The organism is Variovorax sp. OK212, from assembly GCF_900112425.1.
Lineage (GTDB): Bacteria > Pseudomonadota > Gammaproteobacteria > Burkholderiales > Burkholderiaceae_C > Variovorax.
The window spans coordinates 1-56857 of record NZ_FOLP01000029.1; the positions used below are offsets into that span (position 1 = coordinate 1).

49 protein-coding genes and 1 pseudogene (1 of these 50 cut by a window edge) are annotated in these 56857 nt (G+C 69.5%); 16 read left to right on the forward strand and 34 right to left on the reverse strand.

Annotation, left to right across the window (positions count from 1 at the left end):
• From BM004_RS42230 to flgB, 10 genes are all read right to left on the reverse strand, one after another.
• On the reverse strand, positions 1–157 hold a 157-nt coding region (locus BM004_RS42230), incomplete at its 3' end, for a chemotaxis protein CheW (protein WP_371271216.1).
• A gap of 98 nt (positions 158–255) precedes the next feature.
• Positions 256–1254 carry a flagellar assembly peptidoglycan hydrolase FlgJ gene (gene flgJ / locus BM004_RS37035; protein WP_093131184.1) on the reverse strand — a complete coding sequence of 333 codons (999 nt, stop codon included), beginning with the start codon at positions 1252–1254 and terminating at the stop codon, positions 256–258.
• A gap of 10 nt (positions 1255–1264) precedes the next feature.
• Positions 1265–2404 (reverse strand): flagellar basal body P-ring protein FlgI, encoded by a 1140-nt coding sequence (locus BM004_RS37040; protein WP_093221426.1) that lies wholly within the window; start codon positions 2402–2404, stop codon positions 1265–1267.
• Between the two features lie 2 nt (positions 2405–2406).
• The gene (locus BM004_RS37045) at positions 2407–3129 is read right to left on the reverse strand and encodes a flagellar basal body L-ring protein FlgH (RefSeq protein ID WP_093131186.1); all 723 of its coding nucleotides are present in this window, start codon (positions 3127–3129) and stop codon (positions 2407–2409) included.
• Positions 3129–3911: a flagellar basal-body rod protein FlgG gene (gene flgG / locus BM004_RS37050; RefSeq protein WP_093131188.1), complete on the reverse strand. Its 783-nt coding sequence runs from the start codon at positions 3909–3911 to the stop codon at positions 3129–3131. The genes BM004_RS37045 and flgG overlap by 1 nt, the downstream gene beginning before the upstream one ends.
• 69 nt (positions 3912–3980) lie before the next feature.
• Positions 3981–4727 (reverse strand): flagellar basal body rod protein FlgF, encoded by a 747-nt coding sequence (locus BM004_RS37055; RefSeq protein ID WP_093131190.1) that lies wholly within the window; start codon positions 4725–4727, stop codon positions 3981–3983.
• A 34-nt stretch (positions 4728–4761) separates the two neighbouring features.
• Positions 4762–5982, reverse strand: coding sequence for a flagellar hook protein FlgE (flgE, locus tag BM004_RS37060; RefSeq protein ID WP_093221429.1), 1221 nt, complete (start codon positions 5980–5982; stop codon positions 4762–4764).
• Between the two features lie 67 nt (positions 5983–6049).
• On the reverse strand, positions 6050–6733 hold the full coding sequence (locus tag BM004_RS37065; protein ID WP_093131194.1) for a flagellar hook assembly protein FlgD: 684 nt from the start codon (positions 6731–6733) through the stop codon (positions 6050–6052).
• A 40-nt stretch (positions 6734–6773) separates the two neighbouring features.
• Positions 6774–7175: a flagellar basal body rod protein FlgC gene (flgC, locus tag BM004_RS37070; protein WP_371281020.1), complete on the reverse strand. Its 402-nt coding sequence runs from the start codon at positions 7173–7175 to the stop codon at positions 6774–6776.
• 29 nt (positions 7176–7204) lie between these two features.
• On the reverse strand, positions 7205–7612 hold the full coding sequence (flgB, locus tag BM004_RS37075) for a flagellar basal body rod protein FlgB (RefSeq protein WP_093131198.1): 408 nt from the start codon (positions 7610–7612) through the stop codon (positions 7205–7207).
• A 221-nt stretch (positions 7613–7833) separates the two neighbouring features.
• Here flgB and flgA point away from each other — a divergent pair, with 221 nt between their 5' ends.
• The 4 genes from flgA to BM004_RS37095 all read left to right on the forward strand — a co-directional run bounded on the left by flgA (position 7834) and on the right by BM004_RS37095 (position 10426).
• Positions 7834–8610: a flagellar basal body P-ring formation chaperone FlgA gene (flgA, locus tag BM004_RS37080; RefSeq protein WP_256220242.1), complete on the forward strand. Its 777-nt coding sequence runs from the start codon at positions 7834–7836 to the stop codon at positions 8608–8610.
• Between the two features lie 110 nt (positions 8611–8720).
• Complete coding sequence (flgM, locus tag BM004_RS37085) at positions 8721–9071, forward strand: flagellar biosynthesis anti-sigma factor FlgM (RefSeq protein WP_093131200.1); 351 nt, start codon at positions 8721–8723, stop codon at positions 9069–9071.
• Positions 9068–9526, forward strand: coding sequence for a flagella synthesis protein FlgN (locus BM004_RS37090; RefSeq protein WP_177206750.1), 459 nt, complete (start codon positions 9068–9070; stop codon positions 9524–9526). Before flgM ends, BM004_RS37090 begins: the two co-directional genes overlap by 4 nt.
• 33 nt (positions 9527–9559) lie before the next feature.
• Positions 9560–10426 carry a winged helix-turn-helix domain-containing protein gene (locus BM004_RS37095; protein WP_093131202.1) on the forward strand — a complete coding sequence of 289 codons (867 nt, stop codon included), beginning with the start codon at positions 9560–9562 and terminating at the stop codon, positions 10424–10426.
• Positions 10427–10892: 466 nt separating this feature from the next.
• On the opposite strand, the gene BM004_RS37100 is transcribed toward BM004_RS37095, so the two are convergent.
• The 3 genes from BM004_RS37100 to BM004_RS37110 all read right to left on the reverse strand — a co-directional run bounded on the left by BM004_RS37100 (position 10893) and on the right by BM004_RS37110 (position 14130).
• Positions 10893–12101, reverse strand: coding sequence for an ABC transporter substrate-binding protein (locus tag BM004_RS37100; protein WP_093221431.1), 1209 nt, complete (start codon positions 12099–12101; stop codon positions 10893–10895).
• A gap of 165 nt (positions 12102–12266) precedes the next feature.
• Positions 12267–13145, reverse strand: coding sequence for an isocitrate lyase/PEP mutase family protein (locus BM004_RS37105; protein WP_371271212.1), 879 nt, complete (start codon positions 13143–13145; stop codon positions 12267–12269).
• A 7-nt stretch (positions 13146–13152) separates the two neighbouring features.
• Complete coding sequence (locus BM004_RS37110; RefSeq protein WP_093131206.1) at positions 13153–14130, reverse strand: Bug family tripartite tricarboxylate transporter substrate binding protein; 978 nt, start codon at positions 14128–14130, stop codon at positions 13153–13155.
• 204 nt (positions 14131–14334) lie between these two features.
• Here BM004_RS37110 and prpR point away from each other — a divergent pair, with 204 nt between their 5' ends.
• Complete coding sequence (prpR, locus tag BM004_RS37115) at positions 14335–16371, forward strand: propionate catabolism operon regulatory protein PrpR (RefSeq protein ID WP_093221434.1); 2037 nt, start codon at positions 14335–14337, stop codon at positions 16369–16371.
• Between the two features lie 33 nt (positions 16372–16404).
• On the opposite strand, the gene BM004_RS37120 is transcribed toward prpR, so the two are convergent.
• Positions 16405–17823, reverse strand: a complete 1419-nt coding sequence (locus tag BM004_RS37120; protein WP_093221436.1) for an aldehyde dehydrogenase family protein — start codon at positions 17821–17823, stop codon at positions 16405–16407.
• 138 nt (positions 17824–17961) lie between these two features.
• Here BM004_RS37120 and BM004_RS37125 point away from each other — a divergent pair, with 138 nt between their 5' ends.
• Both BM004_RS37125 and BM004_RS37130 read left to right on the forward strand, forming a co-directional pair.
• Positions 17962–18885 carry a LysR family transcriptional regulator gene (locus tag BM004_RS37125; protein ID WP_093221439.1) on the forward strand — a complete coding sequence of 308 codons (924 nt, stop codon included), beginning with the start codon at positions 17962–17964 and terminating at the stop codon, positions 18883–18885.
• Between the two features lie 343 nt (positions 18886–19228).
• Positions 19229–20647 carry a tannase/feruloyl esterase family alpha/beta hydrolase gene (locus BM004_RS37130; RefSeq protein ID WP_143072636.1) on the forward strand — a complete coding sequence of 473 codons (1419 nt, stop codon included), beginning with the start codon at positions 19229–19231 and terminating at the stop codon, positions 20645–20647.
• Between the two features lie 65 nt (positions 20648–20712).
• Here BM004_RS37130 and BM004_RS37135 read toward each other — a convergent pair whose 3' ends face one another.
• The 8 genes from BM004_RS37135 to BM004_RS37170 all read right to left on the reverse strand — a co-directional run bounded on the left by BM004_RS37135 (position 20713) and on the right by BM004_RS37170 (position 37288).
• Complete coding sequence (locus tag BM004_RS37135; RefSeq protein WP_093131216.1) at positions 20713–20976, reverse strand: hypothetical protein; 264 nt, start codon at positions 20974–20976, stop codon at positions 20713–20715.
• A gap of 99 nt (positions 20977–21075) precedes the next feature.
• The gene (locus BM004_RS37140) at positions 21076–21708 is read right to left on the reverse strand and encodes an RNA polymerase sigma factor (protein ID WP_093221443.1); all 633 of its coding nucleotides are present in this window, start codon (positions 21706–21708) and stop codon (positions 21076–21078) included.
• A gap of 19 nt (positions 21709–21727) precedes the next feature.
• Entirely contained in the window at positions 21728–33109 is an 11382-nt protein-coding gene (locus BM004_RS37145) for a filamentous haemagglutinin family protein (protein ID WP_177206751.1), read from the reverse strand.
• A 199-nt stretch (positions 33110–33308) separates the two neighbouring features.
• Positions 33309–34319: a FecR family protein gene (locus BM004_RS37150; RefSeq protein ID WP_143072637.1), complete on the reverse strand. Its 1011-nt coding sequence runs from the start codon at positions 34317–34319 to the stop codon at positions 33309–33311.
• 134 nt (positions 34320–34453) lie between these two features.
• A complete protein-coding gene (locus BM004_RS37155; RefSeq protein WP_093221451.1) occupies positions 34454–34984 on the reverse strand; it encodes an RNA polymerase sigma factor in 531 nt (176 codons plus the stop codon).
• A 2-nt stretch (positions 34985–34986) separates the two neighbouring features.
• Positions 34987–35736 carry a hypothetical protein gene (locus tag BM004_RS37160; RefSeq protein WP_143072638.1) on the reverse strand — a complete coding sequence of 250 codons (750 nt, stop codon included), beginning with the start codon at positions 35734–35736 and terminating at the stop codon, positions 34987–34989.
• A 211-nt stretch (positions 35737–35947) separates the two neighbouring features.
• Positions 35948–36853, reverse strand: coding sequence for a class I SAM-dependent methyltransferase (locus BM004_RS41850; RefSeq protein ID WP_218152776.1), 906 nt, complete (start codon positions 36851–36853; stop codon positions 35948–35950).
• Between the two features lie 225 nt (positions 36854–37078).
• The gene (locus tag BM004_RS37170) at positions 37079–37288 is read right to left on the reverse strand and encodes a DUF4287 domain-containing protein (RefSeq protein ID WP_093221458.1); all 210 of its coding nucleotides are present in this window, start codon (positions 37286–37288) and stop codon (positions 37079–37081) included.
• A gap of 167 nt (positions 37289–37455) precedes the next feature.
• Between BM004_RS37170 and BM004_RS37175 the strand changes: the two genes are divergently transcribed.
• Together BM004_RS37175 and BM004_RS37180 are read left to right on the forward strand one after the other, a co-directional pair.
• A complete protein-coding gene (locus BM004_RS37175; RefSeq protein WP_093221461.1) occupies positions 37456–37806 on the forward strand; it encodes a hypothetical protein in 351 nt (116 codons plus the stop codon).
• Positions 37807–37928: 122 nt separating this feature from the next.
• Positions 37929–38210 (forward strand): hypothetical protein, encoded by a 282-nt coding sequence (locus BM004_RS37180; RefSeq protein ID WP_093221463.1) that lies wholly within the window; start codon positions 37929–37931, stop codon positions 38208–38210.
• Between the two features lie 114 nt (positions 38211–38324).
• Here BM004_RS37180 and BM004_RS37185 read toward each other — a convergent pair whose 3' ends face one another.
• Positions 38325–39419, reverse strand: coding sequence for an alpha/beta fold hydrolase (locus BM004_RS37185; protein ID WP_093221466.1), 1095 nt, complete (start codon positions 39417–39419; stop codon positions 38325–38327).
• A 270-nt stretch (positions 39420–39689) separates the two neighbouring features.
• On the opposite strand from BM004_RS37185, the gene BM004_RS37190 reads away from it, so the two are divergent.
• On the forward strand, positions 39690–41075 hold the full coding sequence (locus BM004_RS37190; RefSeq protein ID WP_093221468.1) for an MFS transporter: 1386 nt from the start codon (positions 39690–39692) through the stop codon (positions 41073–41075).
• A 22-nt stretch (positions 41076–41097) separates the two neighbouring features.
• On the opposite strand, the gene BM004_RS42560 is transcribed toward BM004_RS37190, so the two are convergent.
• Both BM004_RS42560 and BM004_RS37195 read right to left on the reverse strand, forming a co-directional pair.
• Complete coding sequence (locus tag BM004_RS42560) at positions 41098–41253, reverse strand: hypothetical protein (RefSeq protein WP_371271214.1); 156 nt, start codon at positions 41251–41253, stop codon at positions 41098–41100.
• A gap of 15 nt (positions 41254–41268) precedes the next feature.
• Positions 41269–42831: an OPT/YSL family transporter gene (locus tag BM004_RS37195; protein ID WP_371271215.1), complete on the reverse strand. Its 1563-nt coding sequence runs from the start codon at positions 42829–42831 to the stop codon at positions 41269–41271.
• Between the two features lie 105 nt (positions 42832–42936).
• On the opposite strand from BM004_RS37195, the gene BM004_RS37200 reads away from it, so the two are divergent.
• Positions 42937–43545 (forward strand): hypothetical protein, encoded by a 609-nt coding sequence (locus BM004_RS37200; protein ID WP_093221471.1) that lies wholly within the window; start codon positions 42937–42939, stop codon positions 43543–43545.
• A gap of 93 nt (positions 43546–43638) precedes the next feature.
• The gene (locus BM004_RS37205) at positions 43639–44265 is read left to right on the forward strand and encodes an ATP-binding protein (RefSeq protein ID WP_143072639.1); all 627 of its coding nucleotides are present in this window, start codon (positions 43639–43641) and stop codon (positions 44263–44265) included.
• Positions 44266–44291: 26 nt separating this feature from the next.
• On the opposite strand, the gene BM004_RS37210 is transcribed toward BM004_RS37205, so the two are convergent.
• Positions 44292–44675, reverse strand: coding sequence for a hypothetical protein (locus BM004_RS37210; protein WP_093221476.1), 384 nt, complete (start codon positions 44673–44675; stop codon positions 44292–44294).
• A 73-nt stretch (positions 44676–44748) separates the two neighbouring features.
• Here BM004_RS37210 and BM004_RS37215 point away from each other — a divergent pair, with 73 nt between their 5' ends.
• The 3 genes from BM004_RS37215 to BM004_RS41700 all read left to right on the forward strand — a co-directional run bounded on the left by BM004_RS37215 (position 44749) and on the right by BM004_RS41700 (position 49434).
• Entirely contained in the window at positions 44749–46653 is a 1905-nt protein-coding gene (locus BM004_RS37215) for a diguanylate cyclase (protein ID WP_256220243.1), read from the forward strand.
• Between the two features lie 152 nt (positions 46654–46805).
• Positions 46806–48719 (forward strand): PAS domain-containing hybrid sensor histidine kinase/response regulator, encoded by a 1914-nt coding sequence (locus tag BM004_RS37220; RefSeq protein ID WP_093221478.1) that lies wholly within the window; start codon positions 46806–46808, stop codon positions 48717–48719.
• A gap of 568 nt (positions 48720–49287) precedes the next feature.
• A complete protein-coding gene (locus BM004_RS41700) occupies positions 49288–49434 on the forward strand; it encodes a hypothetical protein (protein ID WP_177206752.1) in 147 nt (48 codons plus the stop codon).
• Here the strand turns inward: BM004_RS41700 and BM004_RS37230 are convergent.
• From BM004_RS37230 to BM004_RS37245, 4 genes are all read right to left on the reverse strand, one after another.
• The gene (locus BM004_RS37230; RefSeq protein ID WP_093131249.1) at positions 49424–49678 is read right to left on the reverse strand and encodes a hypothetical protein; all 255 of its coding nucleotides are present in this window, start codon (positions 49676–49678) and stop codon (positions 49424–49426) included. The genes BM004_RS41700 and BM004_RS37230 overlap by 11 nt on opposite strands.
• 104 nt (positions 49679–49782) lie before the next feature.
• Complete coding sequence (locus tag BM004_RS37235) at positions 49783–50262, reverse strand: VOC family protein (RefSeq protein ID WP_093221483.1); 480 nt, start codon at positions 50260–50262, stop codon at positions 49783–49785.
• Positions 50263–50327: 65 nt separating this feature from the next.
• Positions 50328–50765 carry a PPC domain-containing DNA-binding protein gene (locus tag BM004_RS37240; RefSeq protein ID WP_093221485.1) on the reverse strand — a complete coding sequence of 146 codons (438 nt, stop codon included), beginning with the start codon at positions 50763–50765 and terminating at the stop codon, positions 50328–50330.
• A 110-nt stretch (positions 50766–50875) separates the two neighbouring features.
• Positions 50876–51160: a hypothetical protein gene (locus BM004_RS37245; protein WP_143072640.1), complete on the reverse strand. Its 285-nt coding sequence runs from the start codon at positions 51158–51160 to the stop codon at positions 50876–50878.
• 228 nt (positions 51161–51388) lie between these two features.
• Here BM004_RS37245 and BM004_RS37250 point away from each other — a divergent pair, with 228 nt between their 5' ends.
• Positions 51389–52699 carry a chloride channel protein gene (locus BM004_RS37250; RefSeq protein ID WP_093221490.1) on the forward strand — a complete coding sequence of 437 codons (1311 nt, stop codon included), beginning with the start codon at positions 51389–51391 and terminating at the stop codon, positions 52697–52699.
• A gap of 52 nt (positions 52700–52751) precedes the next feature.
• On the opposite strand, the gene BM004_RS37255 is transcribed toward BM004_RS37250, so the two are convergent.
• The 4 genes and pseudogenes from BM004_RS37255 to BM004_RS37265 all read right to left on the reverse strand — a co-directional run.
• On the reverse strand, positions 52752–53984 hold the full coding sequence (locus tag BM004_RS37255) for a dienelactone hydrolase family protein (RefSeq protein WP_093131259.1): 1233 nt from the start codon (positions 53982–53984) through the stop codon (positions 52752–52754).
• 21 nt (positions 53985–54005) lie between these two features.
• Positions 54006–54467: a flavin reductase family protein gene (locus tag BM004_RS42235; RefSeq protein ID WP_256220245.1), complete on the reverse strand. Its 462-nt coding sequence runs from the start codon at positions 54465–54467 to the stop codon at positions 54006–54008.
• A 36-nt stretch (positions 54468–54503) separates the two neighbouring features.
• Positions 54504–55739, reverse strand: a pseudogene (locus tag BM004_RS42565) (styrene monooxygenase/indole monooxygenase family protein); the annotation flags it as partial.
• Between the two features lie 22 nt (positions 55740–55761).
• Positions 55762–56857, reverse strand: partial view of a styrene monooxygenase/indole monooxygenase family protein gene (locus tag BM004_RS37265; RefSeq protein ID WP_093221495.1) — the 3' portion only. Its footprint extends 143 nt past the window's final position; the window shows 1096 of its 1239 coding nt (coding positions 144–1239); the start codon falls outside the window, past its right edge; it ends in the stop codon at positions 55762–55764.

The following is a 56857-nucleotide window of genomic DNA, read 5'->3' on the forward strand; positions in this document are numbered from 1 at the left end:
GCGTCACCGCGTCGTAGCCGCGCAGCTCCTGCACCTTCTGGATGTCGATGCCGTATTCCTCTTCGCCCAGCTTGAAGGTCACGACCTCCAGGCGGCCGGCCGTGCTGATCTGCTCCTGCTGCTGTTGCTTGTGGGCGGTGCCCGCGATCTCTGCCATGGGAATCCTCGTGTGTGGTGTGCCGCGCAGCGCGAGCGCGGGCTGTGTGTAGGGGGCGCTGCGTACCGTTCGATGCCGCGTTCGATGCCGCGCGCGAATCAGCCGAACTTCTGCATGATGCGAACCAGCTTCTCGCCGTAGCGCGGGTCGGTGGCATAGCCCGCGCGCTGCAGGCCGTGCGCGGCCTCGGCCGGGTCGTCGGTGGCCAGCACGTTGGCGTAGCGCGGGTTGCGCGTGATGAAGCGCGCGTAGTCGGTGAAGGCCTCTTCGTACGAGCCATAGGCGCGGAACTTCGCGCGCACCTTCTGCGGCTCGCCGTCGACGTATTCGGTGGTGGTGGTCTCGACCGTCGCGCCCTTCCAGCCCTTGTCGGCCTTGATGCCGAACAGGTTGAAGCTCTGCGTGCCGTCGTCGGCGCGGATCTCGCGCTTGCCCCAACCCGACTCCAGCGCGGCCTGCGCCAGGATCAGCGGCGCGGGCACGCCGCTGGCCGTGCTGGCCGCCTGCGCCGAGGCGCCCATGCGGCCCACGAACTCGTCGACCTGGCCTTGCAGCGACGCGTTCGCACCCGGTGCCCGGCGGTCGCTGTTGAACTGGTACACGCTCAGGTCGGCGGGCGCCGCCGCGCGGTTGCTCGGTGCCGAACCGAGTGGAATTCCCGCGTTCGGGCCGTACGGCATGCCGCCGCGCGGCTCGAGCGACATCGGCTTCACGCCGATGGCGGCGTCGGCTTCGGCGTCGGGCGGCCCCGAGGGCACCGTGCGGCGCAGCTGCGCGAGCATGGCTTCGGCCAGCCCCACGCCGCGCCCCGAAAGGTTCTGCGTGAGCTGCTGGTCGAACATCGATTGGTAGACCTTCTGGCTCTGGCTCTCGAGCAGGCCGCTGGAAGGCGTGGCCTCGCGCATGCTCTTGAGCACCATGTTCATGAACATGGCCTCGAACTGGCGCGACACCTGCTGCAGGCCGGCTTCGGGCGAGGTGCGCACGGTGTGCCGCAGCGCATCGACGCCCTGCACGTCGAGGGCGAAGCGCTGGTCGAGCGCACCGCTGCGGCTGGCGTCGCCGCCCGCCCAGGCGCTGGTGGAAGAGACCGTCATCGCATCGTCCTCAGATGATCTCGAGCTCGGCGCTCAGGGCGCCGGCCGTCTTCATGGCCTGCAGGATCGACACCAGGTCCTGCGGATTCGCGCCGAGGGCGTTCAGCCCCTTGACCACGTCCGACAGCGAGGCACCGCCGCGCACCATCTGGATCGCGCCGCCGCCCTGGTTCACCGAGATCTGCGAGGTCTGCGCCGCCACCGTGCTGCCGCCCGAGAACGCGCCCGGCTGGCTCACCACGGGTTCGGTGTTGATCACCACCGACAGGCTGCCGTGCGCAATGGCGCAGTCCTTCACCCGCACGGCCTGGTTCATGACCACCGAGCCGGTGCGTGCGTTGACCACCACGCGGGCGCTGGCCTGCGTGGGCGTGACCTCGAGGTCTTCGAGCCGCGCGAGGAAGCCCACGCGCTGCTGCGGCTCGGGGGCCCGCACGCGGATCGCCCGCGCGTCGATGGCCTCGGCCGTGCCCGCGCCGAACTGGCGGTTGATGGCGTCCACCGCGCGCTGCGTGGTGCCGAAGTCGGAGCGGTTGAGTTCGATGGCGAAGGTGCCTTCGGCGCCCACGGCCGCTTCGACCGTGCGTTCGACCAATGCGCCGGCCGGGATCCGTCCCGAGCTCAGCTGGTTCACCTGCACCTTGCTGCCGTTGGCCGAGGCGCCCGCGCCGCCGACCACCATGTTGCCTTGCGCCACCGCGTAGGTCGCGCCGTCGATGCCCTTGAGCGGCGTCATCAGCAGCGTGCCGCCGCGCAGGCTCTTGGCATTGCCCATGGAGGACACGGTCACGTCGATGTTCTGGCCCGGGCGCGCGAACGAAGGCAGCGTGGCCGTCACCATCACCGCGGCCACGTTCTTCAGCTGCATGTTCACGCCCTGCGGGATCGTGATGCCCAGCTGCTGCAGCATGTTGTTCAGGCTCTGCGTGGTGAACGGCGTCTGCATGGTCTGGTCGCCGGTGCCGTCCAGGCCGACCATCAGGCCGTAGCCGATGAGCGGGTTGTCGCGCACGCCCTGGATGCTCGCGAGCTCCTTGAGCCGCTCCGCATGCGCCGGAGAGAAGAAGAGCACGCCCATCACCGCCAGGGCGGCAAGGGAGAAAGGAAAGAAGAAGCGGCGCGGCGCGCGCGAAGCCTGGGAATTTTTCATGATCAGAACGGCATCACGTTGAGGAAGATGCGCTGCATCCAGCCCATGGTCTGGGCCTCGTCGATGTAGCCCTTGGCGGAGTACTCGATGCGTGCATCGGCCACCAGCGTGGAAGGCACGGTGTTGTTGCCCGACACGGTGCGCGGGTTGACCACGCCCGAGAAGCGGATGAACTCCGTGCCCTGGTTGATGCCCATCTGCTTCTCGCCGCTCACGAGCAGGTTGCCGTTGGGCATCACGTCGGTCACCGTGACGGTGATCACGCCGTTGAAGGTGTTGTTGGCATTGGCGCCGCCCTTGGCAGTGAGCGAGTTGGTGCCGCTGAGCTTGGTGTCCTGCCCGTCGAGCAGGCCGCCGATCAGCTTCGGAATGGCGGCGAACACGCTCGCGGTACTGCCCACGCGGCTGGCGTTGGCACCGGAATTCTTGGTGGCGTTGACCTTCTCGCTGATGAGAATGGTCAGGATGTCGCCGACGTTGCGCGGACGGCGGTCCTCGAACAGCGCGTTGGCGCCCGGCCCCTCCTGGAAGATCGCGCCAGGTGCGCGCCGCGGCGTCATCGCCGCGTAGCTTTCGGCGCGCGCCGTCATCGGCTGGTGCACCAGCGGCTCGCGCGGCAACTGCGCGCAGCCCGTCGCCAGCACGGTCGCCACCAGCGCCAGTGCCAGCAGCGCGCGTGAAAGCAGCGCAGCGCCGGCCCCTTGATGAAGACGCACGCCCCGCATCACATCTGCGCCAGGCGCTGCAGCATCTGGTCCGAAGTCTGCACGGCCTTGCTGTTGATTTCGTACGAACGCTGCGTAGCGATCATGTTCACCAGCTCTTCCACCACGTTCACGTTCGAGGCTTCCACGTAGCCCTGGCTCAGCGTGCCCGCGCCGTCCACGCCGGGGTTCACCTGGTTGGGTGCGCCCGAAGCGTCGGTTTCCGAGTACAGGTTCTCGCCCTTGCTCTGCAGGCCGGCGGGGTTCATGAAGGTGGCGAGCTGGAGCTGGCCGACCTGCACCGAGGCGGTGTTGCCCGGCTGCACGACCGACACGATGCCGTCGCGGCCGATGGTCAGGCTCGAGGCGTCGCGCGGGATGGTGATGGCGGGCTGGATGGGGAAGCCGCTCGCGGTGACGAGCTGGCCGTCGGAGTCGGTCTGGAACGAGCCGTCGCGGGTGTACGAGGTGGTGCCGTCGGGCATCAGCACCTGGAAGAAGCCCGAGCCGCTGATGGCCACGTCGCGCGGGCCTTCGGTCTTGGTGAGGTTGCCTTGCGTGTGGATGCGCTCGGTGGCGACCACGTGCACGCCGGTGCCGACCTGCAGGCCCGAAGGCAGGCGGGTCTGGTCCGACGACTGGCCGCCGCTTTGGCGCAGGTTCTGGTAGACCAGGTCTTCGAACACGGCGCGCGTGCGCTTGAAGCCCGTGGTGCCGACGTTGGCCAGGTTGTTGGAGACCACGTCGAGCTGTGTCTGCTGCGCGTCGAGGCCGGTCTTGGCGATGTAGAGGGAGCGAATCATTTCTTTGAAATTCCTGCGGGTGTGTTGCGGGTGCTTCGGTTGCTGCGGTTGGAGATGGCGCGCGGCCTATCAGCCGTACGACAGCAGCTTGTTGGCCGACTGCGCATTGGTGTCGGCGGTCTGCAGCGACTTCATGTGCATCTCGAAGCTGCGCGCGTTGGCGATCATGGAAACCATCGCCTCGACCGGGTTGACGTTGCTGCCTTCGACCGCGCCGATGGCCAGGGTCACGCCCTGGTCGGCATCGGCCGGCTGCAGGCCCTGGCGCATGCGGAACAGGCCGTCGTCGCCGCGCACGAGGTCGGTGGTCGGCGGGTTCACCAGCTTCAGGCGGCCCACCTCGCCGATGCCGGTCTCGATGTTCGAGGCCGCGTCGCGTGCGCTCACCAGCCCGTTGGTGGCAATGGTCACGGCGGAGCCGGGCGGCACGGTCAGCGCGCCGTTGTCGCCCATCACCGGGCGACCGCCCATGGTGGAGAGCCGGCCGTCGGCCGCGATCTGCAGGTTGCCGACGCGCGTGTAGGCTTCGCCGCCGTCGGCGGTCTGCACCACCAGCCAGCCTTCGCCGTTCACGGCCACGTCCAGGCCGCGGCCGGTCTCGGTGATCGGGCCGTGGCTGAAGTCGGCGCCGGGCGTGGTGGCGGCGACGAAGGCGCGCGTGGGCGCCTCCTGGCCGACCACGGGCACCGCGCGGAAGTTGGCAATCTGCGCGCGGAAACCCGGCGTCGAGACGTTCGCCATGTTGTTGGCGACCGAGGCCTGCTGTTCCATGACCTGCTTGGCGCCGCTCATGGCGACATACAACATTCGATCCACTGGGTGCTCCTGGTGTCAGTCGTTCAGTGGCGCGTCAGCGGATGTTCATCAGCGTCTGCATGACCTGGTCCTGCGTCTTCACGGTCTGCGCATTGGCCTGGTAGTTGCGCTGCGCGACGATCAGGTTGACCAGCTCGGACGTGAGGTCGACGTTGGACGACTCCAGCGCGCCGGCCTGCAGCGAACCGAGCTTGGTGCCTTCGCCGGGCGTGCCGGTGAGGGCGTTGCCCGAGGCCTGCGTTTCTGCCCACACGTTGTTGCCCTTGGGCTCCAGGCCGTTCGGGTTGGCGAACGACGACAGCACGATCTGGCCCAGCAGCTGGGTCTGTTCGTTGGAGAACTTGCCCGTGAGGGTGCCGTCCGGGTTGATCGAGAACGAGGTCAGCTCGCCCGAACGGTAGCCGTCCTGGCCGAGCTTGCTCATCGCGTTGGCGGCGCCGAACTGCGTGGTGCCCGACAGGTCGACGGTGGCGCTCATCGGCGCGGCGCCGTTGGTGAAGGTGATCGGGCCGATGTTCAGCGAACCGCTGGCCGGCGCGGTCATCTTGCCGCTGGAGTCGAAGGTCAGCGTGGTGAGCGCAGCGCCGGCGTTGAGCGCGGCGCCGTCGGACGTGCCGTACACGTTCCAGGTGTTGGCCGGCGTGGGGGCCTTCACGAAGTACACGGCCACGTCGTGCGGGTTGCCCAGCGAGTCGTAGGTCGGGCCGACGGCGTTCGAGTAGTTGAACGAGTCGGAGTCGGCCGCGTTGAACGGCGTCTTGGTCGGGGTGGCCAGGCGCGCGTCGAGGTTGAACTCGGCGTTCACGCTGGTGGTGGCCTTGGGCGTCATGGCCGCCGTGGGGATCTGGATCGGCGACGGCGTGCCGCCGCTGATGCCGCCGCTGGCGTTCACACCGTAGCCGGTGAGGCGCAGGCCCTGGCCGTTGACGATGAAGCCGTCCTTGTCGCGCGTGAACTGGCCGTTGCGCGAGTACATGATCTCGCCGCTTTGGCTGGCCAGACGGAAGAAGCCGTCACCGTTGAGGATGGCCACGTCGTTCGGACGGCTGCTGGACTGCGTCACGCCTTGCGTGAAGTTCTGCACCACGCCCGACACGGACGCGCCCAGGCCGACACGCGAGCCCGCGTACACGTCCTGGAAGGCGGCGGCGGCGGACTTGAAGCCCACGGTGCCGGAGTTGGCAATGTTGTTGCCGATGACGTCGAGGTTGGCCGCGGCCACGCCGAGTCCGCTGATGCCCTGGGAAAAAGCCATGTTGGTTCCTTGGTTCGATGCGAAAGATTCGCTGAGTTCGTTGAGGTCGTCGGGTTCGCTGGATGGCTCAGAGGAAGAGCCGCACGTCGGACAGGCCGATGTTGTTGCCGCTCGACAGTTCGAGCGTCACGCCGCCGGTGCCCTGCTTCACGGCAGCCACCTGCGAGAAGGTGAGCGCGGTGGCTTTCACGCTGGTGCTGCCGTTGGTGGCGTCCGCGGTGAACTGGTAGGCGCCCGCGGGCACCACGTTGCCGGCGTCGTCCTTGCCGTCCCAGGTGACGGCGTTGACGCCTTCCTTCATGGCACCGGCGTTGATGGTGCGCACCACGTTGCCGGCGGAGTCGACGATCTTGATGTCGACGTTCGCGGCCGTGCCCGGCAGCTCGACCGCGAAGGCCTGCGTCGCGGGCTCCTTGCCGTCGTCGGGCTTCTTGGTGGTGAGCACGTCGCCGGGCGACAGCACGTTGTAGCCGATGAGCGAGGCCGACTGCAGCACCTGGTTGGACCCGGTCTGGTTCACCAGGCCCGACAGCGTGGTGTTGAGCTTCTCGATGCCGCTCACGGTGCTCATCTGCGCCAGCTGCGAGGTGAGCTCGGCGTTCTGCATCGGGTTCAGCGGGTCCTGGTTGTTCAGCTGCGTGACCAGCAGCTTCAGGAAGCGCTGTTCGCTGTCTTCGTTGGAGACGCTGCTGGTGGTTGCCGCGGAGGTGGCGTTCTGTCCGGAGATGGACGAGGTGTCGGAGATGGCCATTGCGTTGGTTGCTTTTGAAGTGAAAGGGTGGGTGGCCGCTTTACTGGCCGAGCGTCAGCGTCTTGACCATCAGCGTCTTGGCGGTGTTGAGCACTTCGACGTTGGCCTGGTAGCTGCGCGAGGCCGAGATCATGTTGGTCATCTCCTCGACCACGTTGACGTTGGGCATGGCCACGTAGCCTTCGGCGTTCGCATGCGGGCTCTTCGGGTCGAACACGAGCTTGGGCGGCGAGGGGTCCTCGATCACGCCGGAGACCCTGACGCCGCCGATGTCCGAGCCGGAGTTGCCCGCGGGCGCGACCTCGAACACTACCTGCTTGGCGCGGTAGGGCATGCCGTCGGGACCGGCCACGCTCTCGGCGTTGGCCAGGTTGCTCGCGGTCACGTTCATGCGCTGCGACTGCGCGGTCATGGCGGAACCCGCCACGTTGAAGATGTTCATGGATGTGCTGTTGAAGGGCATGGGAGGCCTTATTGCTGCACCGCCGACAGCAGCGACTTGATCTTGGAATTGATCACCGTGAGGTTCGACTCGTAGCGCAGCGCGTTGTCCGCGAAGGCGATGCGCTCCACGTCCATCTCGACGGTGTTGCCGTCCAGGCTGGACTGGTTGGGCGTGCGATAGAGCAGGTCCTTGTCGGGCATGGCCTGCGCCTGGCCCGCGAGGTGGCGCGACGACGTGGTGGCCATCGACATCGACTGCGACGAACGGCCGCGCTCGACGGCTTCGCTCAGGCGCGTGCCGAAGTCGAAGTCGCGCGCCTTGTAGTTCGGCGTGTCCGCGTGCGCGATATTCGCCGCGATCACCTCCTGGCGTTCCGCCCGGAGGTTGAGGGCTTCGCGATTGAAGCGAAGCGCCGCATCCAGCTTGTCGATCATCTGAGTTCCATCTGTTGAAGCGTCGCGTTTGCGCATGGCGTGGCGACAGATGGAAAGCGAGTCTATGCATGAGCCGCTTTTGCAATCGTTCGAACAAAGGGGGTTTTCTTGCGCTGCTCGCACCTTCGATCGGCGGGCGAATTTCTAGAATTTCCGGGCGGCGGCTTTGCGCCCTGCCTGTATGGCGAGCCGCTTCCCAAGCACCCTCTTCAACGCCTTCGATGAACCTCTTCAAGCCCCGGACCCGCCTGCTGCGCACCGTGCTGCCCACGTTGCTGGCGGCCTGCTGTGCGTTCACGGCACAGGCGGCGCAGTCGACTCAATCGCAAGCGGCGCAATCGGCGCAGGCTGCGGAACCCGCGAAGGACGCCCCCGCGCAGAACGCGGCCGACGTCGGCACCCTCATCTCCAGATACATGCAGGTGCAGACCGCCGGCCTGCCCGGCAAGGTGACGGTTCGCCTCGAAGGCCGCGGCGCCGAGGCCCTGCCGGCCTGCGAAGCGACCCCCGAGGTCTTCCTGCCGCCGGGCGCCGCGCCGTGGGGCCGGGTGTCGGTGGGCGTGCGCTGCCAGGCCGAACGGCCGTGGATGCGCTACGTGCAGGTGCACGTGGCGGTGGAAGGCAGCTATTTCGTGGCCGCGCGCGCCATCGACGCGGGCCGCCCCGTGGGCGCGGGCGACGTCACCGAGCGCACGGGCGACCTGACGCGGTTGCCGCGCTCGGTCATCACCAGCGTGAATGACCTGAACGGCGTGGTGGCGGCCAACCGCATCGCGTCGGGCGCGCCGCTGCGCAAGGAACTGGTGCGCGGCGTCACCGTCATCCAGCAGGGCCAGGCCGTGAAGGTCGTGGCGCAGGGCCAGGGTTTCACCGTCAGCACCGAGGCCAAGGCCATGACCGGGGCGACCGTGGGGGCCGTGGTACAGGCCAAGACCCGCGACGGCCGCATGGTCAGCGGCGTGGCGGACACGGAGGGGCAGATCCAGCTGGCCCAATGAACCGGCCGGTCCGGACCGCTCCGGACCGCCTTGCCGTACGCTTTGTGCACGCCGCTCCTAAAGTTATTGCCAGCGCTGCCGATATATGGGTCAGCCCCTGAGGAATCACCTTGAAAATCGATCAACCTGCCCCTTCGGCCACGCCTCTCCACCGACCGCTCACGACGGCCACCGCCCCCGTGGCGACGGCCCAGACGACCGGTGCCGACGCCACCGCCGCCGCGCGCGCCAAGGAAGCGCCACAGCCCTCCGCGCATGTTCACACCATGCCCAGCGCCGTGGGCGGCAGCGATTTCGATGCGGCCCGGGTGGCCGCGATCCGCGAAGACATCCGCGCCGGGCGCTACCAGATCCGTCCCGAGCGCATTGCCGACGGCCTGCTGGCCAGCGTGCGCGACCTGCTCGACCCCTCGGCCGACCCCAAGGTGCAAGCCAAGCCCGAACCGCAAGGCCGCCAATGAGCCAGTCGCTGCTGGCGCACCTGCGCACCGAAACCGCCTGCATCGAGGAATTCCTGGCCGTGCTGGACCGGGAAGCCAAGGCGATGTCGGACCACGTGTTCTCCGACCTGGCCGCCATTGCCGGCCACAAGACCCTGCTGCTGGACCGCATGGCCGAGCTCGACCGCCAGCGCGAGGCGCTGCAGTCCGCGCTGGGCTTCAAGCCCGGCCGCCCGGGCGCCGATGCCGCCGCGGCGGCCGGCGGACCCGCCGTGAAGCAGGCCTGGGCCGAGCTGCTGGTGCTTGCCGTGCAGGCCCGCAGCCACAACCTGCGCAACGGCTCGATGGTGTACGCGCACCTCGACTTCACGCAGCAGGCACTGCATTTCCTGCAGGCCAGCGCCCAACTCTTCTACGGCCGCGACGGCGTGCGCAAGACGCAAGCCGGCTCCGGAACGCGGCTGGCGGCGGGCTGAGCCCCACGCGCCGGCCGTTCAACCTCATACCCCATGGAAGCTCTCGACAAGAACAATGCCCAATGCTCGCGCCAGGTGGCCATGGTCGGCTGCGACGCCGCGCAGAACCAGGCCTGGGGCCAGCGCCTGCGCATGATGGGCTGCACGCCGGTGCGCTTCGACAGCAGCGCCGACTTCCTGCGCGCCGTGACCCACGGCAGCCAGTTCGGCCTGCTGCTGGTCGTGCTGAAGGACGAAGGCGCCTGGCCGGTGATCACCTCGATGTGCAAGGCGCTGCGCCTGCCGATCTTCCTGGTGGCCAATGCCCTGCAGCGCGACCTGCTGATCGACGTGCTGGCCACGGCCGGCAGCGAGCCCAGCGGCGCCACCATCGATTTCGCGGTGCTGCCGGTGGACGATTTCGAGGTCGAACTGCGGGTGCGCGAAGCGCTGCGCCGCAATGAAACACTGTTGCATCCGCAGACCGTGAGCGCGAACTTCGGCGACTACCAGTTTCTGGGCAGCCGCAAGGTGGTGGTGCACAAGGGCGAGGACATCCGCCTCAAGCCCCGTGAATTCGAGCTGGCGCTGCTGCTTTTTCGCAATGCGGGACGGCTGCTGGAACGCGACTGGCTGCTGGCCTCGCTCTGGATGGATTCGCGCATCGAGCGCAAGAGCCGCGTGCTCGACTGCTGCGTGGCCAACATCCGCCGCAAGCTCTCGCTGCATAAAGAAAGCGAGTTCGTGCTGCACTCGGTGTACGGCCGCGGCTACGAGCTGCGCCACCTGCCCCTGGCGTCGGCCGATGCCGCCGAACTGGGCGACCTGTCCGAATCGACCGACATCGTGAACCGCTCGGGCTTTCCCGACACGTCGAACGAACCGGCCTGGATGGAAGAAAACGCGCTCGCAAGAGCCTGAGTCCGGAGCCGAACCTGCCCCTTTCGGGTTGTCCCCGCGGACTGGGGACAACACTGGGGACAACCGGGTGAAGTTCGACGGGGATCGTTGCCTGGCGCGGCCTGCAACACATTGCCTGCGAAACGGGCAACGTGGAAATCTTCGATTTCTTTCGGCTCGTTTCGGCTTTCCTTGAGTTCTTCCGGCTCTTTTTTCGGTCTTTTTCGATTTTTCCCGGCCGCCGCGGCCGGGCCGTCCATTCATCGACGAAATACCGGGCGCGGAACCTGACGCGCTCCGAGGGCCCCGCTCGCCCCGGCTGAGGGGGGCACGCAGAAAAATAATGTGACGACCGCCGGCTTCGAGGAACCACCCTCATGGGCGGGTGCCGGAGCAACCTCTACCAGCGCCAGCTGGGCCGTCGCCTCCAGTGTCGGCAGCGAAACTTAAGCCGACCTGAACTCGCGGGCGCATCCGGCGCAGGTGATCAGCGAAGGTACTTGCCGCCCGGCGCCACCATCACCAGCTCGACGAACTTCGAGCCGTGGTGGTTCTCGGGGCTGTAGTCGACCGTGTAGCCGCCGATGTCGAGCAAGCGCATGCTTTCCATGGAAGCCGCGAGTTTCTGCGGCGTCACGCCCTTGCCCGCGCGCTTCAGGCCCTCCAGCAGCACCGTGAAGTTGAGGTAGCCGAAGAAATGGTCGTAGTCGACCGGCAGGTCCGCCGACGCCATGGCCGCGTGGTAGTTGCGGGTGAGCGCGGAGGTGGCGCGAAACGGGTACGGCACGATCTGCGCAATGGCCAGGCCGCGCGCCTCGTCGCCCAGCGCCTCGATCAGCGCGCGCGAGTTGGCGATGCTCACGCAGTAGATGGGCGCGGCAATGCGCTGCCGCGCGGCTTTCACGAACGGCACCATCGACGGCCCGAACGACATGAAGATCAGCGCGCGCGGTTTGGCCGCCGCCAGCACGTTCACCGCGGCCACGGCGTCGCTGCCGCTGACTTCCAGCGGCACCTTGGCCACCAGCGTGGCGCCGAGCGCCTTGCAGCTTTCTTCCACCACGGGCGCCATCAGCTGGCCGAACGGGCTGTTCTGGTAGACGAGGCCGATCTCCGACTGGTGCAGCGTGACCAGGTTGCGCACCATCTGCACCACCTCGTCGCGGTAGCTCGCCATGGTGGTGAAGAAGTACGGGTTGTGGCGCGCGCGCAAGACCGGCGAGCCGCTGTACACGCCGACGAGCGGCACCTTCTTCTCGGCCACCAGCGGCAGCGCGGCCGCAATGCCGGCGGTGTTGGTCAGGCCGAAGAGCGCCACCACGTCGGGCCGCGCGAGCAGCTCCTTGACGTTGGACACCGTCTTCTGCGCGTCATAGGCGTCGTCCAGCGTGACCAGGCTGACGCTGCGCCCGCCCACGCCGCCCTTGCGGTTGAACTCGGCCAGCGCCATGTCCTGCCCGCGCAGCACGGCCTTGAGCGTGGGCGCGAGCGGGCCGCTCAGGTGGGCGCTCTGGCCGATGACGATGTCGCCGGAGCCAGGACTGGCACTGGCACTGGAGCCGGGGCCGGGGCCCGGCCCCGCTTCCCTGGCGGCCTCCCGCGCCAGGGCGGGCCATGCGGCCAGGCCGGCCGCGGCGTCGGCCAGGGCCGTGGCGGCCTGGCGGCGGTTGAACGAACGTGCCGATGCGTCGGTCATCGAGTTGTCTCCTCATTCTTGTTGACGGGCGCCGGATGCTGGGGCTCGTCAGCGTCCTGGCCTTGTCTTTTGAGTGACAGTCTTCGCCAGGAACGACAAAAAGGGTTTCAGCTCTCGATTCCCCGCGGCGGTTTGGCTACCGCGAGAAAAAGCCAAGGCACAGGCTCAGGTGTACAGCCGCTCCAGCGCGTCCCACTGCGGCTTGCCGACCAGCCGCTGGCGCTCGCCGAAGGACGCGACCAGCGCCGGGTCTTCGTCCAGCCGCTTCTGGTCGCGCAGCACGGTCAGCGCCTTCTGCATGCCGGCCACCGCGCCCTGCAGCGCGGCATTGGCGTACAGCACGAAGCCGTAGCCCAGCTGGCCCAGCTCCTGCGCGCCGAAGGTCGGCGTCCTGCCGCCGATCACCATGTTCATGAGCTGCGGCTTGCCCAGGCGCTGCGGCATCGCGCGCACCTCCTCGGCCTGCGTCACGGCTTCGACGAAGAGGATGTCGGCGCCCGCTTCGCTGAACTTCTGCGCGCGCTCGATCGCGGCCTCGAAGCCGTGCACGGCGGCGGCGTCGGTGCGCGCCATGATGAGCAGGTCGCTGTCCTGCCGCGCGTCGACCGCGGCCTTGATCTTGCCGAGCATCTCGTCGGTGTCGATCACGGCCTTGCCCGAGAAATGGCCGCAGCGCTTGGGGCTCACCTGGTCCTCGAGCTGGATGCAGTCGGCGCCCGCGCGCTCCAGCACGCGCACCGTGTGGCGCACGTTCAGCGCATTGCCGAAGCCGGTGTCGGCGTCGACCAGCAGCGGCAGGCCCACCGCGTCGCGGATGCGCGCGGTGTGCTCGGCGATCTCGTGCAGGCCCATGAAGGCCTGGTCGGGCAGGCCGAGGTACATGTTGGTCACGCCCGCGCCCGTGACGTACAGCGCCTCGAAGCCCAGGTCTTCGACGATGCGCGCCGACATGGCGTTGAAGGCGCCGGGCACCAGCACGCCGCGGCGCGCCTCGGCCAGGCGGCGCAGGGCCTTCTTGGGGGAAATGGGTTGGTCGCCGGTCATGGGGTTCTCAGTCTTCCTTCATGCCGGTGGCCTTCACCACGCCGCCCAGGCGCGCGCGCTCCTCGTCGACGAACCTGGTGAAGCTCGCGCGCGTGCCGCCGATGGGCTCGATGCCCATGTCCTTCAGGCGCTTGGCCGTCTCGGGCGACTTCATGGCGGCGTCGATGGCCGCGGCCATCTTGTCCAGGATGGCGTCGGGCGTGCCGCGCGGCGCGTGCACGCCGGCCCAGTGCGCAATGCGGATCTCGGGGAAGCCTTCTTCCGCGGCGGTCGGCAGCTCGGGGTAGGCCGAGATGCGCTGCGTCCACGTGCCGGCCAGCGCCTTGAGCTTGCCGCTCTTCACGTACGGCAGCACCACGATGCTGGCCTCCGACGTGGCCTCGACCTGGTTGCCGAGCACCGCGGTGATCGACTCCGAGCCGCTCTTGTAGGGCACCACGTCGAGCTTGCTGCCGTACCTGGTCTCCAGGATGCCTTCGACGAAATGCGGCGTGCTGCCGGTGCCGGCGGTGGCCCAGTGGAAGCCGTTGCCGGCCTTCTTGGAGGCGGCGACGAACTCCTTCAGGTCCTTGTACGGCGCGTTGGCCGGCACCACCACCACCGAGGGCGCCAGCGCGATCATGGCCACGGGCACCAGCGCGTCGTCCTTGTAAGGCATGCTTTTCTTGATCATGCTGTTCGACACCACGCCGGCCGCGCTCACCAGGAAGGTGTAGCCGTCGGGCGCGCTCTTGGCGACCACGTCGGCACCGAGGATGGCGCCCGCGCCGGGCTTGTTGTCGATGATCACCGGCTGGCCGAGCTGCTTCGATGCGCCTTCGGCGGCGGCGCGCGCCATCAGGTCGTTGGCGCCACCCGCGGAAAACGGAACGACGAGCCGGATCGGCTTGGTCGGCCAGCCCTGCGCCTGGGCGGCGAAGGGCAGCGTGCAGGCCAGGGCTGCGACGGTGGCGCAGGTCACGGCGGAAAGACGGCGGAAGTTCATGGATCTGGCTCCTTGGGTTTTGGGGACACACGACCTTCGTGGAGGTCATGGCCATCCGTGCGCAAACGCTGTGCCACCGGGGGTGAATGCCCCCGAGCCCCGGCTAAGTCCTTGATCCGAAACGAATTCGCAAGACCGCTTCGCCATCGAGCCATGCGCCTCGTTTCAAATTCATTTCATTCTTGAAACAATAAAATCCGCGAGATGAACGAGCCCGCCCTGCCCCCCGCCCTGCCATCCACCCAGCCTCCCGCCACACCCCGCCCATTGCGCATCGTGGCCGTGGCCCGTCACCGGCTGGGCCGCGTGCTGGCACGGCTGGCGCCCGAAGTGGCGGCGCAGGCGCAGGTCGAGTGGGTCGCGCATGCCTTCGGCGACGCGGTCGACGCCGTGCGCGCGCTGCATGCGCGCGCGCCGGTCGACGCGGTGGTGGCGGCCGGCGCCAGCGGCGAATGGCTGCGCCAGCACCTCGACATTCCGGTGGCCATGGTCGAGGTGCGCGGCTTCGACCTGATGCGCGCGCTGGCCGCCGCCCGCGCCATTTCGCCGCGCGTGGGGCTGGTGTCGTTCGACGGCCCGTCGGAACACCTCGCGCAGCTCGACGCCCTGTTCGGCATGGGCATCGCCCAGTTCAGCTACCGCGGCCCCGACGACGCGCCCGCCTGCGTGCAGGCGCTGCTGGCCGCCGGCGTGCAGGCCGTGGTCGCGCCCGGCCTGGTTTCCGACCTCGCCGAAAAAGCCGGCATCGCCTGCGTGCTCATGTATTCCGACGACGCCGTGCGCCAGGCGCTCGACGACGCCATTCACCTCGCGCGCCTGGGCCGCGCCGAGCGCGCACGCCACGAGCGGCTCAACACCGTGCTGGGCCAGTTGCAGGACGGCGTGGTCGCCGTCGACCTGGGCCAGCGCATCGAGGCGCTCAACCCCGCCATGGCGCAGCTGCTGGGCAGCACCGCGCCCGCGCTGGCCGGCCGCGTGCTCGGCGACGTGGAACCCGTGCTCGACCTCGGCGCCACGCTGCGCCTGGGCGAAGCGCCCTCCGAAGAGGTGCTGCAGATCGGCGCGCGAACGCTGGTGGTGCGGCGCGCGCCCATCGTGGAAGCCGGCGAAGTCACGGGCGCGCTGCTCGTGTGCCGCGACCCGGCCGTGATCCAGCGCGCCGACCGCCACTTGCGCGCCAACCAGCGCCAGCGCGGCGCGCCCGCGCGCTACCGGCTCGAGGCCTTCAGCGGCGACAGCGCCGCCGCGCGCCGCGTGCGCGAGCTGGCCGCCCAGTGCGCGGCCAGCGATGCCACCGTGCTCATCGTCGGCGAGAGCGGCACCGGCAAGGAGCTGGTGGCGCAAGGCATCCACACCGCCAGCCGCCGCGCGACGCAGCCCTTCCTGGCCGTGAACTGCGCCGCGCTCGGCGAGAGCCTGCTCGAGAGCGAACTCTTCGGCTACGAGGAAGGCGCCTTCACCGGCGCGCGGCGCGGCGGCAAGACGGGTTTGGTCGAGGCGGCCCACACGGGCACGCTGTTCCTCGACGAGATCGGCGACATGCCGCTGGCGCTGCAGACGCGGTTGCTGCGCGTGCTGCAGGAGCGCGAGGTGCTGCGGCTGGGCGCCACCGCGGCGGTGCCGGTCGACCTGCGCGTGATCGCGGCCACCCATGCCGACCTGGCGGCGCAGGTCGATCGCGGGCTGTTCCGGCGCGACCTGTACTACCGGCTCGCGGTGCTGCGCATCGAGACGCCGCCGCTGCGCGCGCGCGAGAGCGACATCGCCCGGCTGGCCGCCGACCTCATGGCCCGCCGCATCGGCAAGACAGGCCTGCAGGCGGCGCAGGCACCGGCATGGCTCGCGGCCCTGCTCGAGCTGGCCGCGGGCTACGGCTGGCCCGGCAACGTGCGCGAACTGGAAAACCTCGTCGAGCGCCTGCTGGCCTGCCACGGCTACCTGGCGCCCACCGGCCAGCTCGACCGGGCGCGGCTGCTCGAGGTGTTCCCCGAATGCACGCAGGCCCGGCCCGCGCCCGTGCGCGAGCAGCTGCTGAAGGGCGCGCGGCGCGCCGCCGAACTGCGCCGCGTGCGCGAGGTGCTGCAGTCGGTGCAGGGAGACCAGGCGCAGGCCTGCGCCGTTCTCGGCATCAGCCGCGCCACGCTGTGGCGGCGGCTGCGCGACGAGGCGGCGCTGGTGCCGGTGGGCGACGAAGCGCCGGTGCAAGCCGTGCGCTCCACGCCGAAGAAGCCACGCGCCTGAGGCGCCGCCGAGCGCGCCTCGGTCTTCGGCCGCCTACGCCTCCACGATCGTCTTCGGCTCCATGAACGCCTCCATGCCGAACACGCCGAACTCCCTGCCCACGCCCGACTGCTTCACGCCGCCGAAGGGCGCCAGCAACTCGGGCGCGATGCGGTTCACCAGCACCGAGCCGGCCTGCAGCCGCGACGCCACGCGGCGGGCCCGCTCGGGTTGCGACGAGAACACGTACGCCTGCAGGCCGTAGGCCGAATCGTTGGCGATGCGCACGGCCTCGTCTTCATCGTCATAGCCGATGACGGACAGCACCGGCCCGAAGATTTCCTCGCGCGCGATGTCCATGTCGTTGCGCACGTCGCCGAACACCGTGGGCTTGACGAACCAGCCGCGCCGCAGGCCCTCGGGCCGGCCTTCGCCGCCCGCGACCAGCGTGGCGCCCTGTTCCAGCCCGCGGCGAATGAAGCGCTGGATGCGCTCGTACTGCGCCTGGGTCGCGAGCGGCCCGATGGCCGTGGCCGCGTCGCGCGGGTCGCCCACGCGCATGCCGGCGACGATGGCCGCCACGCGCTCCAGCGCTTCCTTCATCCACGAACGCGGCACCAGCAGGCGCGTTCCCGCCACGCAGGCCTGGCCGTTGTTCATGAAGGCCACGTTCACGGCCAGCGGCAGCACGGTCGCCAGGTCGGCGTCGTCCAGCACCACGCTGGCCGACTTGCCCGTGAGCGCAAGGCTCACGCGCTTCATGGTGTCGATGCCCGCGCGCGCAATGAACTTGCCCGTGGCCGTGGAGCCCGTGAAGGAGATCTTGGCAACGTCGGGGCTGGTGCTGATCTCGTCGCCCACGTCGGCGCCGCGGCCCAGCAGGATGTTGAACACACCCGCCGGCAGGCCCGCGCCGTGCAGCGCCTCGGCCAGCACCTGCGACTGGATCGGGCTCAGCTCGCTCGGCTTGATCACCGTGGCGCAGCCCGCCGCGATGGCCGAGGCCAGCTTGCTGCACACCGTGCCGGCCGTGCTGTTCCACGGCGCAATGAGGCCCGCCACGCCCACCGGCTCCATGACCACCGTGGCGTCGCCGATGCGGCGCGTCAGTTCATAGGCCTCGAGCGTCTTCGCCGCGCCGGCAAAGCACTGCGAGGCGTACTGGCTCACCCACTGCGCGCGCGCCAGCGGGCCGCCGTATTCCTCGATGGTCACGTCGCGGATCTCGTCGGTGCGCGCCAGCACCGCGGCCGAGAGGTGCTCGAGCATCTCGATGCGCTCGGCCTTGCCGGTGCGCCGCAGCGCCTGCTGCGCGCGTTTGGCGGCCGCAATGGCGCGCTTCGCGTCGTCGCGGTTGGCCAGCGTGGCGGTGCCGATGACCTGCTGCGTTGCCGGGTTGAGCGCCTCGACCACCTCGCTGCCCTGCACGGGCACGAACGCACCGCCGATGTATGCCTTGTCGATGTTCCACATGGTGTTGCCCTTGCCTTTCAGGTTGAACGCGAGCTTTGAAAAATGGGTTTCAACCGCGCCATGGAACGAAGTCTAGGCAGGCGTCATTGCTCTGGGAATATGATGAAACATGGATGCTTCATCACGAAAATCGGAACAATGCACAAGAGCGGACTGACCGAACTCGAAGTGGTGCTGGCCGTGGCCCGGCGCCGCGGCTTCGCTGCCGCGGCGGTCGAGCTCGACATGTCGGCCACCGCCGTGAGCAACGCCGTGGCCAACCTGGAGGCCCGGCTGGGCGCACGGCTCTTCCACCGCACCACGCGCAGCGTGTCGCTCACCGAGGCGGGCCAGCAGTTCGTCGAGCAGGTCGGGCCCGCCGTCACGCACATCCGCGACGCCATGGCCGCCGTGAGCGACCGCAAGGCCACGCCCGGCGGCACGCTGCGCATCAACAGCTCGCTGGGCGCGGCGCTCATGCTGTTCCAGCCCGTGGTGCTGGAGTTTCTGCGCCGCTACCCGGGCATGACGGTCGACATCGTCACCGAGGGACGCATGGTGGACATCGTCGGCGAGGGCTTCGACGCCGGCCTGCGCGTGAGCTCGCTGGTGCCGCGCGACATGGTCCGCGTGCCCATCACCGACGACGTGCCGATGACGGTGGTGGGCTCGCCCGCGTACTTCGAGCGGCACCCCCGGCCCGCGAAGCCGGCCGACCTCGCGCGGCACGCCTGCATTCGCGCGCGCCTGCCGAGCGGCGTGCCCTCGCCATGGGAGTTCGCGCGCAAGGGCAAGGCGCTGAGCATAGAAGTGCCCGGCCCGCTGGTGCTCGACGCGCCCCTGCTCATGCTGCAGGCCGCGCGCCAGGGCACCGGCCTTGCGCAACTGGCGCACTGGTACGTGGCGGACGACCTGGCCAGCGGCCAGCTGGTGCGCGTGCTCGACGCGTGGACCGTGCCCGCGCCGGGGCTGTGCCTGTACTACTCCGGGCATCGGCATCTGCCGGCGGGGCTGCGCGCGCTGGTCGACCTGATCCACGAGCTGGTCGAGGGGCGGGAACGCGCGGGGCGCAGCCGGGCCTGACCCAACGGCCCGCTGACCCAACGGCCCGGCGCCATGGTCGTTGCGCCGGGGCCATACGGCCTGCGGGGAGGCGTTCGTGCGCTCGAAGCCTTTCAGGACCGGCTCCAGATGCCCGAAAGGTCATTCGAATGGCACTGCAGGGATAGCGCGGCCTCCGGCGGCGCGAACAAGAATTTCAAGGCCTCTCGAAGAAGGCGTGGCTCCGTCCCCAAAACAGGGATGGACCTCGTGAAATCAAACTCCCTGGAGACACATCTTGAACAAGACGAAAGATCCCGGCTTCCTGAACAGATGGCGGGCCATCCGCCCAACCTGGCCGGTCCGAACGGTCCGACCTGCCCTGGTGGCCCTCGCGTGCGGCGCGCTCATGCCGTGCGCCCATGCAGCCACCGACATTTCCAACACCCTCGTCAGGACCTGTTCCAACCAGCTCGACGGCACGCAGTACGGCGATGCGGTCCTCGACGACTTCCGCGGCACGCGGAACCCTTCGCCCAGGACCGGCGGCTTCAGGATCACCTCGGTCGAGCAGGTCTGGCTCGCGCTGCCGGCTTATTGCCTGATCAAGGGAACGATCCGGCCCACGTCGCCCGGCGGCATCGATCCGGCCGTCAAGGACCCGAGCTACCGCGTGCGCGACATCAACTACCAGATCTACATTCCGGCCCAATGGAACGGCAAGTTCGCGCAGCTCGGCGGCGGCGGCTTTGCCTGGAAGTCCGACGTGGTCGACGCGGGCAAGCAGGCCAACCTCCAGTTCTCGCCTTCGCTGCAAGGGGTGGCACTGTCGAACTACGCCGTGATCCTCAGCGACGCGGGAGCCGACGCTTCGAACGGGGCCTTCAGCGCGGATTTCGTGCGGCCCGGCCGGCAGCTCGCCGACGTCGCGAAGCAGGAGATGGTGAAGAACTTCGGGCAGGACTCGATCAAGAAATCGCTCGATGTAGGGCTGTACCTGCTGAAGAAGCTCACCGGCGCGGCGCCCACCGACACCTACTTTGTCGGCATCTCCACCGGCGGGCGGCAGGCACTCAAGGCAATGGCGAACTGGCCCGACGCCTACGACGGCATCGTCGCGGGCGCGCCGCCCGTGGACGAGACCAACCTGCTCAAGGTGCTGCAGGTGCCGGACGCGGTCAACGACTGGGTCGTCAACTGGAACAGCGCCGCGGCCATGCTCACCAGCCTGTTCGGCCAGGACGTGTCGCCGCAGATGCTGAGCGACGGGCTGGGCGCGACCTCGCGCCACCTGGCCGACGTGGCGATCGAATCGGGAGCGGACTACGACGGCTACCACCGGCTGCTCGACCAGCTGGCGCCGGTCTGGAACGTCACGCCGGCCGACCTCGCCGGGTTCTTCGAGGCGGCCGCGCGACAGAAGAAGGAAGGCCGAAAAGGCAAGAAGATCATCCTCTACCAGGGCACTTCCGACTTTCTGGTGCCTTGCACGCAGGCCGGCGAATTCGTCAGGAAGCTGAACGAACTGCCCGCGAACGGCAAGGCCACGGCGGCCGATGTGCGCAACTCGGTGCGCGCCTATTTCGTCGAGGACTACAGCCACGGCTTCTACAACACGAATTCGCTGCTCAAGAGGCCGGGCCTGACGCCGCTGCAACTGAACTGGAATGCGCTGGCCGATCTCGACCGGTGGGTGCATGACGACCAGGCCCGGGCCGGTGCGCCTTCACTGGCGCGCAATGCCTCTGGCGAGATTCCCGCCACCCAGGCCTTGAGTGCCTGGAAGTGCGTGGCGGCGCCCTGATCGGGCGGCGCGGCCGGGCCGGTGGCCTGTGCGTGGGTGGACAGGGCTGCTACAGCGCCCCCCGCTCAACCGGCGTGCCGGGTCACCTGAAAATGCCTGCCGCTTTCCTGGCCGACGAGGTTCGCGGCCAGGTCGGCATATCCGGGCTCGATGTACACCAGCTCCTGCGCCGACCCCAGCTTGGCCACTTCCCGCCAGTCCATCTGGTCCTTCGGGAGCATGTCCGACGGCCGCTGGTTCGGCCGCATCGGATAGGGCATTGCGTAGACGCGGCAGTCGGGGTGGCCGGGCGCAATGTAGATGGTTTCGACCCAAGCCTGAGATGACATAGTTTCTTCGTAAGTACCTCGGGGCAATGTAGCAGCGGGTCATTTCATATTTGTGGCGGTGCGCCGACCGGCAGCCCGCAGCTGTTTCCGGTCATCGAATCACTGGCAGTGCTCCTGGGCGCGCAACGCGCGCCGCGGCGCGCTCACGCCCGCCAGGGCCTGCTGGCCGGAGTTCCCCGCGCAGTAGTCGAGCGCCTGGCGCAAGGCGGTGTCCACGCCGCGCAGCGAGAGCGCGTAGCGGCTGGCGACCTCGTCGCGGGTCATCTCGTCGATGCGCAGCGCGATGAGCACCGAGCGATGCCGGCGCGGCAGGCGCTCGATGGCGCGCAGCACGGCCGCCAGCTCGGAGCGCGCCTGCGCGATCTGCTCGGGGCCGGGCGCGTGGTCGGCGAGGTGGTCGATCTCGGTGTCGCCGTCTCCCGTGTACTGCCCCGACCGGTTGCTGCGCATGCGGTCCATGGCGACGTTGCAGGCCATGCGGTAGACGTACGCGCTCGGGTTCTGCACCGGCGCCTGCACCTCCAGGTGGCCCAGCCGCAGCCACGCATCGTGCAGGCATTCGCTGGCCATGTCGGCGCAGCCGAAATGGCGGGTCAGCTTGCGCCGCAGCCCGTCGTAGTTGGCGCAGAGAAAGGCCTGCAGCGCGATGCGGCGCTGCGCCTCGTCCAGTGGCTCGTTGGCTGCTTCGTCGCCAGCCAGCGCTTCCTGTTTGCAAAGAACGCTCGATGCCATGACATGTCGCCCCGGCCGGCTAGCGGTCCTGCCGCAGGCGACGAAGCTCGTCGCTGCTCAGGTTCGCCCAGTGCGCGGGGTCGATCTTGCGGCCCATGCCCACGACCTGCACCGGGTTCATCGGGTCGTAGCCGACCTGCGCCCCCGACTGCAGCCCCGGGCGCGGCGGCGGCGCAACGTCGCCGCCCGGCATCGGCTCGTTGCCGAAGCCGAGCACGCGCACCGTGAAGACCGACGCCAGCGCCTGGCGCGCCGCCGCGCGCTCGCGCTGCACCGCGTCCTGCGCGGCGGCCGTGGCCTGCGCCGCGGCCGAGCTCGCATTGGTCAGCGCGCCGATGTTGACCGCCGCCACCACCGGCAGCCCCTTGGTCTCGCCCTTCACCTGGATGTTGTCGGCATTGAGCACCTGCAGCGCCGCGATGTTCAGGTTGCCCGCCACGCGCAGGCCGGCATCGCCCGCGTTCACCGTGCCGCCCGGCGCGACCAGGTCCACGTCGCCGTCGCCCACCGTGCCGATGCCGCTGCCGCTCATGTCCGACTTCTCGCGGATCACCGTCACGCCGTCCAGGTCGGTGCTCACCTCCGGCGCCGACGGCACGCGCAGGGTCTTGGAGCCGCGCCCGGCGTCGATGTCGCCGAGGGTGGCCCAGATGATCTGGTCGCTGCCCTGCCTGGTCACCTCGGGCACGAAGGACAGGATGCGCGACTGGTTGACGGTGACGTCGTCCCTCGCAAAGATGCCGATGTGCCCGGAGGCCAGCGTCACCAGGCCGTAGCCGGCCGGCACCGTGGCGCCCAGCGCCGCCACCTGCAGGCCGCCGCCCGGCGTGAGCACGTCGATGTCGCCGCCGGCCATGGTGCGCAGCATGAGGGTGTTGGCCGTCACGTCGCCCTTCCATTGCTCGCCCGGAAACAGCGTCTTGATGGCCGCGTAGCCCCGGTTGTAGCCGCCGTTGCGCGGCAGGCCGCCGGTGCCCGGCTCGTTCTGGTCGCGCCCCGCCTCGCGCAGCTCGAGCAGGTAGACCTGCCGCAGGAACTGCTGCTGCGCCAGCTGGGGCAGCTGCTGGAAGCGCGCCCAGGCATCGAGGGGCTCGAGCTTCTCTCCGGTGATGCCCGCCATGTACGACACCAAGCCGCGGCGCACGGTCTTTTCCTGCCCGCCCGCGCGCGTTTCGAGCTGGTCCACCAGGTAGATGGGCAGCACGCTGCCGTCCGCCGTTCTGGCCTTCAGGTAGTCGGGCATCGAGGCCACGGCGGCGGGGTCGAGGTAGGCGCGGGTGAATGCCTCGTAGCCCGCCGCTGCGTTCAGCCCGGCCATGGCGGTGATCGCGGCGCCGCGCTCCGGCAGGCCCTTGACCTGCGTCTCGGGCAGCGCGCGGTTGTTCGCGTCGTAGCGCTGGTTGCCGAGCGTCTGCACCTGCAGGTTGTCGGCGTACAGGTCGCGCCCGGCGGCCAGCACCAGCGTGCCGGGGCCCTGCAGTTCGATGTTGCCGGTCAACCCCGCGGCGGACCCGTTGTCGCGGTTGAGCGGCCTCACGCTCTCCACCGCGAGGATGTCGTTGCCGGCCTCCAGCAGCGTGACGTCGGAGCCGCGCAGGTTGCGCCCCGCCATGCGCACGCCGCGGATGTCGGTGCCGGCGCGCACCCAGGTCTGCTCGTTGGCCTTCACGTCGAGCCCGACGATGGAGCCCTGCGACGCATAGATGCGGCTGGGCTCGAAGTCGTTGGCCAGCGGGAGCACGTCGGGGTTGTTCACGCTGCGCAGGTACTTGTCGTTGACCGGCGAAGACAGGGCCGGGTTGATCAGGTTGTCGAGCAGGTCCTCCATGTTCATCTGGTTGAACGGCGTGTTCGCGCCGCTCGGCATGAAGCCCGTGGGCATCATCGCGGGCGTGGCGTAGGACATGACGAGCTGCGCGTCGAAACGGATGTCGTTCTTCGCGACCAGCTTCACGTCGTTCGTCGTTCCCGGCAGCACGTACAGCGGCCCGTCGATGGCGATGCCGCCGTTCACGGCGGCTGCGGAAAATCGCGCCGGGTAGCGGTTGCCGCCGAAGCCCACGAGGGTGTCCGTGGCGAAGCTGTTGAGCACCAGGTCGCGGAAGATGAACGTCGCGCGGTTCACCAGCGTGATGTTGCCGCCGGTCGACACCAGCCTGAGCGCGCTGCGGTCGGTGTAGCCGCTCATGAAGGCGCCGTAGTTCAGCAGCTGGCCGTCGTTGCGCAAGCCTTCGCCGTAGTTCACGAGCAGCGGGTCGATCACGGTCTGCAGGCGCAGGTCGCCCGCGGTGCGCAGGCTCAGCGTGGCGTCGCCCAGCGCGAGCACCGGTGCCGCCGTGTAGCTCGACTTGGTGAGGCCGCCGTTGTTGTCGTCGCGGGTCAGCGTGAAGGTGTGGCCGATGGCCGTCTCGCCGGCGCGGATGTCGCCCGCGCCGCGCGCCACGTAGTACTGGCCACCGCGGATCGCGCCGCCGGCCTGCACCGTCATGGCGCCGCCGTTGCGCATTTCCATGGTCATCGCTTCGCTCGCGGAGCGCCCGCCGCGCATGCGCATGTGGGTCGGCAAGGCGACCAGCAGGTTGCGCAGGTCGCCGCCGGCGTCCACGGTGACGTTGCCGCCGCCCAGCGCGCCCACGCCCTGCTGGAAGCGCCCGAAGTCGATCCACCAGCTCGATTGCTCGGGTGCATGGATGACGGGGCCGTAGACGCCGTCCGGGCCCACGCCGTACTCGCCGTTGGTGTACTCGCCGAAGAAGCGCTGGGCGTTGACGTTGCCTTGCCGGTTGAGCCATTCGGTGAAGTGCTGGCCCGACGGCACGGACTCGATGCTGCCCTGCGCGCCGATCGCCAGGTTGCCGCCTTCCACGCCATAGCTCGCGTTCGGGTTGGCGGTGGAGAAGTCGCTCCACACCGTCGTGTCCTTGCGCCCGGCGGTGTAGATCACCGATTCCTTGTGCGCCAGGCGAAGGTCGCGGCCGGCGCGCACCTCGAGGTCGCCGGTGCCCGTGCGCACGAGCTTGCCCGCGCCGTTGTCCGGCGCCGGGTCGCTGTCGCTGGGCACGGCGGTGTTGGCCGTGCCGACGGTGATCGACCCCGTGCCCGCGGCCTGCGCCGCCAGCGGCTTGAGCGCCATGGCGTCGGCCGAGTCGAGCTGGCCGCCCGCCACCAGCCGCAGGCTCCACGACGGGCCCGCCTGCAGCACGCCGCCGCGGTCCGCCGCGTCGAAGCCGTCGCTCAGGTGGCCGTTGATGGCAAGGTTGCCGCCCGCGCGCAAAGTCAGCGTGCCTTCGCGCGCGCCGGAGAAGTCGCTGAACAGATTCCAGTCGCTGTTCAGCGCGAGGTCGCCCGCGCTGCGGATCTCGATGCCCGGCATGACGTCCAGCCGGGTGCCCAGCCGGCCGGCCACCGCGGCCGACGCGGCGCGGAAACGTCCCGCGTCGGCGATGGCGTCGGCCTTGACCGAATCGACCGTGGCGCCGTCGTAGTCCTTCACGTCGTAGACGCTCACGCCCTCCAGCACCGCCGAACGCGCGCCGGTGACGGCGGTGTTCAGCGCGGCAACCGCGAGGTCGTCGTGCGCGGCGTTCTGTTGCGCGCGCAGGCGCACCTTGCCGCCTTCGTTGCCGGTCACGTCGATCAGGCCGCCCAGCAGGTTCAGCTGCCCGCCCGATGCTTCGAGCGTGACGCGGCCGTTGCCCAGGCTGCCGGTCGCGCCGGCCAGCAGCTGCGCGCCGGCCTGCATCGCCACGCCGTTGCCGGCGGTGATGCGAATGGCGCCGCCGTAGGCCGAGCGCGCATCCACCGTGCCGGAAATGTCGATGCTGCCGCGGTCGGCCGTGAGGCCGAAGTCCTCGACCTGCGTGAAGCCGCCCAGCGCCACGTCGCCCTGGCGAATGCGGAACTGGCGCGACCGGTTGAAGCCGGCGTCGTTCAGCCGCTGGCTCACGCCGGCGAAGTCGGGCAGCGCCTCGATGTCGAGCGCGAAGCTGCCCGCCTTGCCGCCGTTGCCGCCGGCCTGCGCCGCGATCTGCCCGTTGAGCAGCACCGTGCCGCCCTGCGACGACGCCAGGCTCAGCGTGCCGGCGTCGCCGCCGCCCGGATGCGCGGCCAGGTTGAGCCGGCTGCCGGCCTCGAGCCGCACGTCGCCGCCCACCGCCGACAGGCCGATGCGGCCCGCGTCCGCGTATTCGGCGACGTCGAAGAACTGCTTGGCGGAGCCGCCCACGTCGATCACCGCGCCCTGGCCCAGCACCAGGTTGCCGCCGGTGGCCGTCATGTCGATGCTGCCGCCCAGCGCAACCGCGCGGCCCGTGAAGGCGATGCTGCGCCCGGTGAGGCCCAGGCGCAGGCCCAGGCTCTCCAGCACGTCGAACGGCGCGCCCGCGCCGTCCGCCGGCGCGACGACCTGCAGCGCGCCGGCCGTGGCAATGGATTGCACCGCGCCGCCGCGGCCGGTGAGCAGCGGCGTGTTCAAGGTGAGCGGCGTGGCGCCCGCGTCGATGCCGCCCGCACCTTCGCCGACGATCGCGTCGCGGCCCGACAGCGTCACGCCGCCGAAGCCCGAGAAGGTCTTCCGGCCCGCGCCCAGCACCAGCGTGGCCGCGTCCAGCGTGAAGCCGCCAGCCCCCGTGCCGGCCGGCACGCCCGTGCCGCCGCTGCTGTTGACGAGCGCGATGCTCTCGCCCTTGATCACCACGTCGCCCGCGCCGCGGCCGACGAATGCGGCGCCGTCGAAGGTCAGCGATTTCAGGCCGGCCGCGCCCAGGTCGAGCGAGCCGTAGAAGTCGAAGTCCGAGTAGCTGCGCAGCGTCAGGCGCTTCGAGTTGGCCAGCTGCGCCAGCGCGCCGCTGCCCAGCACCATGCCTTCGGTGCCGCCGCCGAAGCCGATGCGGCCGGCCGCCACCGACAGGTCGGTGCCGGCAATCTGCGCCGAGGCCGCCAGCTCGGTCGTGCGCGTGGCGTCGATCAGCAGCGCCGCGTCGCCGTTGACGACGGCGCCGGCACCGATCGCGACCAGGCCGCCGCGCGAGATGTCCACGCCCTGGCGAATGACCTTGACGGCGTCTCCGGTGCTCAGGCGAACCAGCGCGCCCCAGTCCCTGGCGGGCGAGGTGAGCACGTCGTCCACCGCGTCCTTGGCGTCGATCACGCCGTCGGAGTTGTCGTCCAGGTTGCCGTCGGGGTCGGTGTAGACCGCGGCCACCCTGGGCTTCACGCTGAGGGTGCCGGAGCTGCGTGCGCTCGGGCCCTTCGCGCTGACACGGCTGCCGGCCTCGATGGCCACCTTGTCGCTGGCCGCCAGGATGATCTCGGGGCCGAACAGCTCGGAGCCCTCGTTGTTGCGCACCACGATGTCGGTCGCGGTCACGTCCAGCTCCAAGCCGAGCGCGTTGCCCTGGCGCTTGCCGCCCACCAGCAGGCTGCCGGCGCCGAAGTTCGACAGGCTCGTCGAATCGATGACCAGGTAGCCGTCGGCCTGCAGGCTGGCGCTGTCCTGCCCGCTGCCGACGATGGCGATCTTCTTGCCGGCGATGTCGACCAGCCCGCCGCGCCCGCCCGCAACGGGCGCCGAGCGCAGCGTGCCGTCCAGCAGCAGCCGGCGGCCCGCGTCGAACACGACCGCGCCGCCGTCGCGCGGCAGGCGCGGCGTGACCACGTTCTGGCCCGTGAGGCGGTACTGCGTGAGCTTGAAGGCCTCGGACGAGAAGAAGTCGTTGGCCGTGGCCTCGTTGTATTCGGAGTAGCGGCGCAGGGTGCCGCCGGACATCACGCGCCAGGCCGTGGCCTGCGCGTCCTGGTTGCCGCCGTAGGTGTTGCCGCTGCGGCCCTGCATGACCAGGCTGCCGTCCGGCGCGAGGGTGGCGGGCGCGGGTGCGCCGCCCCATGCCTTGCCCGTGGCCTGCACCGCGAAGGCGCCGGGCAGCAGCGCATAGCGCGCGGGCAGCAGGTTGTACCAGCCGGCCGCCAGGCCGGGGCCGCCCGCGAGCCAGACGCGCTGGCCTGCGGCGGCGGCGCCCGCGGGTGCCGCGCCGGCCTGCCCGGGCAGGATGGCGTACATGCCCGGCATGCTCAGCACGTCGTGCGAGCCGCCCGGGCCCGGCACGAATTCGGAGGCATGCAGGTCGCCGCCGCCCGCGATGTCCACCACCGCGCCCTGCGCCAGGGCGACGTCGGGCGACTTCATGGTGATGCGCTTTTCAGGCGGTGCCACCAGCGAGCCGCTCGACGGATTGGTGACGTCGACTCCCTTGGACGGGTCGTGCCAGTGCTCGTTGTTGGACAGCGTGCCGTAGGGCACGGTCAGGCCGGCACCCGACACCGATGTCAGGCTGCCCGCGCCCAGCGACAGGCGTTCGCCGGCATTGAGTTCGATCTGGCCGAGCGGCGCGCGCAGCACGCCGTTCTGCGCGATCACCGGCGCCTCGAGGCGCAGGCTGCCGCCGGCCGACAGGGGCGCGCCGCCGGCATCGCCCATGCGCTCGACGGTGATCGAGTCGCCGGCGCGGATCACGCCGGTCATCGCGCTCGCCGGGTACACCTGCCCGGCGTTGAGCGCCAGGTGCCCGTCGACGTCGAGGTTGACCTGCAGCCTGGTCTCTTCGCTGATCTGCGTGGGCAGCGCGCCGCCCATGCGGATCTCGCCGGCTTCGAGCACCGTGCGGCCGAAGCCGGTGATGCGCACCGTGCCGGCCTGGAACTGGCCCTGCTCGTCCGATGCGGAGATGTCGATCAGCGAGCCGGCCACGGTGAGCTGCCCCGCCGCGGCGGCACCGGACGCACCAGGTGTTGCCGACGGCGCAGGCGCCAGCGCCGCCGAGGCGCCCGGTATGGCCGACAGCACGATGCGCGGCGCGCGCAGCGACGACGTCGAGCCCGCGTGCCCGACGATCGGACCCTGCAGCAGGATCGAGCGGCCCAACGCGAGGTTGGCGTTGTCCAGGCGAATCGCGCCTTGCGATCCGTTGACCAGCGCGAGGTCGGCGAAGCCGCCGTCCTTGAACGACTGCGGGCGCAGCGTCAGCGCGAACTGCTGGCCCGGCTTTTGAAGCAGGTCGCGCAACAGGTCGCCCGAAAACAGCGTGTCGCGGAAGTTGTCCAGCGTCTGCTCGGACAGGCCGAACTGCGCCGGATCGAGCGGGCCGGGCACGCCGGGCGAGCCCAGCCGGTCGGACATCACCAGTTCCTTGGTGTCCGCCAGGCGCGCGAGCAGCGAGGACGGCAGGATCATCGGGCCGGCGATGTCGTAGCCCCAGCTGCGAAGGCCCGGGGCCCAGTCGAAGTCCAGGCCCTGCTTCGGGTCGCTGCACACGCCGTCCACGAAGAAACCGTAGCAGTCCGGGTCCTGCACCACGCGCTCGAGCTGCTCCAGCGGCGAGCCGTTCGGGCCCGACGCCGCGGTCATGTTCACGCGGATGCGCCCGCCGATGCCGCCGGGGCCGCCCGCCTCGCCGCGCATGCGGCTTTCGACCAGGCCCTTGCCCGTGATCTCGATCAGCCCGCCGTTGCTGTCCAGCGTGATCGCCTGCGCGGGCCGCGGCACGCGCGTGCCGGAGGGGCCGGCGTCGGCCACGGCGTCGATGGTGCCGGTGGCGCCCGACACGTCGATCAGCGCGTCCTTCTCGAGCCGCAGATCGCCCGCCTGGACCGTCACCGTGCCGCCGTCGCGCACTTCGCCCACGCGGCGGCCGGTGCTGTCGACGTGGATCAGCGGCACGCCGCGCGCCAGCAGTTCACCGCCGGCTTCGAGGGTGACCTTGCTGCTGCTCAGGCCGATGCGGCCCGCCGGTGCCTCCAGGCGCCCGGCGACCGTCAGCGCGCCCAGTTCGCCGCCGGCGTTCAACAGCAGGCTGCCGCCGGTGTCGGTGCGCACGGTGGCGCCGCGCGCGATGCGGATCGGGCCGTTCTCGGCGCCGAGCGCCAGCGATGCGGGCGCGCGCGCCGCGCGCTCCTCGGGCCGCAGCACGCCCAGGGGGGCGACGTCGGCCAGGTTCCGCCCGCTCGGCAGGTCGCGCCAGGCGAAGCCGTTCAGGTCGATGTGGGTGGCCTGCTGCGACACCGTCACGCCTTCGGGCACCACGATGCCGTTGCCTTCGCCACGCACCGAGACCGAGACGTTGCCGAACCCGCGTTCGCCGAAGAGCCCGGCCGGCAGCAGGGCCACGCCGGCCGCGGGATCGTCCGGTTGCGAAGCGGACGCAGTGGGCACAGTGGGCACGGCAGGCGCAGTGCCGCCGATCTGCACCTGCGAGGCGGCCTGCAGCGCCAGGCGGCCCGCCGAGCCGGCCGCATGCGCGCGCATGTCCAGTGCGCCCAGGTCCAGGTCGGGCGTCACGCCGGTCAGCGAGATCGACCCCGCATCGCCCACGCGCAGCGTCGGCAGGCCCTTGTTGCCGCGGTCCACGCGGCCGCCGCCCGACACGTCGAAGACGGCATCGCGATGCGCGGAGATCTTGCCGACGTTCAGCGTGATCGCGCCGCCGTCGATGGCCCAGGCGCTGGGCGAGACACCGTCGCGCCAGCTGTTGATCCATTGCCCGCTGGCGTCCAGGCGGCCCTGCTCGCCCACCTCCAGCACGCCGTTGACGGAAGACAGGCCGATCTTGCCGCCCGGCGCGCGGATCTGCCCCTGGATCCGGATGTCGCGGGTCGAGCCCTCGGTGCCGGCCACGGACAGCGAGGCACCCGGCGACAGGTTCAGCACGGCGCCCTTGGCGAGCTCGAAGTCGCCGTTGATGGTGTTCAGCACGATGGTGCCCATGCCCGAATCGCTGAGCATGTCGTCCGACAGGAAGGTGAGCTTGCGCGACTTCAGCTCGTCGGGCTTGACCTGCACGTAGAAGTCTTCGCCGAGCCTGGCCCTGGCGTCGAAGTCCTGCGCGAGCCGCCTCGGGTCATGGCTGACGACGATGGTGCCCGGCGACCAGGGCCTGCCGTCGGGCGTGTTCTCGCCCAGCTCCAGCCGCCCTCCCTTGCTGGCGCCCGGGTTCTTCGACTGGCGCTCCCCCACCACCACGCCGCCCAGCATGTCGCCCTCGAGCACCATGGCGTCGCCCGCGAAGACCTTCACGTCGCCCGCCTTGCGGCCTTCCGTGTAGCCGGCCTCCTTGAAGTCGGCGCCGATGATGGGCGAGCGCCACGTGGTCTTCACGCCCCAGCGCGCATGCTCGCTCGTGAACTCGCCGGCCAGGCCGGTGTAGTCGGTGTCGGACGCGGCGCGCTCCATGGTGTGCACGCGGCCGTCGGCGCCCATGAGCTTGGTGGCCGTGTTCATGCCGTCGCTGTAGCGCACCGAGCCGCCGGACACGTCGAGCACCGAGCCCGAGCGCGTGATCACCGCGCCGCCCGCGCGCAGGTCGATGCTGCCCGCGTCGGCCGAGAGCTCGCGCAGGTCGGTCTTGCCCACGCCCACCCAGCCGCTGACGTCGGCCAGCGGCGTGCCCACCCAGGCGCCCGGAACGTAGGTGACGCCGTCGGGGCCGAGCACCCATTGCACGCCCGCCATCGGGCCGTCCTTGAACACGCCGTTCACGCGGCGGTCGACGATCACCTTCTTGCCGCGCACCCACGAGTCGAGCAGCAGCGGCGAGTCGCGCAACTCGTTGATGCGCAGCTCGGCCTCGATGAAGTTGCGCGACATTTTCACCTGCATGCCCTGCAGGCCGGCCACGCTCAGGAAGGCTTCGCTGTCGAGGTAGATGCGGCTCTCGTCGCGCAGGCTGCCGGGCTTGAAGTACGGGAACTGCGTGAACATCGGGTTGACCGCCGACTCGGCCTTGATCGTTCCCGCCGGCACCAGCACGCCGGCCTTCGAGCGGATGTCGATCAGCTGCCCGTAGAGGCTCACGCGCCCGGGCTGGTAGCGCGTGGCGAGCGCGGAGGCCTCGATCTCGCCGGTGTCCGAGGCGTCGGGCAGGATCTGCGCGATGCTGCCTTCGCCCAGCGTCAGCGTGCCGGCCGACCAGTTGATCAGGTCGTCCACGCCGTCCGCGTACATGTGCGAGCCCAGGCCCCAGGCGCGCAGCAGGATCGAGCCGTTGCGGTTGTTCAGCGCGGTCGTCGAGCTCAGCACGCCCGACTGGCGCACGTCCTGCGCCTGCAGGGTGATGTTGCCGCGGTCGGCCTGCACGGTGCCGGTGTTGACCACCTCGTAGCCGACCGACTTGGCGCGAGCGGCCATCTCGGGCATGACGACGTCACGCAGGCCGTTGACGAAGTTCACGTCGGCATAGACGGCCACGAGCTTGAGCGCGCCCTGTATCTGCCCGCCGCCGAAGGCCCAGCCCGGCACCGCCGAGGCGGCCACGTCCAGGCCGCGGGGCGCGTTCGGGTCCTGCGCGGACGGTGTCTTCAGGTAGATGTTCTCGCCGGCCGCCAGGATCACCTGGCCGTCGGGCGCGGAGATGCGCCCCGCGTTGCGCACCTTGGGCGCGAACAGCATCACCTTGCCGCCGCTGTCCGCCGCCAGCTGCGCGCCGGCGTCCACCCGGACCTCGCCGGGCGCCGCGCCGGGATCGAAGCGGTCCACGCCGCCCATGCGGTCCGGCGCGCCGCCGGTGCCGGGCTTGAAGCCCGAGTCGCCGTAGATGGCGGGCCGCTCGGCGGTGAATTCGCCGAACTGCGGAACGGCGAAGTCGTTGCCCTGGTTGGCCAGGACCTGCGCGCTGTTGATGCCCAGCTTGAACTGCTTGTCCGACAGCGCCAGGCTCGACGCGACCAGCGAACGCGTGTTCACCTGGCTCGACCCGGTGAAGACGATGCCGTTGCGGTTGATGAGGTACACCGAGCCGTCGGCCTTGATCTGGCCCGCGATCTGGCTGGGCCGGCCGCTCGGGTCGTTGATGCGGTTGAGCGCGATCCATGCGTTGGTGCCGTCGGGCTTGGCCCCGCCCTTCTGGTCGAACTGCACCGTGGTGTTCTTGCCGACGTTGAAGCTCTCCCAGTTCAGGATCGCCTTGTCGTCGGTCTGCTTGATGCCCACCACCGTGCGGCCGCCGGCTGCTGTCTGCACCGGCGCATTGGCGTTGAGCCAGCCCGCGGTGAGGCTGTTGCCGTCCACCTTCAGGCCGCCGTCGGCCAGGCCGTCGGGAATGTCCGAGCCGCCGTTCAGCGCCGCCAGCCGCGCCGCCTCCTGCGAGGCCTGCTGCGCGGCGATGCCGCGCGCGGCCGCGTTCAGGTTGTTGATGGAGCGCTGCAGCTGCGCGTCGGCTTTCTGTTGCGCCCCCGGGTTGGTCAGCATCGATGCCGGCATGCCGTTGGGCAGCCGGCCGGTGGCCGTTGCCGTGTTCTGCGCCGCGTTCTTGGCCGCGAACCACGCGCCGCTGAAGGCCTGCTGCGCATGGGCATCCATGAGCGCGCCGTTGGCGGCAAGGACCACGGCAACGGCACGCGCGATGGGTGCCATGCGCAACGGCCGTCCCGCCGGCATCTTCCGTTCCTGCGCGCCGTTTCTCGGCGGGGTTGCTGCGCCCTGGGGTCCGCGTGTGCTCATGAGTCGTTCTGCCCGAAAGTTGAGTCGATGCACTAAGACGAACAGGCGCCCCTGTACCCCGCAACTTATTTTTCGCGCCGGCGCGCGTGGGCGCTCGCGACGCGGCGCGGGCTCAGCTGAGCACGATCACCCCGCCCGGCAGCGAGCGCGCGTCGAGATCGAAGGCGTGCTGCAGCTGCGCCAGCGCCAGGTCGAGCGATGCGATGTAGAAGCTCCCGGTGACGCGCCGGTCGCGCGCCGCGGCGTTCATCAGCATCACGCGGCCGGGCCGGTAGCGGTTGATCTCGTCGAGCACATCCGACAGCCGCGTCTGCGTGAACACCAGTTCGCCCTTGCGCCAGGCGGACAGGTTCGCCGGGCCGACCGGGGCCACGCTGCTCACCGCACCGGCGTCATAGACCGCCTGCTGGTGGGCCCGCAGCTCACGCGTGCCCGCGGGGTGCTCCATGCGCACCGTGCCCTCGATGCAGGTCACGCAGACCTTGCCCTGCAGGTAGCGGACCTCGAAGCGCCCCGCGTCGGTCAGGCTGCGGCCGGCACCGGCGGTGACGCCGAAGGGCCGGCCGCCGCGGCCCGCGCCCGTCAGGTCGATGGCCGCTTCGCCCGCGAGCAGGTCGATTCCCGTGGTCTCGTCGCCCGCCGTCTGCCGCCGGATGCGGGTCTGGGTGTTCAGGGTGACCTGGATGCGGTCCGTCAGCTGCACCAGCAGCTGCTCGCCCGTGGCGGTGCGGTAGTCGGCACCCCACTCGGCCGGCGCCGGCCACAGGCCGGCGGGCGGGCGGAACACGGCCACGCCGGCCACACCGGCCACCGCGGCCGCGCTGACGGCCGCGCCCAGGAAGGCCCGGCGCGGCAAGGCCGGCTTGTGTCGATGGCGCTCATGGAATGCGGCCGCCTCGGGGTTGGAGCGCAGCAGCCGGGCCGACGCCGGGCCGATCTCGGCCCATTGCGCCTTGGCCTCGCCGAAGGCCGCGGGGTGCGCCGGGTCGCGGGCCAGCCAGCGCTTGAAGCGCTGCGCATCCTGCGGCTTCACCGCGCCCGAATGGAGCAGGCGCAGCCAGCCCCACGCCTGCTGGCGCCGCTCGTCGGCCTGGAGGGCGAGGTCGTCTACGGATGTCGTCATGGTGTCAGGCGCCACGGCCGCGGCCACGGCGCTGCTGGCCGGGTACTTTGTCGGGGCCTTGGCCCGGTGCGCGGCGGGGGGCGATTCGGTTCTTCACACCGTATGACGAATGGCAACGCGCGACCCCGCAAAATTTATTCGTCATGGCTCATCCTGGCGCTCAGGTAGTCGTGCGCGCTCTTCAGTTCGTATTCGACGGTTCGCAACGAAACGCCCAGGCGCCTGGCCGCCTCGGGTTGCGTGAGCCCCTCCATGTGCACCAGCACGACGACCTCGCGCCGCCGCGCGGGCATGCGGTCCAGCAACCGGACCACCGCATCGAGCTGCGAACGCGCCTCGACCGTCCGCGCGGGGCCGGGCGCCGTGTCGGCGAGCTCCATCAGCGCGTCGACTTCGTCGAAGGGCAGGTTCCGGCTCTGGCGCCGCTGGATGTCCAGCGCAATATTGAAGGCCATGCGCACGAGGTAGCCGCCGGGCTTGCGGATCGGGCCGTCTTCGGTCCTTGCCTCTTCGTTCTTGCCCTGGTCGTTCACGCGCAGCCAGGTGTCGTGCAGCGCGTCCTCCGCCAGGTCCGTGTTGCGCAACGCCCGCCCCAGCTGGCGCTTGAGGGCGTCGTAGTGCCTGGACAGGTAGTCCATCAGGACGGGGCGCGTGTCTTCGGCCATGCTCACGACGCTTCGCTGGCGGCCGCGCCGCGGCAGCGCGTTCCACCGCGCGAATCCGTGGGCAGGACCAGCAGCGTCAAGGGCTGCGGCAGGTCCGGCGGCGGCGATTGCGCGAGGTGCACGCGCTGCAGGGTCTCCACCATCGCCGCATCCCTGGCGGCGTCGCCGGTGGAGCCGAGCAGGCGCGGCCGCCGGAGCTGGCCCGTGGCATCCACCTCGAAGCGCAACAGCGAGCGATACGTTCCCGGCCGCGTGCGGGCGTTGTCGCACAGCGCTTCCCAGACCTGCGCCTGCACCAGGCCCGGGTAGCCGTCCAGGCTTCCGAGGCCGGATGCGCGCGGAGCGGTCGCGGCAGCGCCGGCCGCCTTCAGCGACAGCGTGACGCCGGAACCCGTGTGGACCTTCTCCGCGACCAGGCCGGTGCCGTCCAGCAGCAGCCGAAGGGCGGCGTCGGGCGAATACAGGCCGCGCACGGCGCTCGATGTCAGCTCGCCCAGAATCTCGCTGCGAAAAAGCGCGGGCTGGCGGGTGAGCGCGGCATAGCGCTTGAGCGCATCGCCCAGCGGCTGGGCCGGGATGTCGAAGTCGAGCGGCCGGTCGGCGGCTTGGGGCGCGAGGTCCACCGGCGGCTCGCCGTCGTGCAGCGGCGGCGCGGGCGCGTCAGCCGCGCAGGCTGCACCCGCAAGCCGGAAGAGCACCAGCCCGCAGAGCACCGCCCTGCGGCATGTCACGCCGACGATACGCGCAGGCACGCGGCTCAACCCCGGCGCGCCGTGCTGCCGCGAACATCGGCATGGCTGCCGCAACGCTGCGGGTGCCATGGCAAGGTGAAGGTTCGAGTCGGCAAGGAATGCGCGCCATTCGGGAAACTTGCATGCTGTCACCGCCGTGTGACGGCCGCGTTGCAACCAAGGTGTTCAATACCCGCGCGCGGCACGAAAGCCACATGGCGGCAGGCCCCCTTCAATTGAACATGCCGCGCACCGCCCTGAGCGGCCGGGTCACGCGCCATGAGAACGATCCGGCCAGTTGCCGCACCATCGTCTCGGACTGCGCGAGCCGGTGCGCGAGCGCCTGGTTCGCCACGGCCAGCGCACGGGCCTGCAGCTCCATGGACGTCGCCGCGCCATGAACGGCCGAACGGCGCGCGCTCTCGAGTTCGTGCCGCTGCACGACCGCATCGCCCAGGCCGCTGAAGACCGCCTTGGCACGCCGTGCGCCTTCGGCGTCATGCGCCAGGTCCAGCAGCTGGCGCACACCCGCCGCCACCTGCGTGCCGACCTGCAGCACGCCCAGGCCCGACGCATGATCGAACTCGAAGTGCGGATGGCGCGGGGAAATCTCGCGCCAGTAGCGCCAGACCCCGAAGCCCCGCTCGCGGACCGCCGTGTCGTGGAACAACACGATGGCGCGGTCGGACAGCTTGGGCAGCCACGTCTCGAAATCGTGTCTGACGGCCTCGTAGGTGTGCAGGCCGTCGATGTGCAGCAGGTCGATCGAACCGTCCGCGAACGACGAGACCGCCTCGTCGAAGCCGGTGCGCATCAACTGCGAGAAGCCCGCGAAGTGACGCGCGTTGAAGCCCGAGAGGTCGCGGTACACGTCCTCGCCATAGGCGCCCGCGTGCGCGTCGCCTTGCCAGGTGTCTATCGCATGGCACTGCGTGGGGAGTTGCTCCGCGCGCACCGTCTGGCAGAAGGCGGCGTAGGACATGCCGCGGTGCGTTCCAAGCTCGACGAACCGGTTCGGCCGCGCCACGGCCGTCAACCAGGCGGCGAAAGGCGCATGTCCGATCCAGGCGCTGTCTACCAGGCGCTCGGGGCGAATGAACATCGCCATGTGGGGCTCGATGCCTATGAGTGTCGTCATGGGGGTCCGTTGTTTCCGGGGGGTGTTATGCAGACGGGTGAGCGGCGCCACGAATGACGTTTGTCATAAAACCTTCACGGAATCGCTTCGGCAGGCCCACCGGCGACGAACACGCCCGCGCGTCGGGTGGCGCGGGATCACGACCAGCCTGGGCGACACGGCTTTCACGCGGTCGGGCACCGACGGCGCGGGCCGGTGCCAGGCGCGTGCGGCCTGGCGCGCCTGCTATGCCTTGGCCAGGAACACCGCGACCAGGGCATTCGCGTGCCCGTGGCCCATCCGGTGCTCGGTCTTGAGCTTGCTGACGAGCGCCATGTGCTTGCGGCAATCGGCGCCCTGGAGAATTTCCATCCAGTGCGCGATCGGCTTGGCGTACGTCTTCTCGATGGAAGGAAAGTACGAGGCAGGTCCCTTCACCTTCGGTGATTCCGTCATGGTTCCCTCCGTTCTTGCAAGTTGAATTTGCCGATGGCGCCGACGCACGCAAGCGCACGGCCGGCCGACGATAGTGCCCGCCAGCGAGCGGCCGGGCGGGTGATTTCCCTGATCCGGAGATCACTGTCCTTCAACTTTCGCCATCGGCTGCCGATACATGGACAGTCATGCCCGATTCACATTCCAACCGCCCGTCCCAGCTCTTGGCCATCCTGCCAAGGCAGAACATCATCCAGGACGATGGTGTGCACGTGCTCGTCTCGACGAAAGACGTGGAAGGCGCACGCAGTGACGGCATGCTGCTGAGGCGATGCGATTTCTCTTTGTCCGCGCCGTTCGGCTACGTCTGCCTCGGCCACTTCAAGCACCTCGCCGAGAATTGCTGGCAGGCTTCGCTCGGGACACTGGTCCTGCTCGACGAAGGGGCCGAGCGGCCCGACCGGCTCTATGCAACGGAACTCGACGCGCTCGTCAGCCTTTGGGCGAGCCGAAGACGGTTGAGCCTGGCGAGGGTTTGAGTGCCCGCCTGACCGAACTTCGGCGAGAAGTTTCGGCACGGTTCGCGCGTTCCCGGCGGTCTCTGCGCGCGCTTGCATCGGATATGCTGCCCAGCTCGATTTTTTGACCCTGGAACGACCCGATGGAAGAAGTGAAGATCCTGCAGATCATGCCCGCCGATGGCTGGATGGCCGTGTACGACGGCGGCGACGACGGTGAGATGGAAGAACCCCTGGCCTGCTTTGCGCTGGTCTCGGTCGACTACCAGAACGGCGAAGGCCAACAGACCGAGGTGCGCGGGATGTCTCCCGATGGAAAGTCGATGGTCTTCGTGGAAGACGCTTCGAATTTCGTGACGATTCGCCCGGCCGAAGAAGAAGCCGAGGACGAAGACGACGAAGCGGACGCCGACACCGACGACTGATCGATCACACTGATCGCGCCGATCGCGCCGATCGCGCGCGAACAGGCAGCCCAGGAACTGGCGCAGTTCCTGGGCTTTTTTACGCCGGCATTTGCGGGCACGGCCACGCCGGGCTCATGGCGTCTCCCGCCATGCAGCGCCCGGCGTCATTGCGCGAATGCCCTGGAAGTGGTCCACATCGATGATGGCCTGCGCGAAGGCCTGCGGGGCTTCCTGCGGCAGGTTGTGGCCGATGCCGCCCGGCACGGTGCGGTGCTCGTACCTGCCCTTGAACTTGGCCGCGTATTGCGCAGGGGCCAGGTGCGGCGCGCCGTTGGCGTCGCCTTCCATCGTGATGGTGGGCACGGAGATGGGCGGTGCGCCGGCGAGCTTGGCTTCGATGTCGTCGTACTTCGCTTCACCGGCCGCCAGCTGCAGCATCCAGCGGTAGTTGTGGATCGAGATGGCCACGTGGTCCGGGTTGTCGAACGCGGCGGCGGAGCGCCTGAAGGTTGCCTCGTCGAAATTCCACTTGGGCGACGCGGTCTGCCAGATGAGCTTGGCGAACTCGGCGCGGTACTTTTCGTAGCCGGCGCGGCCGCGATCGGTGGCCAGGTAGAACTGGTACCACCACTGCACTTCGGCTTCCGGCGGCAACGGCTGAAGCCCCACCTTGGGGTTCGACAGCAGGTAGCCGCTCACCGAGACCAGCGCCTTGCATCGCTCGGGCCACAGCATGGCCAGGATGCACGCGGTGCGCCCGCCCCAGTCGCAGCCGCCGACCACCGCCTTGTCGATTTTCAGTGCGTCCATCAGCGCGATGGCGTCGAGCGCCACGGCCGCCTGCTGCGCGTTGCGCGGCGTGTCCTTCGACAGGAAGCGCGTGGTTCCGTAGCCGCGCAGGTACGGCACGATCACGCGATACCCGGCGGCGGCAAGCAGCGGCGCCACGTCCACATAGGTGTGAATGTCGTAGGGCCAGCCGTGCAGCAGCAGCACCGGCGGCCCGTCGGCAGGGCCGGCCTCCGCATAGCCGACGTTCAACGGACCGGCGTCGATCTGCTTGAGCGGGCCGAACGAGGTGCAGGTGCCGGGCTTGGTTGCCGGCACGGCGGAAGACGGCGTGCGCGTTTGCGCCGAAGCCCCCGTGAGCAGGCCGATTTGCCCTGCGACAAGCGCGGCGGTCGTGGTGCCGAGGAAGCGGCGGCGGGAGTGAATCTCTTCTGACATGGTGGGTCTTTTCGTTGTTGGCATTGCGGCAGAAAGCAGCCTTCGCATCCGGTCGATGCGCGCACCCAGTAGATGTGGCCGTTGTATCTGGCATATGTCATGGCACCCCGTGGTTTGCATCCTCGTGTTGATCAAGGCCTCCGGGATACACGCCCGTACATTTCTCCTTCGCGTTCGCCTTCGCCTTCGCCTTCGCTGTCTCGCGCGAAGGGGCCAAATGCGCGCACAGCCACCGAGCCTCGCCTAATTCCTCTCCCGGACAATGCGCGCATGCCTCCTCGCCACCGCATCGTTGCGCTCATCGTCGCCTCGCCCCTGTTCCTTCAGAACCTCGACACCTCGGTGATGGCCACGGCGCTGCCGACCATTGCGCACGCGCTCGACGTGAGCGTGCTGCACCTGAACCTGGCGATCACCTCGTACCTGCTGAGCCTGGCGGTGTTCCTGCCCGTGAGCGGGTGGCTGGCCGAGCGCTTCGGGGCCAAGCGGGTGTTCTGCGTGGCGGTGGCGCTCTTCTCGCTGGGCTCCACGCTGTGCGGCGCGGCGCAGACGCTGCCGCAGCTGGTGGGGTTCCGCGTGCTGCAGGGGCTGGGCGGCGCGATGATGCTGCCGGTGGGCCGGCTCATCCTGTTGCGCAGCGTGCCGGCGTCGCAGATGGTGTCGGCCATGGTGTGGTTCACGGTGCCGCCCGCGTTCGGGCGGCTGGCCGGGCCGCTGTTCGGCGGGGCCATCGTCACGCTGACCTCCTGGCGGTGGATTTTTCTCGTCAACATTCCGTTCGGGCTGATCGCGATCGCGGCCGCGCTGCGCTTCATCAACGACACGCCCGAAGACAGCTCGCCCGCGCCCTTCGACACCGAAGGCTTCGTGCTGCTGGCCCTGGGCCTCACGGCGCTGCTGGGCAGCCTGGAGATGGTGGGCAAGGGGCTGTTGCCGGCCTCGGTCATCTGGGCGATGGCGGGGTTCGGCACGCTGGCCTCGCTGCTGTATCACCTGCGAAGCCGCGGCAAGGCGAACCCGCTGATCGACCTGGGCATCCTGCGGTTCTCGACCTACCGCGCGTCGATCGTCGGCGGCACGCCGCTGCGCATTGCCATCGGCGCCTCACCCTTCCTGCTGCCGCTGATGCTGCAGCTGGGCTTCGGGCTTTCCCCGCTGGTGTCGGGCAGCCTGACGATGGCCTCGGCGCTGGGCTCGCTGGCCACGCGCGCGGTCATGGCCAAGGCCATTCGCACGGTCGGGTTCCGCCCGCTGCTGGTGGGCGCCACCTGCCTCACCAGCCTCTTCTACCTGAGCTGCGGCTACTTCAGGCCGAGCACGCCGCATGTGCAGATCTTCGTCACGCTGATGTTCGGCGGGCTGGTCAACTCGATGGCGATGGTCTCGCTGCAGACGCTGGGCTACTCGCAGATTCCCAAGCCCCGCATGAGCCATGCGGCCACGCTGAACAGCATGGCGCAGCAACTGTCGCTGAGCCTGGGCGTGACGCTGGGCGCCACGCTGGTCACGCTGGCCGCGTGGTGGAACGGCAGCGGCGCGAACCGGCTGACGGCGGAAGATTTTTCTCCGGCGTTCGGCGTGGTGGGCGCGATGACGCTGCTGTCGCTGCTGTCGTTCACCAAGCTCTCGAAGGACGAAGGCGCGGGGTTGCGCTGAACGCCGTGTTCGGCGGCCCGGGCTACGTCACCACGGCCAGCAGGCTGACGATGCCGATGCCCAGCGCCGCCAGCGCGTCGCCGGCGATCAGCCCGCCGCCGAACAGCGACGCGCTGCTCATGTCCTGCGGCGCGTCGCGCCGCGCGGGCGCGCGCGCCGACCACCAGCTGCCCGCCACGCCGCCCGCCCCGAACTACAGCGCGGTCGGCAGGTTGATGAAGCCGCCGAAGGACAGCGCATAGGGCGAAGGCAGCACGATCGCGTCGAGCACGAAGCCGCGCGGGCGCAGCCACTTGCGCAGGCTCTCGATGACCAGGCCGGCCGCAAGGCCCACGCCGATGGCGGTGCGCTGGAACGGCAGGTCGTCGGTCAGGCTGCGCAGCACGCCCAGAAACTTGTAGGTCATGGCCGAGCTCCATTCGGCGGGCTGCTGGCCGGCCTTCATGACGGTCTGGTCTTGCAGCAGCACGGGGTAGGCCGCCATGAAAAGCCGCGCGAACACCACCGCCAGCACGGCGCCCACCACCACGCCCAGCACCTGGTAGCGGAACTGCACCACGCGCGAGGTGCCGAGCCGCCAGCCGGTGGAGCGGTCCTGCTGCATGTCGCACGCCACGCCGGTCGCCACCAGCAGCACCGCGCCGGCCATGAGGCCCACGCCGGGGTCGCGCAGGCCCAACGCGGCAAGGATGACGATGGTCACCACGAAGGCCGAGGAGATCGGGTTGGAGTCGCTCACGCCCACCGAGATGCCGTTGACCAGCGCGAAGAGAAACACCAGCGCCACGGCCACCGCCAGGAAGAACACGGGCTGCCCGAGCAACCAGTGGCCGCAGGCCACCGTGGCGCCCGCCCAGAAGAGCACCCACAGCACCAGGCGCAGGGTGTTCACGCGCTGCCAGTCCTTGACGGCCGGCTCGGGCGCGCCGTGCACCGCTGAGAGCCGCTGCCCGCACGGCAGGGCGCGCGCGAAGATGAGCGCCATGTCCACCAGCGCCGCGCCCATGATGGCGCCGAGCGCAATGAGGAACATGATCTTGCGTGGCGGGTCGCCCGCCTGCAGCCAGCCGATGGAAACGAAGTACGGCTGCAGCACCACGCCCAGCAGCGCGCCGGTCACCGCGGGAACGCCGATGCGCGCCCCCACGACGAGCCCCGCGCCAAAGGTCGAGGCCGACAGCCCGATGGCCCCGAGCACCGCCAGCCGCGCCGAGGCCAGGCCCGCGACCGCCCCCAGCGCCATGCCGCCGCCGAGCTGCAGCACCGAGCGGCGCAGCAGCGCGGGGTCGGTCAGCGCGCGCAGGATGTTGGCCACCGCCAGGCCCGACGGGTAGGCCAGGCGCATGCGGTCGACCAGCATCGGCGTGTAGAGCATGCCCACGCCCACGCCGAACATGCCGACGCAGCCGAGGTACACCGCCATCTGCCAGGCCGGCGGCTGCGGCAGCCCCAGCCACGCCTGCGCCTGCAGCAGCACGCCCAGCCCGCTCATGCTGGCCACCGAGGCGGCGGCCGTCTGGATGTAGTTGGCGCCATGCCGCCCGGCCGCGCCGTAGCCCGCGGTCACGGCCGAGCCCAGCAGGCCCGCCAGCACCTGGCCGCCGACGAAGAAGCCGATGGAGAAGTTCATGTAGGCCGCGGTCACGCCGGCCAGCGGACCCAGCACGAAGATGCCCATGACCGCGAGCAGCAGGTGGTAGCGCCAGCTGCCTTCGGCGGGCAGCCAGCGCCAGCGGGGGGTTCGGGAGGAATCCATTTCCATGGACGGGGATGATCGCGCACTTGGCTTGCGGCATGTGGCCTGCGGTGCGCGTTCGACTGGCATCTCGGCCGTAACCACCACAGGCGCGGCGCCCGGGACATGGCGAACTTCTTCGACAACTCGCGCAAGGGCGACGAAGGCCCGGCGTCTGAAAGAGGCCTCGCGATACTCGAGGCCAACTTCGATGCGGACACCAGCAACCACCATCGGCTGTTGACGCGTTCGCCGCTGGCCGCAAGCGTGCTCTTCCTGTCGCACGACGGAGATACGCGCGTCGTGTTCGATTCGGCCAGCGCCTTCCTGGAAGCCGTGCGCAAGGCCCGCGACAGCGGCCTCGATGTGCCGGGGCTGCACCCGGCCTGCTCGCCGGTCGCGCAAGACCAGGCCGCGCTGAGCACGTTCATCCGTGGGCTCCTGGATGCCGCAGACCTGGGCGATGCCGTCGTCGCGCTGGTGCCTTCGATGGACCTGCAAGATGCCGACCTGCTGAGGCGGCTTGCGCAGGACGAAGACTTCCATCTCGGCGAAGCGGTCGGCATCGAGATCGGGACACGGCCCTCGCCCGCGCTCCTGCAAGACGAACAGGTGCTGGCAAACAGCTTGGCCGATGGCGCGCAAGTGGGCGTGTCGAGCGCGGAGATTGCCGATGCGACGGCGTTTGCCGTTGTCTTTCCGGCGGCGCAGGTTGGCACGGTGCTTCGGGCTTGATGGCTGCTTCAATTTTCAGATGACCACGCGCACCCATGCGGCTTTCTGGCGCGCCGGTGCCTTCATGAACACGGACAACCGGAGCTATCACCTTTGAACACGAATTCATTTGAAGGAATCAGGATCCTGACAAGCGCCGAAGCAGTGCGCTGTCGCCCGCAGATGTACTTCAATGTCGACGACCCCGACGTCGCTGCAACACTGGCCATGCAGGCCTTGTGCCATGCGGTCGACGACGCCATCGACGATCGATGCACACGGATCCGGATGCGCATCGACGGTGCGGAAATTGAAGTGCGCTACGACAGCGGCATGCCGCTCGATCACGACGCGGAGCACCCCGAACGATCGATAGCGCAGGCCTTTCTCACGATCCACGCCGCCTGCCATTCGCGCAAACGCCATCTGGAGGTGGGTTCGGACCTCTGCCAGATCGGGCTCGCCGTATTGAACGCCGTCTGCAGCAAGCTCACCGCCGACATCCGGCAAGGGGGAAAACAGGTGCTGATGACTTTCGAACGCGGCGAGCTGATAGAAGGAAACGGGCCCGCTGTTTCATCCACGGAAGAGCCCGACGAGACGCGGCTGCGTTTTGCGCTCGATTCGCAGGTGCTGCCGAAGAACCAGCCCGCAGAAGACGCGCTGCGTCGTGCGCTGGGCGATGTGCGTTCGCGGCTTCCGAAACTCAAGATCGAAATGGAATACGCGCACCGCGATTGACGCGCGGTTCGAGAAGCTGCGCAGCCCTACCAGTTCACCGACGCCACGCAGCGAACCGGCAGCCCTGTCGCCTTGCCCGTCGCCGACACCGACCCCTCGGTTCTCGTGTGCGCCCAGCCCTCGGTCAGGCTGGCCTGGGTCGAGCTCCACCGCTGTGGGTCGGTGCCGGCGAACCATCCCAGGCCGTGGTCGATCAGGTTCTTCTGGATGCTTGCGCCGCCCGTGCTGCAGGGCGTTCCCGAGCCCAGTTGGCAGTTGGCAGTTGGCAGTTGGCAGTTGGCAGTTGGCGGATGGCGGATGGCGATGGCGGGCACGTACCAGTTCAACCCGCCCTGCGTGTTGGACGCGCCGGCCGTCGGCGACGCGGCACCCGGGACGTTCGCGTTGCCCCAGATGCAGAAAGGCCACAAGACGGCCCGCGGCGACAATGCAGCATTCCCCCCCGCCATTCTTGCCATCCGTCACCTGCTTCTGCACGTTCCGATGATGTTCCGCCTTCTGCAATGCGGCCCCCGCGGCGCCAACCCTTTTCGAATCGCCATCCGTTTCCCGCACCTGCGCGTGCTGCTGGCCGTTGCGCTGGGGTTGCTGCTGTCGACCTTCGCCGCCGCGCAGCAGCCCGACGCCCCGCGCCCGCCGCTGAGCGTGCAGCGCCAGCCGAACGGGCTGCCGGCCGTGCACCAGTTGCAGGTGTTCGAGGACCAGACCCGCTCGCTGGGCATCGAGCAGGTGCGCGCGCCTTCGCAGCAGGGGCGGTTCGCCTTTCCTGACGACCCGCTGCGGGGCAAGGAATCCGACCGGGTGCTGTGGTTCAAGCTGCAGATGCGGCTGGCCGACCCCACCGACGCCGCGGACGCGGCACGCGAATGGCTGATGCTGGTGCCGACGGTTTCCACGCACGACCTGCGTTTCTACGGCCCCTTCGACGAGAACGGCCGCGCGCTGGCCGCGCCGGTCACCACCGGCATGCGCTATCCGTGGGCGAGCCGGCCGGCGGCGTCCGAGCAGATGGCGTGGCGCTTCCAGCTGCCGGGCCCGGGCACGTACACCGCGTACTTCCGGGTCGAGTCGACCTTCGCGCGCATCTACGACGTGACCGTCTGGGACCCGGCCGACTACCTGCAGTCGACGCAGGACAAGCGCATGTTCGACGGCGTGACCTACGGCATCCTGATCGGCCTGATGGTGTACGGCCTGGTGCTGTTCAAGGTGTTCGGCGAAGGGCTGTACGGCTTCTACATGCTCTCCTGCGCATGCGGCGTGCTGGCGCTCGGCAGCATCAACGGCCACGCCTTGCGCTACCCGTTCGCACACTGGCCGGAGGCGGCCGGCTTCGCGTACACGGCGGGGCCGGCGCTGTGGGCCATCTGCAAGCTGCAGTTCGGCCGGCGGCTGTTGCGGCTGCGCCATTTCGCGCCGCCGCTGGACTGGCTGGTGCAGGCCTTCACGCTCGCACTGGCGCTGGCCATTCCGTACGCCAACTGGGGCGCGCACCCGCTGATGACCTTCCGGCTGGTGCAGATCTCGGTGATGGCGTCCACCGTGGTGATGGTGATCGGCGCGCTCATCGCGATGCGTCGGCGCTACTGGCCGGCGGTGCTCTACTTCTTCGGCGTGGCGCTGCTGCTGGGCGGCGTCGGGGCCATCGTGGTGGCGAGCTGGGGCTGGATCGAGTGGGCGCCGAACCAGATGAACATTTCGCAGGGCGCGCTGGTGGCCGAGCTGATCGTGTTCGCCGTGGCGATGGGCTCGCGCCTGCAGCTGGTGCTGCGCTCCGAGCAGGCGCTCACCGAGCGCACGCAGCAGCTGGTGGAGGCGCTGGGCACCGACGCGCTCACGGGCGCGTCCAGCCGCGCCGGCTTCGAGAGCCGCGGCGAGGAATGGCTGCAACGGCAGCAGCCGTTTGCCCTGATGCTGCTGGACCTGGACGGCTTCAAGGGCGTGAACGACGCGCACGGCCATGCGGCCGGCGACGCGGTCCTGATCGCCATCGCGCAGCGGCTGCGCCAGCAGTTGCGCAAGGACGACGTGGTGGCGCGCTTCGGCGGCGACGAGTTCGCGGTGCTGGTGATGGGCACGCCGACGCGCGACGCGCTGAGCCAGATGGCGCTGCGCATGATCGAGGCCGGCCGGCAGCCGGTCGACTACGAGGGCCGCGATGTGTCGGTGGGCATGAGCCTGGGCGTGGCGTGCAGTCCGGGCGACGGCGACACGCTGGCGCGGCTGCTTCGCTCGGCGGACCGCGCGATGTACCACGTCAAGCAGCGCGGCACGGCGCCGTCGTTCATGTTCGCTGCCGACCTTGCCGCCATCGACGCGCCGCGCAGCCAGCCGGTGCCGCTGGACGCGCAACGCCCGGACGGAGACACCGCGCTGGGAAGCCGCTGAGCCTGCGGGCCGGGCGGCGGTGCCGCTCGACCGCCGGCAACGGGTGGGCGAGGGCCGTCGGGTAGGAATACTCCCACGAGCCACAAGGAGGCGATAGTTCACACTCGCGGGACATCACTCGAGCCGTGGGTCTGGCACGCCCCTGAAGACCAATGAAAGACATCGCATCGCCGGGGCTGTCCGTCGCCAACCTGACCGACACCGACTATCGCCGGATGGTCGACAGCCTCACCGACTACGCGATCATCTTCCTGGACCCGAACGGCCACGTCGTGAGCTGGAACGATGGCGCCCGGCTGCTGAGCGGCTACGACAGCGCCGATATCCTGGGGCGCCATTTCTCGGTCTTCTACCCGCAGGAAGCGCTGTCGCGCGGATGGCCCGACCACGAGCTCGCGCAGGCCGGCATCGTGGGGCGTTTCGAGGACGAGGGCTGGCGCCTGCGCAAGGACGGCACGCGCTTCTGGGGCAACATCGTCATCACCAGGCTGGCGGGCCCCGACGGAGCCACGCGCGGGTTTTCCAAGATCATTCGCGACCTCAGCGACCGGCGAAAGCAGGAAGAGCTGCTGCGCGCCAGCGAGGAGCGGTTCCGGCTGCTGGTCGAGGGTGTGAAGGACTACGCGATCTTCATGCTCGACCCCAGCGGGCACGTGGTGAGCTGGAACCTCGGCGCGGAGAAGAACAAGGGCTACAAGGCACACGAGATCATCGGGCAGCACTTCTCGACCTTCTATCCGCCCGACGTTGCCGCGCGCGGATGGCCCGGCCAGGAGCTGGCGAACGCGCTGCGCGACGGCCGTTTCGAGGACGAGGGCTGGCGCGTGCGAAAGGACGGCACGCGCTTCTGGGCCAGCGTGGTGATCACGGCCATCTACGACGCCACCGGCCAGCACAAGGGCTTTGCCAAGGTCACCCGCGACCTGACCGAACGCCGCAGGATCACGGCGCTGGAGGACGAGGGCAAGCGCATGACCACCTTCCTGGCGATGCTGGGCCACGAGCTGCGCAACCCGCTGGCGCCGATCTCCAACGCGCTGGAGCTGCTCAAGCACGAGAAGGCGCCCTCGCGCATCCTGGTCAGGACGCGCGAGATCATCGGGCGCCAGTTGCAGCAGATCACGCGGCTCATCGACGACCTGCTGGACGTGGGCCGCATCACCAGCGGGCGCATCCACCTGGAAGCCAAGCCGGTGCGGCTTCGCGACGTCATCGTCGACGGCGTGGAGGCCATACGGCCCGCCATCGCGTTGAAGTCGCAGACGCTGGCGCTGAACATCGACGGACCCGACCTGTGGGTGACGGGCGACCGCGCGCGGCTGATCCAGGTCGTGAGCAACCTGGCGCACAACGCGTGCAAGTTCACGCCCAGCGACGGGCACATCTGGATTCGCCTGGACACCAACCGCGACAACAGCGCGGAAGCGGAGATCCGCGTGCAGGACGACGGACCAGGCATTCCGCGCCAGGACCTCGAGCGGGTCTTCGAACTCTTCGCGCAGGGCGAAAGGGAACTGGCGCGAACGCAGGGCGGTCTCGGCCTGGGCCTGAGCCTGGTGCAGCAGCTCACCACGCTCCACGGCGGCTATGTCAGCGTGTTCAGCAACGGCCGCGAAGGCGAAGGCAGCGAGTTCCTGGTGCGCCTGCCCGTCGCACCCGTGCCCGACACTCTGGGCCACGCCGAACGCGACGGCAACCAGAAGCTGGTGCTGGTGGTGGACGACAACCAGGACGCGGCGGAGACCCTGTCGCTGCTGCTGGAGACGCTGGGCTATTCATGCCGCATCGAGCACGACGGCGTCGCCGCGATCGAGGCGGTCAAGGCGCACCGGCCCGACGTGGTGCTGCTCGACATCGGCCTGCCCGGCATGGACGGCCGCGAGGTCGCCAAGCGCCTGCGCGCCGACCTGATCGACCCGCCCCAGCTGATTGCCATCACGGGCTATGGACAGCCCGGCGATCGCGACATGAGCCTCGACGCGGGATTCTTCGCGCACCTGACCAAGCCCGTCGACATCGAGCGCCTGACGTTGGCGCTCGAGCAGATCTACGCGAAGAAACGCTGAAGCCGGCGGTTCGCCATCGGCGATTGCAGGAGTCTCGATTTCCTCAACGAGGGTTTCACCCGCTGTGTTTGCTGCGTCGCACAAACCATCATCGGCGTCGAGATGCTGCTCGCCGCGCATTCAGGCGCCGTGTTCGTAACCGTTGCCAGAAATCGGTTTGGAGCATCTCAATGCTTTTGACGGATGAGGGGCACGGCGCCGCCACAGGGAGAGAAAAAAAGGTCGGGCCTCAACGGGCGTGCTCGCCCTTTGACGAAGGGTCGTGGCCATGCCGATCCAGGAACGCCCGAACGACGCGGCGCACGCGCTCCTTGGCGACCTCGGCAGAAGGCTGGTGAACGGCTGCCACCAGGCACTGCAACTCGCCCCTGTGGCGCAGTTCGACCCGCAACTCCGCAGGCTCCCCGTTGCCGCCCCGGCGGGACACGACCGCACTCCAGCCGGTTGGTAAAAGTGCGTCCCACTCGCGTTCCATGGCCTACGGTTTGCAACATCGACAGCCCGTGGCACGTAGGACGTCTTCGCCTTCGCTGTCCCATCGCGGGGGCCACCCGCGACGGCGCATTCAATGACAGCCGCCGGCATCGAGGTTGCCGCGCTTTCGCAACGGCTGCCGCAGCGCCTCTACCAGCGCCGGCCGACTGTCAAAACCGGGCGCACCGCGCGGGCGCGCAAGACGGGCGACTTGCCGGCCGATGCATCGGTCACTCCTTGAGACGAGGCGCCGCCCGTTCACGTTGCCGAAGCGCCCACTCGGCGACGAACTGCTCCGCATGCACCTTGGCGCGTGCATAGGCGGCCTCGCGGGTCGGCTGCTGTGTCAGAACGAAGACACAGCGCGCGTCGCGGCCTTCGCGCAGTTCCGCCTTGCCGGCGAAGCACCCGTCGGCCGACTTCTGAAGCTCGACCGAACAGGTCCAACCCTCGGGCAGGCCGAACTCAGGGATATTGCCGTTCATGCAGCAAACATACCCCTCGCGCGAGGGAAATCAACTGCGATCTTCGGGGGGAGGGTCTTTTGACAACTGGCCAGCCGCCGCGAACTGCGGCGCCGGAAGAAAAGTCAGCCGCGGCGGGCCGCTACGATGGCCGCGATGTCGATCTTCCCCATGTCCATCATGGCGTCGAACGCACGCTTGGCGGCCGCGCGGTCGGGGTCGGCGATCGCGTCGGTGAGTGCGCGTGGCGTGATCTGCCAAGACAGGCCCCACCTGTCCTTGCACCACCCGCAGGCGCTCTCCTGGCCGCCGTTGCCGACGATGGCGTTCCACAGGCGATCGGTTTCGGCCTGGTCGTCGGTCGCCACCTGGAACGAGAAGGCTTCGTTGTGCTTGAACACCGGGCCGCCGTTCAGGCCGAGGCAGGGAATGCCGAGCACCGTGAACTCGACCGTCAGTACGTCGCCCTGCTTGCCATCGGGGTAGTCGCCCGGCGCTTGGTTGATCGCGCCCACCGTGCTGTCGGGAAAAGTCTTCGCATAGAACTTCGCGGCGTCCAGGGCCGTGCCGTCGTACCACAGGCAGATCGTGTTCTTGCTCACCATCGTGGGTCTCCTTGTTCCGTCGTCACTCGGTCAGGTCCGGCTCGTGCCTTGTTCGGCCTTGTGTATCAGGCGTCAACATCGATCAGGGCCAGCCCGCTCTCGCGGTTGCAGGTCTTGCGCAGGTAGCCCGGCGACTCGATCAGCAGCACCTCCAGCGTGGGTTGCACCGTGGCCTGCAGCAGATGGCCGCCGACGGTGCTGCCGTCGCGCCGCCCCAGCACCGCATGCGCGTGCACCTTGGGCTCGTCGCCGTCGAGCGCGATGTCGCCGTTCAACGAGAGTACCTCGACCTGCTCGTCGACGGGTATCCGTTCGTACGCCTTGAGCTCCCAGTCGAAGTAGCCGAGCACGGCGCCGCGCAGCGCGCCTATCGCGCTGAAGCGGCTGGCCGACAGCGCGTGTTCCTTGGCGTACTGCTCGAGGAGGGAAACGACGTCGTCGCCCTTCTCGAAGATGAGCGCGATGGTGCGTTCGGGGCCTTGGTTGAGGATCTTGGACTTCATCTGGGCTGTTCCTTGTTGCCTGACCTGTTGCCAGACGGTTGTGCTGATGGCGGCGTGGCTCAGCGCGGGGTGTTCCGCTTGCAATCCGCAGCGGCGCCCCTGCAGTCGTCCTAGCGTGACGGTGCCGCGCCGGAACCGCTGGCGGCACCAGGATTCGCATCGGCCGGCGGCTTCTCGATCAGGCCGGGGTCCTTGTCGAGCGGCGCGGGCCTGGCCAGCCGCGGGTCCACCTTGGTGGCGGGCGGCTTCAGGACCATCGCCTTGTCGGCGCCCTGTTTCGAGCCGTCGACCTCGGCCGGCATCGGCGGCTGGGGCGCCGGTTGTGCAGCCGCCGACCCGGCCGCCAGCACCATGGCGCCGGCCAGCAGAACGGCCTTCTTGATTCGGGTTGACATGTGTGCGGCAAACATCTGTTTCGCTCCTTCGGGTCGAGCTAGAAGCCCGACAACCTCGCCCCTTACTCCTGCTTCGAACCCTTCCATGAACGGGGCACGGGCCGTGTAGGCGTCCTTCGCACATGCCCGCGAGCCACGTTCTCAGCGGCGCACCGACCGGGCCGCAAGGGAACTATGGGCCTGCGGCGCGGGTCTGGACCACTCCGCCTTACGTAAACTGTCCCCCGGATGAATCAAGAGCCAGACTTTTTCGAGCACCTTCGCGCCGAGTTGCGCGGCGGCCGTGTCTGGCTCGACCGGGCCATCGTGCTGGGCTATGCCATTGCGGCCGGGCTCTTCGTGGTGGGCTTCACGATGGCCAGCGACTGGGCCTTCGGACTGTTCCAGCGCCTCTACACCGCCTGGCCGTGGACCGTGCTGCTGACGACGCCGCTCATCACCGCAGGCATCGTGTGGTTCACGCGGCGCTACTTTCCGGGCGCGAGCGGCTCGGGCATTCCGCAGATCAAGGCGGCGCTGCACCCCTCGCTGCCCGAGGCGCGGCGCTTCGCCTTCGCCTCGCTGCGGCTCACGGTCGCGAAGATCGGGCTGGGCGTGGCCGGCTTTGCCGCCGGCCTGTCGATCGGGCGCGAAGGCCCGTCGGTGCAGGTCGCGGCCGGGGTGATGCAGCACGCGCGGCGCTGGCTCTCGCCCCACACCGCCATCGACGGGCGCGCGCTGCTGGTGGCCGGCGGGGCGGCCGGCATTGCGGCGGCGTTCAACGCGCCGCTGGCGGGCGTGGTGTTCGCCATCGAGGAACTGTCGGGCCGGCTCGAGGCGCGCTCCAGCGGGCTGATCATCACGGCCATCGTGCTGGCGGGCCTGGTGGCCGTTTCGGTGTTCGGCAACAGCAGCTACTTCGGAGTGATCCGCGTGCCGCGGCTGGGGTGGGACGCGCTCGGGCCGGGCCTGGCGGTCACGCTGCTGAGCGGCGGCGCGGGCGGCCTGTTCGCGCGGCTGCTCACGGCGTCGCTCACCGGCGCGCCGGGGCGCTTCAACCGCTGGCGCGCGCGCTTTCCGGTGCGCTTCGCAGCCTGCGGCGGGCTGGCGGTGGCCGTCATCGGGCTGGTGACCGGCGGCGTGACCTTCGGCGCGGGCTCCGAGGCGGTCAAGCAGATGCTGCAGGGGCACGACGAACTCACGCCGCTGTACACGGTGCTCAAGTTCGTGGCGACCTGGCTCACGGCCTGGTGCGGCGTGCCGGGCGGCATCTTCGCGCCCTCGCTGTCGATCGGCGCGGGCATCGGCGACGCCGTTGCCCGGCTGGGCAGCGGCGAGCTGGGGCCGGCGCTCATCGCGATGGGCATGGCCGGCTTCCTGGCGGCGGTGACGCAGGCGCCGCTCACGGCCTTCATCATCGTGATGGAAATGGTCGACGGCCACTCGATGGTGCTGAGCCTGATGGCCGCGGCCATGCTGGCCAGCTTGGTCTCGCGGATGATCAGCCGGCCGCTGTACGAGACGCTGGCCGAGCACATGGTGCGGGCCGACAAGGGCTAGCAGCCCCGGTCGCCCGGTCGCCCGCTCGCCCGCTCCCCTGGCGCGTCGCCGGTCAGCGCATCAGCGTGTTCGACGGCAGCGTCTCGTCCAGCAGCTTGCGCCCGGTCTCCACGCCCGCCACCGGCAGCAGCTTCGCGTCGAGCAGGCCCACCTGCACCAGCACGCTGGCCTGGTCCCAGTAGATGTGCTCGTGGTAGAGCTTGTCGCCGCGGAACTTGATGACCGCCAGCAACGGCACTTCCACGCGCTTGCCGGTGGGCTTGACGCCCGGCAGCATCCACGGGATCTCGGTGGTGTGGGTGAAGCAGAACAGCATCTCGTCGACCACCTGCGTGGCGCCCACGGTGCGCGAGATCGGCACCAGCGAGGTGTCGGGCGGGTTGCTGTTGACGAAGTGGTTGGTATAGAACGCGTGCAGGTCCTTGTAGCCCACGCCGCCGGTCATGGTGGGGATGTGGTTGACGTAGGGCTCGGCCACCATGGTGCCCATGGTGTCGTCGACGTTGCGCGTGCCGAACTCGTACTCGCAGTGCTTGTCCCACAGCGCGGAAAGGTCGTAGTCGGGGCCGATGGCGCCCTTCAGCGTGGCGATGCTGCGCTCGTGCGCCATGAGCGCCGAGGGCTTGTGGAAATGCTCGCCGCCCGTGCGCGCAAAGGCGTGGTCCATGCCGGGGTACACATGCAGCGAGACGCCGGGCCGGCCCTTGAGCGTGGCCAGGATGCGGTCGCGCGCCTCGGGCGGGCAGAACTTGTCGAGCTCGGCGATGTGCAAGGTGAGCGGGCGCTTGATGTTGTCGGCCTCGCCCAGCGCGGCGTCGATGCCCACGCCGTAGTAGCCGACGGCCACGTCCGCGTCGGTGCGGCACGCCGCGAGGTACGCGAGCTTGCCGCCGAGGCAGAAGCCGAGCACGCCGACCTTCTTGCCCGGCACTTCGGCGCGCGCGCGCAGCGCGTCGATGGCGGTCTGCATGTCCTCCATGCCCCTGGCTTCGTCGAAGCCGCCGTACAGCGCAAAGGCGCGCTGCCAGTCGGCTTCGCTGTAGCCCAGCTCCACGTTGGGCTCCTGCCGCCAGAACAGGTCGGGCACCAGCGCCACGTAGCCTTCTTCTGCGTAGTAGTCGGCCACCTCGCGCATGGTGTGGTTCACGCCGAAGATCTCCTGCGCGATCACCAGGCCCGGGCCGCTGCCGCCCTTGGGCACGGCAAGGTAGCCGCGAAAGCTGCCGCTGCCGTCGGCGGCCTTCATCTCGATGTACTGGCCCGAAGCCTGTGCCTTGTCTTGCATGTGGGTTCTCCGTTCTGAGGTCTATTGCAAACATTCCGGGTGCCGCGTCGTCACCTGGTAGTAGCCCGAGTGAAACACCAGCGGCTCGCCGTCGAAGCGGTCGTACCGCTCGACTTCACCGATGAAGATCAGGTGATCGCCGCCATCGTACTGCCGGACGTTGCGGCACACGAAGCGCGCGATGACATCGTTGAGCAGCGGCACGCCCGCCGTGCCCTCGCAGCAGTCCACGCCGCCGAACTTGTCGGCCTGCGGCGTGGAGAACTGGCGCGACAGGTGGTGCTGGTGCGCCGCCAGCACGTTGATCGCGAAATGGCTGGCGCCGGTGAAGTCGGCCACGCTCGGCGCGTTGCGCGCCAGGCTCCACAGCACCAGCGGCGGGTCGAGCGAGACCGACGAGAACGAGTTGGCCGTCATGCCCACGCGGCGCCCGTCGATGGCACGCGTGGTGATGACGGTGACGCCGGTGGAGAACTGCCCCAGCGCCTTGCGGAAATCGCGGCGGTCGAAGCGGTCGGCGGCGGCCTCGCGCGCCTTCGCTTCAAGAAAGCGGTCGGCTTCCGCGGGATCGAACCACCAGGGCGCGAAGGCGCGCGGGTCGTCGAAGCCGTTGACCACCGTGCTCGCCACCGCCGGCATGTGCGTTGCGCTCTGCAGCAGCTTGTGCAGGTGCGGGCTGGGCGGCGCGAGCAGGCTGTGGGTCCAATCGGTGGCCCAGCGCGCATAGCCTTCCCAGTAGCGGTCGAAGGTCTGCTGCATCCACGCCGCGTCGAACGGCGCATCGCCGTGCGCGAGGATGCGCTCGAGGTAGATGTCGGCGCTCTTGGCCGCGTTGTTCGAGCCCTGGCCGGTGATCGGGTCGTTGAGCACCACCACGTCGGCCAGGCCCAGCACCTTGCGCCCCGAAGGCAGCGTGGCCACCGGCTTGCGCACGGTCGGTGCAAAGCTGCCGACGAGCACGCCGTTGTCGTCGGCCAGTTCGATGTGGCGGCAACGTTCGGCCTCCCACGGCAGGAAGGTCTCGAGGATCCACCGGCTGCGCGCCAGGTGCGCCTGCGGCGTCTTCACGTCGGCCCAGCAGTCCAGCGGCCCGCCGGGCACGCCTTCGAACACCATGATCTCGCACGGCCCGGTGGTCGTGAGCGCGGGGAACACGAAGTACTCGCCCACGCCCGGAATCAGGTTGAAGCTCACGGCCGGGAACGGCTCGCGCGGTGTCATGCCCTTCACATAGGTGAGCGCCAGCACGCGCTGCGGCGCATCGAACGGCGAGCGTTCGGCGTCGCGCTCGAAGAGCTTCGAGATCTCGCCCTTGCCGCTGGCCACGACCACGAGGTCGTGCGCCTGCGCGCAGGTTTCCAGTTCGTCGAGCCCCACGTCCTGCCACACGATGCGCCCGCCGCGCTGCTCGAAGGCCTGCATCCAGGCCGGTATCTTCACGCGCTGGTCGACCGACTGCGCCGGCCCGTCGAGCCTCGCGCTCCATTCGATGGCCTTGCCGCCCTGCGGGTTGCGCACCGCCATGCCGATGCCTTCCACGCGCGGGCATGCATCGGCCCAGAAGTCGAGCCCGAGTTCGCGCTCGGTCTGCAGCGCGGTCTCGAACATGCACTGGCTCGACATGACCGGCCCTTCGAAGATCTCGCGCGCCGTGCGGTTCGAAAAAACCGTCACCTCGTGCCCCGCCGCCTGCAGGCCGAGTGCGAGTTGCATGCCGGACTGCCCGGCGCCGACGATGGCCACGCTCCTTGTCATACGCCCGCTCCTCGCCGGTGCGTCAGGCCGCGGCCGCGCAGGTTTCGATGTAGCGGCCGGCCTCCACGGGGTCGGCGAACCACGGGAAAAAGGTGCGCGGGTCGTCGAAGCCGTTGACGATCGCGCTGGCCAGCGGCGGCACGGCGCCGGCGCTGCCGAGCAGGTTCAGCACGTGCGGCGGCGGCGGTGCCAGCAGCATGTTGGTCCACTGCGTGACCCACTGCGAATAGCCGAACCAGTAGCGGTCGAAGGTCTGCTGCATCCATGCCGCGTCGGCCGTGCCGTCGCCGCGCGCGAGGATGCTCTTGAGGTACACGTCGGCGCATTTGGCGGCGTTGTTCGAGCCCTGGCCGGTGATGGGGTCGTTGAGCACCACCACGTCGGCCAGCCCGAGCACCTTGCGCCCCGAGGGCAGCGTGGCCACCGGCTTGCGCACCGTCGGCGCGAAGCGGCCCGCGAGGATGCCGTTGTCGTCGGTCAGCTCGATGTCCCTGCAGCGTTCAGCCTCCCACGGCGTGAAGGTGTCGAGGATCCATCGGCTGCGCGCCAGGTGCTCCTGCGGGGTCTTCACGTCGGCCCAGCAGTCCATCGGGCCGCCCGGCACGCCTTCGAACACCATGATCTCGCACGGGCCCGTGGTCGTGAGCGCGGGGAACACGAAGTACTCGCCCACGCCGGGGATCAGGTTGAAGCTCACGGCCGAGAACGGCTCGCGCGGCTTCATGCCCTTCACGTAGGTGAGCGCCAGCGCGCGTTGCGGCTTGTCGTAGGTCGACTTGTGAGCGTCGCGCTCGAACAGCTTCGAGATCTCGCCCTTGCCGCTGGCCACCAGCGTGAGGTCGTGGCTTCGGGTGCAGGCCTCGAGTTCGTCGATGCCCGCGTCCTTGAAGACCAGTTCGCCGCCCTTCTTCTGGAACTCGGCCATCCACGCCGGGATCTTCAGGCGCTGGTCGACCGACTGCGCGCCCGACTGCAGCCGCGCCGCCCAGTCGATGGCCTTCGCGCCCTTCTGCTCGGGGTGCGGCACGGCCAGGCCGATGCCTTCGACCATGGGGCAAGCTTTCGCCCAGTGGTCCAGCCCCAGGTCGCGCTCGATCTGCAACGACGTGTTGAACATG

Coding starts and splice junctions, on each gene's coding strand:
- flgJ (WP_093131184.1), bottom strand. CDS start 1,254: ATGACGGTCTCTTCCACCAGCGCCTGGGCGGGCGGCGACGCCAGCCGC.
- BM004_RS37040 (WP_093221426.1), bottom strand. CDS start 2,404: ATGAAAAATTCCCAGGCTTCGCGCGCGCCGCGCCGCTTCTTCTTTCCT.
- BM004_RS37045 (WP_093131186.1), bottom strand. CDS start 3,129: ATGCGGGGCGTGCGTCTTCATCAAGGGGCCGGCGCTGCGCTGCTTTCA.
- flgG (WP_093131188.1), bottom strand. CDS start 3,911: ATGATTCGCTCCCTCTACATCGCCAAGACCGGCCTCGACGCGCAGCAG.
- flgE (WP_093221429.1), bottom strand. CDS start 5,982: ATGGCTTTTTCCCAGGGCATCAGCGGACTCGGCGTGGCCGCGGCCAAC.
- BM004_RS37065 (WP_093131194.1), bottom strand. CDS start 6,733: ATGGCCATCTCCGACACCTCGTCCATCTCCGGACAGAACGCCACCTCC.
- flgC (WP_371281020.1), bottom strand. CDS start 7,175: ATGAACATCTTCAACGTGGCGGGTTCCGCCATGACCGCGCAGTCGCAG.
- flgB (WP_093131198.1), bottom strand. CDS start 7,612: ATGATCGACAAGCTGGATGCGGCGCTTCGCTTCAATCGCGAAGCCCTC.
- flgA (WP_256220242.1), top strand. CDS start 7,834: ATGAACCTCTTCAAGCCCCGGACCCGCCTGCTGCGCACCGTGCTGCCC.
- BM004_RS37090 (WP_177206750.1), top strand. CDS start 9,068: ATGAGCCAGTCGCTGCTGGCGCACCTGCGCACCGAAACCGCCTGCATC.
- BM004_RS37095 (WP_093131202.1), top strand. CDS start 9,560: ATGGAAGCTCTCGACAAGAACAATGCCCAATGCTCGCGCCAGGTGGCC.
- BM004_RS37100 (WP_093221431.1), bottom strand. CDS start 12,101: ATGACCGACGCATCGGCACGTTCGTTCAACCGCCGCCAGGCCGCCACG.
- BM004_RS37105 (WP_371271212.1), bottom strand. CDS start 13,145: ATGACCGGCGACCAACCCATTTCCCCCAAGAAGGCCCTGCGCCGCCTG.
- BM004_RS37110 (WP_093131206.1), bottom strand. CDS start 14,130: ATGAACTTCCGCCGTCTTTCCGCCGTGACCTGCGCCACCGTCGCAGCC.
- prpR (WP_093221434.1), top strand. CDS start 14,335: ATGAACGAGCCCGCCCTGCCCCCCGCCCTGCCATCCACCCAGCCTCCC.
- BM004_RS37120 (WP_093221436.1), bottom strand. CDS start 17,823: ATGTGGAACATCGACAAGGCATACATCGGCGGTGCGTTCGTGCCCGTG.
- BM004_RS37125 (WP_093221439.1), top strand. CDS start 17,962: ATGCACAAGAGCGGACTGACCGAACTCGAAGTGGTGCTGGCCGTGGCC.
- BM004_RS37135 (WP_093131216.1), bottom strand. CDS start 20,976: ATGTCATCTCAGGCTTGGGTCGAAACCATCTACATTGCGCCCGGCCAC.
- BM004_RS37140 (WP_093221443.1), bottom strand. CDS start 21,708: ATGGCATCGAGCGTTCTTTGCAAACAGGAAGCGCTGGCTGGCGACGAA.
- BM004_RS37145 (WP_177206751.1), bottom strand. CDS start 33,109: ATGGCACCCATCGCGCGTGCCGTTGCCGTGGTCCTTGCCGCCAACGGC.
- BM004_RS37150 (WP_143072637.1), bottom strand. CDS start 34,319: ATGACGACATCCGTAGACGACCTCGCCCTCCAGGCCGACGAGCGGCGC.
- BM004_RS37155 (WP_093221451.1), bottom strand. CDS start 34,984: ATGGCCGAAGACACGCGCCCCGTCCTGATGGACTACCTGTCCAGGCAC.
- BM004_RS41850 (WP_218152776.1), bottom strand. CDS start 36,853: ATGACGACACTCATAGGCATCGAGCCCCACATGGCGATGTTCATTCGC.
- BM004_RS37170 (WP_093221458.1), bottom strand. CDS start 37,288: ATGACGGAATCACCGAAGGTGAAGGGACCTGCCTCGTACTTTCCTTCC.
- BM004_RS37175 (WP_093221461.1), top strand. CDS start 37,456: ATGCCCGATTCACATTCCAACCGCCCGTCCCAGCTCTTGGCCATCCTG.
- BM004_RS37180 (WP_093221463.1), top strand. CDS start 37,929: ATGGAAGAAGTGAAGATCCTGCAGATCATGCCCGCCGATGGCTGGATG.
- BM004_RS37185 (WP_093221466.1), bottom strand. CDS start 39,419: ATGTCAGAAGAGATTCACTCCCGCCGCCGCTTCCTCGGCACCACGACC.
- BM004_RS37190 (WP_093221468.1), top strand. CDS start 39,690: ATGCCTCCTCGCCACCGCATCGTTGCGCTCATCGTCGCCTCGCCCCTG.
- BM004_RS37195 (WP_371271215.1), bottom strand. CDS start 42,831: ATGGATTCCTCCCGAACCCCCCGCTGGCGCTGGCTGCCCGCCGAAGGC.
- BM004_RS37200 (WP_093221471.1), top strand. CDS start 42,937: ATGGCGAACTTCTTCGACAACTCGCGCAAGGGCGACGAAGGCCCGGCG.
- BM004_RS37215 (WP_256220243.1), top strand. CDS start 44,749: ATGATGTTCCGCCTTCTGCAATGCGGCCCCCGCGGCGCCAACCCTTTT.
- BM004_RS37220 (WP_093221478.1), top strand. CDS start 46,806: ATGAAAGACATCGCATCGCCGGGGCTGTCCGTCGCCAACCTGACCGAC.
- BM004_RS41700 (WP_177206752.1), top strand. CDS start 49,288: ATGACAGCCGCCGGCATCGAGGTTGCCGCGCTTTCGCAACGGCTGCCG.
- BM004_RS37230 (WP_093131249.1), bottom strand. CDS start 49,678: ATGAACGGCAATATCCCTGAGTTCGGCCTGCCCGAGGGTTGGACCTGT.
- BM004_RS37235 (WP_093221483.1), bottom strand. CDS start 50,262: ATGGTGAGCAAGAACACGATCTGCCTGTGGTACGACGGCACGGCCCTG.
- BM004_RS37240 (WP_093221485.1), bottom strand. CDS start 50,765: ATGAAGTCCAAGATCCTCAACCAAGGCCCCGAACGCACCATCGCGCTC.
- BM004_RS37245 (WP_143072640.1), bottom strand. CDS start 51,160: ATGTCAACCCGAATCAAGAAGGCCGTTCTGCTGGCCGGCGCCATGGTG.
- BM004_RS37250 (WP_093221490.1), top strand. CDS start 51,389: ATGAATCAAGAGCCAGACTTTTTCGAGCACCTTCGCGCCGAGTTGCGC.
- BM004_RS37255 (WP_093131259.1), bottom strand. CDS start 53,984: ATGCAAGACAAGGCACAGGCTTCGGGCCAGTACATCGAGATGAAGGCC.